This window comes from Xanthomonas sp. LMG 8993 (genome assembly GCF_009835065.2).
GTDB classification, from domain to species: Bacteria; Pseudomonadota; Gammaproteobacteria; order Xanthomonadales; family Xanthomonadaceae; genus Xanthomonas; species Xanthomonas arboricola.
This window is the reverse complement of the sequence record NZ_QVIF02000003.1, coordinates 453,150-510,820: the sequence shown is the minus strand read 5'-3', so window position 1 is coordinate 510,820 and position 57,671 is coordinate 453,150. Positions and strand designations below refer to the sequence as shown.

42 protein-coding genes and 1 pseudogene (2 of these 43 cut by a window edge) are annotated in these 57,671 nt (G+C 67.0%); 32 read left to right on the top strand and 11 right to left on the bottom strand.

What is annotated here, in order from left to right; genetic code table 11:
- Positions 1-949, top strand: partial view of a hypothetical protein gene (locus tag DYQ94_RS08515; protein ID WP_160955215.1) — the 3' portion only. The gene continues 71 nt to the left of window position 1, outside the view; 949 of the gene's 1,020 nt are visible here — the last part of the coding sequence; its start codon lies beyond the left edge, outside the window; its stop codon occupies positions 947-949.
- 617 nt (positions 950-1,566) lie between these two features.
- On the opposite strand, the gene DYQ94_RS08510 is transcribed toward DYQ94_RS08515, so the two are convergent.
- Positions 1,567-2,502: a GAF domain-containing protein gene (locus tag DYQ94_RS08510; protein WP_160955214.1), complete on the bottom strand. Its 936-nt coding sequence runs from the start codon at positions 2,500-2,502 to the stop codon at positions 1,567-1,569.
- A gap of 309 nt (positions 2,503-2,811) precedes the next feature.
- Positions 2,812-5,691: a M16 family metallopeptidase gene (locus DYQ94_RS08505; protein WP_160955213.1), complete on the bottom strand. Its 2,880-nt coding sequence runs from the start codon at positions 5,689-5,691 to the stop codon at positions 2,812-2,814.
- Between the two features lie 102 nt (positions 5,692-5,793).
- On the opposite strand from DYQ94_RS08505, the gene DYQ94_RS08500 reads away from it, so the two are divergent.
- Positions 5,794-8,532 (top strand): PAS domain S-box protein, encoded by a 2,739-nt coding sequence (locus DYQ94_RS08500; RefSeq protein ID WP_425519412.1) that lies wholly within the window; start codon positions 5,794-5,796, stop codon positions 8,530-8,532.
- 647 nt (positions 8,533-9,179) lie between these two features.
- Here DYQ94_RS08500 and DYQ94_RS08495 read toward each other — a convergent pair.
- Entirely contained in the window at positions 9,180-11,312 is a 2,133-nt protein-coding gene (locus DYQ94_RS08495) for a methyl-accepting chemotaxis protein (RefSeq protein WP_184429019.1), read from the bottom strand.
- Between the two features lie 307 nt (positions 11,313-11,619).
- Positions 11,620-13,062, bottom strand: a complete 1,443-nt coding sequence (locus DYQ94_RS08490; RefSeq protein ID WP_047126099.1) for a glycoside hydrolase family 5 protein — start codon at positions 13,060-13,062, stop codon at positions 11,620-11,622.
- 211 nt (positions 13,063-13,273) lie between these two features.
- Here DYQ94_RS08490 and DYQ94_RS08485 point away from each other — a divergent pair, with 211 nt between their 5' ends.
- From DYQ94_RS08485 to hemC, 8 genes are all read left to right on the top strand, one after another.
- The gene (locus DYQ94_RS08485; RefSeq protein WP_065032137.1) at positions 13,274-14,761 is read left to right on the top strand and encodes a SulP family inorganic anion transporter; all 1,488 of its coding nucleotides are present in this window, start codon (positions 13,274-13,276) and stop codon (positions 14,759-14,761) included.
- A gap of 225 nt (positions 14,762-14,986) precedes the next feature.
- The gene (locus DYQ94_RS08480) at positions 14,987-15,967 is read left to right on the top strand and encodes a GGDEF domain-containing protein (RefSeq protein ID WP_160955209.1); all 981 of its coding nucleotides are present in this window, start codon (positions 14,987-14,989) and stop codon (positions 15,965-15,967) included.
- A gap of 148 nt (positions 15,968-16,115) precedes the next feature.
- A complete protein-coding gene (locus tag DYQ94_RS08475; RefSeq protein WP_154833129.1) occupies positions 16,116-17,744 on the top strand; it encodes a M28 family metallopeptidase in 1,629 nt (542 codons plus the stop codon).
- A gap of 1,068 nt (positions 17,745-18,812) precedes the next feature.
- Positions 18,813-20,750, top strand: coding sequence for a glucans biosynthesis glucosyltransferase MdoH (gene mdoH / locus DYQ94_RS08470; RefSeq protein WP_046345694.1), 1,938 nt, complete (start codon positions 18,813-18,815; stop codon positions 20,748-20,750).
- A 176-nt stretch (positions 20,751-20,926) separates the two neighbouring features.
- The gene (locus tag DYQ94_RS08465; protein ID WP_126965505.1) at positions 20,927-21,592 is read left to right on the top strand and encodes an alpha/beta hydrolase; all 666 of its coding nucleotides are present in this window, start codon (positions 20,927-20,929) and stop codon (positions 21,590-21,592) included.
- Positions 21,593-21,596: 4 nt separating this feature from the next.
- Complete coding sequence (locus DYQ94_RS08460; protein WP_024937790.1) at positions 21,597-22,649, top strand: sensor histidine kinase; 1,053 nt, start codon at positions 21,597-21,599, stop codon at positions 22,647-22,649.
- Between the two features lie 32 nt (positions 22,650-22,681).
- Positions 22,682-23,413: a LytR/AlgR family response regulator transcription factor gene (locus DYQ94_RS08455; protein ID WP_016903806.1), complete on the top strand. Its 732-nt coding sequence runs from the start codon at positions 22,682-22,684 to the stop codon at positions 23,411-23,413.
- A 112-nt stretch (positions 23,414-23,525) separates the two neighbouring features.
- Positions 23,526-24,440: a hydroxymethylbilane synthase gene (gene hemC / locus DYQ94_RS08450; protein ID WP_065032133.1), complete on the top strand. Its 915-nt coding sequence runs from the start codon at positions 23,526-23,528 to the stop codon at positions 24,438-24,440.
- A 775-nt stretch (positions 24,441-25,215) separates the two neighbouring features.
- Here hemC and DYQ94_RS08445 read toward each other — a convergent pair.
- Positions 25,216-26,016 (bottom strand): DUF481 domain-containing protein, encoded by an 801-nt coding sequence (locus tag DYQ94_RS08445; protein WP_024940220.1) that lies wholly within the window; start codon positions 26,014-26,016, stop codon positions 25,216-25,218.
- A 284-nt stretch (positions 26,017-26,300) separates the two neighbouring features.
- Between DYQ94_RS08445 and DYQ94_RS08440 the strand changes: the two genes are divergently transcribed.
- Positions 26,301-27,266 carry a helix-turn-helix transcriptional regulator gene (locus DYQ94_RS08440; protein WP_102252855.1) on the top strand — a complete coding sequence of 322 codons (966 nt, stop codon included), beginning with the start codon at positions 26,301-26,303 and terminating at the stop codon, positions 27,264-27,266.
- A gap of 285 nt (positions 27,267-27,551) precedes the next feature.
- Here the strand turns inward: DYQ94_RS08440 and DYQ94_RS08435 are convergent, their stop codons facing one another.
- Positions 27,552-28,121 (bottom strand): lipocalin family protein, encoded by a 570-nt coding sequence (locus DYQ94_RS08435; protein WP_016903639.1) that lies wholly within the window; start codon positions 28,119-28,121, stop codon positions 27,552-27,554.
- A gap of 288 nt (positions 28,122-28,409) precedes the next feature.
- On the opposite strand from DYQ94_RS08435, the gene DYQ94_RS08430 reads away from it, so the two are divergent.
- Both DYQ94_RS08430 and DYQ94_RS08425 read left to right on the top strand, forming a co-directional pair.
- Positions 28,410-28,721, top strand: a complete 312-nt coding sequence (locus tag DYQ94_RS08430; protein ID WP_102254872.1) for a hypothetical protein — start codon at positions 28,410-28,412, stop codon at positions 28,719-28,721.
- Between the two features lie 67 nt (positions 28,722-28,788).
- A complete protein-coding gene (locus DYQ94_RS08425; RefSeq protein ID WP_126965504.1) occupies positions 28,789-30,882 on the top strand; it encodes a prolyl oligopeptidase family serine peptidase in 2,094 nt (697 codons plus the stop codon).
- A 357-nt stretch (positions 30,883-31,239) separates the two neighbouring features.
- Here the strand turns inward: DYQ94_RS08425 and DYQ94_RS08420 are convergent, their stop codons facing one another.
- Positions 31,240-32,424 (bottom strand): pyridoxal phosphate-dependent aminotransferase, encoded by a 1,185-nt coding sequence (locus DYQ94_RS08420; RefSeq protein WP_126965503.1) that lies wholly within the window; start codon positions 32,422-32,424, stop codon positions 31,240-31,242.
- Between the two features lie 109 nt (positions 32,425-32,533).
- Between DYQ94_RS08420 and DYQ94_RS08415 the strand changes: the two genes are divergently transcribed.
- The 8 genes from DYQ94_RS08415 to hslU all read left to right on the top strand — a co-directional run bounded on the left by DYQ94_RS08415 (position 32,534) and on the right by hslU (position 40,446).
- The gene (locus DYQ94_RS08415) at positions 32,534-34,648 is read left to right on the top strand and encodes a S9 family peptidase (RefSeq protein ID WP_160955228.1); all 2,115 of its coding nucleotides are present in this window, start codon (positions 32,534-32,536) and stop codon (positions 34,646-34,648) included.
- Positions 34,649-34,810: 162 nt separating this feature from the next.
- A complete protein-coding gene (locus DYQ94_RS08410; protein ID WP_126965502.1) occupies positions 34,811-35,209 on the top strand; it encodes a YbaN family protein in 399 nt (132 codons plus the stop codon).
- A gap of 38 nt (positions 35,210-35,247) precedes the next feature.
- A complete protein-coding gene (gene lptM, locus DYQ94_RS08405; RefSeq protein ID WP_126965501.1) occupies positions 35,248-35,502 on the top strand; it encodes an LPS translocon maturation chaperone LptM in 255 nt (84 codons plus the stop codon).
- Positions 35,492-36,343: a diaminopimelate epimerase gene (dapF, locus tag DYQ94_RS08400; protein WP_126965500.1), complete on the top strand. Its 852-nt coding sequence runs from the start codon at positions 35,492-35,494 to the stop codon at positions 36,341-36,343. Before lptM ends, dapF begins: the two co-directional genes overlap by 11 nt.
- Positions 36,343-37,014 (top strand): DUF484 family protein, encoded by a 672-nt coding sequence (locus DYQ94_RS08395; protein ID WP_160955229.1) that lies wholly within the window; start codon positions 36,343-36,345, stop codon positions 37,012-37,014. Before dapF ends, DYQ94_RS08395 begins: the two co-directional genes overlap by 1 nt.
- A gap of 78 nt (positions 37,015-37,092) precedes the next feature.
- Positions 37,093-37,980: a tyrosine recombinase XerC gene (gene xerC, locus DYQ94_RS08390; protein ID WP_126965498.1), complete on the top strand. Its 888-nt coding sequence runs from the start codon at positions 37,093-37,095 to the stop codon at positions 37,978-37,980.
- 446 nt (positions 37,981-38,426) lie between these two features.
- Positions 38,427-38,978, top strand: coding sequence for an ATP-dependent protease subunit HslV (hslV, locus tag DYQ94_RS08385; protein ID WP_005997221.1), 552 nt, complete (start codon positions 38,427-38,429; stop codon positions 38,976-38,978).
- Between the two features lie 100 nt (positions 38,979-39,078).
- Positions 39,079-40,446 (top strand): ATP-dependent protease ATPase subunit HslU, encoded by a 1,368-nt coding sequence (gene hslU / locus DYQ94_RS08380; RefSeq protein ID WP_024940232.1) that lies wholly within the window; start codon positions 39,079-39,081, stop codon positions 40,444-40,446.
- A gap of 332 nt (positions 40,447-40,778) precedes the next feature.
- Here hslU and DYQ94_RS08375 read toward each other — a convergent pair whose 3' ends face one another.
- Genes DYQ94_RS08375 through DYQ94_RS08360 form a run of 4 tightly spaced genes read right to left on the bottom strand, consistent with a single transcriptional unit; the run spans position 40,779 to position 44,492 of the window.
- Positions 40,779-41,234, bottom strand: a complete 456-nt coding sequence (locus DYQ94_RS08375) for a nucleoside deaminase (protein WP_016903626.1) — start codon at positions 41,232-41,234, stop codon at positions 40,779-40,781.
- Positions 41,231-41,731 carry a GNAT family N-acetyltransferase gene (locus tag DYQ94_RS08370; protein ID WP_126965497.1) on the bottom strand — a complete coding sequence of 167 codons (501 nt, stop codon included), beginning with the start codon at positions 41,729-41,731 and terminating at the stop codon, positions 41,231-41,233. The genes DYQ94_RS08375 and DYQ94_RS08370 overlap by 4 nt, the downstream gene beginning before the upstream one ends.
- A gap of 26 nt (positions 41,732-41,757) precedes the next feature.
- Positions 41,758-42,846: an HlyD family secretion protein gene (locus DYQ94_RS08365; protein WP_104571068.1), complete on the bottom strand. Its 1,089-nt coding sequence runs from the start codon at positions 42,844-42,846 to the stop codon at positions 41,758-41,760.
- Positions 42,843-44,492 (bottom strand): efflux MFS transporter permease, encoded by a 1,650-nt coding sequence (locus DYQ94_RS08360; protein WP_160955230.1) that lies wholly within the window; start codon positions 44,490-44,492, stop codon positions 42,843-42,845. The genes DYQ94_RS08365 and DYQ94_RS08360 overlap by 4 nt, the downstream gene beginning before the upstream one ends.
- An 87-nt stretch (positions 44,493-44,579) precedes the next feature.
- Here DYQ94_RS08360 and ubiE point away from each other — a divergent pair, with 87 nt between their 5' ends.
- The 11 genes and pseudogenes from ubiE to DYQ94_RS08305 all read left to right on the top strand — a co-directional run.
- On the top strand, positions 44,580-45,341 hold the full coding sequence (gene ubiE / locus DYQ94_RS08355) for a bifunctional demethylmenaquinone methyltransferase/2-methoxy-6-polyprenyl-1,4-benzoquinol methylase UbiE (RefSeq protein ID WP_016903622.1): 762 nt from the start codon (positions 44,580-44,582) through the stop codon (positions 45,339-45,341).
- 216 nt (positions 45,342-45,557) lie between these two features.
- Positions 45,558-46,448, top strand: coding sequence for a GGDEF domain-containing protein (locus tag DYQ94_RS08350; protein WP_024940237.1), 891 nt, complete (start codon positions 45,558-45,560; stop codon positions 46,446-46,448).
- A gap of 237 nt (positions 46,449-46,685) precedes the next feature.
- Positions 46,686-48,641: a M1 family metallopeptidase gene (locus DYQ94_RS08345; RefSeq protein ID WP_184429022.1), complete on the top strand. Its 1,956-nt coding sequence runs from the start codon at positions 46,686-46,688 to the stop codon at positions 48,639-48,641.
- Between the two features lie 233 nt (positions 48,642-48,874).
- Positions 48,875-49,594, top strand: coding sequence for a hypothetical protein (locus DYQ94_RS08340; protein ID WP_126965494.1), 720 nt, complete (start codon positions 48,875-48,877; stop codon positions 49,592-49,594).
- Between the two features lie 144 nt (positions 49,595-49,738).
- A pseudogene (locus tag DYQ94_RS08335) lies at positions 49,739-50,361 on the top strand (HAD family hydrolase).
- Positions 50,362-50,985: 624 nt separating this feature from the next.
- Positions 50,986-53,001, top strand: a complete 2,016-nt coding sequence (locus tag DYQ94_RS08330; RefSeq protein WP_326520548.1) for a methanol/ethanol family PQQ-dependent dehydrogenase — start codon at positions 50,986-50,988, stop codon at positions 52,999-53,001.
- Positions 52,998-54,758, top strand: a complete 1,761-nt coding sequence (locus DYQ94_RS08325; protein ID WP_126965493.1) for a quinoprotein dehydrogenase-associated putative ABC transporter substrate-binding protein — start codon at positions 52,998-53,000, stop codon at positions 54,756-54,758. Before DYQ94_RS08330 ends, DYQ94_RS08325 begins: the two co-directional genes overlap by 4 nt.
- 25 nt (positions 54,759-54,783) lie before the next feature.
- The gene (locus DYQ94_RS08320) at positions 54,784-55,434 is read left to right on the top strand and encodes a c-type cytochrome (RefSeq protein ID WP_047126076.1); all 651 of its coding nucleotides are present in this window, start codon (positions 54,784-54,786) and stop codon (positions 55,432-55,434) included.
- A complete protein-coding gene (locus DYQ94_RS08315) occupies positions 55,431-56,492 on the top strand; it encodes a beta-propeller fold lactonase family protein (protein WP_126965492.1) in 1,062 nt (353 codons plus the stop codon). The genes DYQ94_RS08320 and DYQ94_RS08315 overlap by 4 nt, the downstream gene beginning before the upstream one ends.
- 35 nt (positions 56,493-56,527) lie before the next feature.
- The gene (locus tag DYQ94_RS08310; protein ID WP_126965491.1) at positions 56,528-57,634 is read left to right on the top strand and encodes an S-(hydroxymethyl)glutathione dehydrogenase/class III alcohol dehydrogenase; all 1,107 of its coding nucleotides are present in this window, start codon (positions 56,528-56,530) and stop codon (positions 57,632-57,634) included.
- A 10-nt stretch (positions 57,635-57,644) separates the two neighbouring features.
- Positions 57,645-57,671, top strand: the 5' portion of a protein-coding gene (locus DYQ94_RS08305) for a TonB-dependent receptor (protein WP_126965490.1). The gene runs 2,358 nt beyond the window's last position; only the first 27 of its 2,385 coding nucleotides appear in the window; the start codon lies at positions 57,645-57,647; its stop codon lies beyond the right edge, outside the window.

Below are 57,671 nucleotides of genomic sequence, written 5' to 3'. Positions count from 1 at the left end.
CTTTCTTGCCTGTCTGTTGCTGTATATGCCACCGCCACGCAACACGGTGCGACACGACGACAGTTTGCAGGTGTATTTCGTGCCGCGCCCGCAGTTGACGTTGCCGGCGCCGGCGCCGGCGACACCGCCGCAGCAACGCGACTCCACACCGCGCGCGGCCCCTGCCGCGGCCTCATCCGCGCGCAGTGCGCCACCGCCGACACGCACCCCACCGCCGCAGCGGCAGGTGGCGGCCGCCAACGCGCCCGCTGGCGAATCGATGGCGGCCCAGCTCTACACCCGCGAAGGCCGCTTGCGCATGCCGCGCGATGCGCAGGTCGACTCGATGGCGCAAGCCGGCGCCGCGGTGCCACCGGGCATGGCCGACGAACGCGCGCAGGCCAAGGCGCGCAACGTGATGGAACGGGTCAATCCGGTGCAATACCAGGACACGCGCTTTGCCAAGGACTGGAAGAGCGACGGCACGCTGGGCGATGTGGCGATGCAGGAAATGAATCGCGGCATGAAGAAGTTCAACGACATGCTCAACGGGCCGCAGACGCAGGTGGCCAAGGCGCGACCACCGCCGGATGTGCGCTTCAACCCCGCGCTGGCGGGCAATCAGGCCGAGATGGGCAGCGAGGCGACCGGCGATGCCTATAAGGCCGCGCCGATCGCGCACGAGACACCGCCCGATCTCAAGGGCGAAGCCAGCCGCCGCATCCGCGAGGCGCTGGCCGCGCTGGAGCAGCGCAGCGCGCGTTGCGATGCGTCCAAACGCAAATCCCTGTTGTCGCCGGTGCGCACGCACCTGGGCGATCTGGAGCGTGCCGAGCACGCCTTGAACAACGGCGCCGACCCGGTGATGGCCGCACAGATGCTGCCGCGCCAGGCCGACAGCGCCTACGATCTGGCCCGTCGCGCGCTGTGGTACGCGGACCGCCAGTTGAAGCAGTGTGCGATCGGGTGAGTGGGGCAGTGGCTGCGGTTGGGTGCAGCTGACCAGCAGTGGCGGGCAAAACCTCTCTAAGGCTGTACCGATGGCGGCAACGTATCGATCACACTCGCAGCGTTGACGTGTGACCGCGACTGAGTCGAGTGCGCAGTGCCCTCACCGCTCGCGGACACGCCGTGAGTCCGTCCATGGAGGCTCCTTGGCTGCATCCATGCCGCCAAGGGTCCCGCACCAGACAGTTGATTGGTTGCCTCGTTTAAAACCATGCACACCGACCATCTTGGCTGGTCCTTGCCTGCCCACCGTCGCGGGACCTTACGCGGCATGGATGCCGCGTAAGAGCCTACATGGACGTACTTGCGGCGTGTCCTGCGATGGTGGGCGGGCAAGGGCCCTGCAGCCGAACCTGGCGTTGGCAACTGATTGATTGAAGAAGTAAGGCAGTCTTCGTCAGGTATCGGGACTAGAGCCCCCTCCCGCCGGGGTAAGAAAGCACGGCTTTCGCGGCAAGCGCGCGTGTGTCTCGGAGCGCCCGCGACGCAAGCGCGGTTGGAGGCGCGCAGCGGGAGTTGTGAGGGCAGGTCCATGAAACGGCGGATCAGCCGGCAGCCGGACTGTCGCCCCGCGCTACATCAGGCGCTGAGGCCGTCCTGCGCCAGACTCTGGCGGTAACGGTCTTTCTCGACACTCAGCGCGACTTCCGCGCGCAGGAACACTTGCCCGATCGGCTCGTCGCCACGGGTTGCCTGCGCCTGGCCGATCAGCACCGTCAGCCCGTGCGCATGCTGCTGCTTGGCGATGTCGCGCAGGCGCTGCAGCTTCTGTTCGGCATTGGGATCGCGCAGTACGGCGATGAATTCGGCGCTGTCGGTCACGCGGTCCACACTGTCGCCGTTGACTTGCGCCTGCGCGGCCAGGGCCTGGTCGAGCTGTTGCAAGGCGCGACCCAGGAGCCGCTCGCTCTGTTTTTCAGCCAGCGCGGCCAGTTCCTGCACTTCCAGAATCACCAGGTAATAACCGGCATCGGCGGCCGCCGGTGCCACCGGCTGCAGGATCGCCTCGCGCTCGAGCTGCAGCTCGCGCTTGCGCTCGTCCAGCAGGCGCATGGTGACGCGCGCCAATGCCTGCAGCCCGGCGCGTTGAGTGTCGGTGAGCGTGCGCGGCTCGGTGTCGAGCACACAGACGGTGCCCAACGCCACGCCGTCGGAGGTGACCAGCGGCATGCCGGCATAGAAGCGCGCGCCGGTCTCGCCGGTGACGACCGAGACATCGGCAAAGCGGCTGTCCTGGGTGAGGTCGCGTACTTCCATCAATTGCTCGGGGCTGCGGATGGCGTGATCGCACACGGCCTGGCTGCGATCGGTCTGCTGCATGCCCAGACCGAGCTGGGCCTTGAACCATTGGCGGTCGCGATCGACCAGCGACATCAGTGCGATCGGCGTGTCGCACAGCGAGGCCGCCACCTGCACGACGTCCTGGTAAGTGTCCTCGGGCAGGCTGTCGACGATGCGATAGCCGTCCAGGACCTGTTGGCGGGAGGCTTCGTCAGCCGGGGGCATTTGCTTCATCGGGTAAGTCGGACAAGCGCGAGCGAGAAAGAGGCCACGATACCGGCACCATCGATAACGCCGCGTGGATTTGCCATGCGCCCGAGCACAGCCTGCAGGGCGGATTCAGATCCGCATCCGCCGCGCTGCGCAGGCTAGGGGACATGCAACCGGCGGACTGAAGCGCCGGCGCGAGATTTCAAACCCAAGTGTGATGCCTGCGCATTGCACGCAGGCACCGGCGACTCATACGCGCACGCACCGTTGCGTACGCGGATCTGGCAACGGCGCGGCTCGAAAGCCGCGCCGTCGGTGTGCGACTGACCAGCCTCAGCGCTTGACCGGCTTGCCGTCCACGTCCAGCACCTGCACCTCACCCAGCTTGAGCGCACGCACCGGGGCTTCGATCTTCTTCAGGTCGCCCACGATCACCCAGGTCATCGCGTTGGGCGCGATGATTTCCTTGATGGCCTTCTGCGCGGCCGGCTGGTCGATCGCTTCCAGGCGCGGCTTGAGCGTCTGCACGTAATCGTCGGGGCGGTCGAACTGCACGATGCCTTCGATCGCACCTAGCACCGCACCGATGGTTTCGAAGCTGCCGGGCAGGGCGCGGATGCGCTGGTTCTTGATCTTCTCGATCTCGTCGGTGGTCAGCGGCTTGTCGCCGATGATCGCGGTGGCTTCCTTGAGGATCTCGTTGGCCGACTCGGCGGTCTTGTCGGTCTGCACTGGCGCGGAGAACATGTACGGCCGCTGGCCCTGCGCATCCAGCATGCGGGTACCGGCACCGTAGGCCCAGCGCTTGTTCTCGCGCAGGTTCATGTTCAGGCGCGAGGTGAAGGTGCCACCGAAGGCGCCGTTAGCCACGCCGATCGCCAGATTGTCCGGCGCCTTGGTGGACGGTGCGAGCAGGCCGGCGAGAATCACCGACTGCGGCGCATCCGGGCGGTTGATCAGGTACACGCGCGGCTTGGGCTGCGCGGCGACCTGGACCAGGTTCTTCTTCGGCAACGGCGTGGCAGGCGCCTTCCAGTCACCGAAGGCGGCATCCAGCTGCGGGATGATCTGCGCCAGCGTGGTATCGCCGGCCACCAGGATGCGCAGGTTGTCCGGACGCAGCCACTGGCGGTGGAAGGCCTGCAGGTCCTGGGCGTTGAGGCTCTTGATCGCCGCCTCGGTGCCGCTGCCGGTGAGCGGGATGCCGTAGGGGTGGTTCTGGCCGAACAGCAACGGCGGCAGCGCACGCAGCGCCAGGCTGTTGGGCTGGGTCTTTTCCTGCGCAATGCCGGCCAGCCACTGGCCACGGATGCGCTCGATGTCGGCAGCCTTGAAGGCCGGGTTGCGCACGATGTCGGAGAACAGCTGCAGCGACGGCTGCAACTGGTCGTTGAGCGCATCCAGCGAGGCGCTGCAGCTGTCCAGATCGCAGCCGACCGCCGTGATGGCGCCCAGGCGCTGGCGACGCTGCGCCACTTCCACCGAATCCAGCGCGGCGGTGCTCTCGTTCATCAGCGCGGCGCTGAAGCTGGCGGTACCGAGCTTGTTGCCCTGGTCGGCCGCATACCCGGCATCGAACAGCAGCTCCACCTGGGTGACCGGGATGGTGTGGCGCTCGGCCAGGATCACCTCGACGCCGTTCTTCAACTTGCCGCGCTGCAGCTGCGGGAAGCTCAGGTCGGGGAACTGGCTGGTCTGCGGCACGCCCTTGCTGCGGTCCAGCGTGGAGGCGGTGGTTTTGTATTTGCCAGCGGCCGGCAGCCTGGGCGCCGGCTTGCCGGGTTCTTCGCCACGCGCGACCACCGCCTTGTCTTCGGCGGCGGGGTCGAAGTCCTTGCCGGCCGGCAGCACGGTGAGCAGATAGTCGCCCTTGCCGAACCAGGTGGCCGCGGTCTGCTTGACGCTGTCCACGGTGGCGGCCTGGCCGCGCTGCAGATCCTGCTTGTAGGCGCCCGGGTCGCCGCGGTAGACCTGGCCCTCGGCCAGGATCACCGCCTTGCCACCGAAGCCGCCGACCTTTTCCAGCCCGCGCACGAAGCCGGCGCGGTAGGCCACCTGCGCGCGCTGCAGCTCGTCGGCGGTCGGGCCCTGGGCAATGAACTTCTTGAGCTCCTCGTCGATGATCGCCTCGACCTTGGCCGGGTCCACGCCGTCCTTCACGTCGGCCTGGATCTGCACCTGGCTGGACAGTGCGAACGGCTGGATCGCCGCCGACACGTCATCGACCAGATTGTCCTGGTAGACCAGGCGCTGATACAGCCGCGAGGTCTTGCCGCCGCCGAGCACGGTGGTGGCCAGGTCCAGCTGGATCGCCGCATCGCTGCCCAGCTGCGGTGCGGCCCAGGTGCGGTAGATGCGCGGCTGCGAGACGTGGTCGTGCTGCACGCCACGCTTCTGCGCGGCCAGCGGGGTCACCCACGGCTGCTGGCGCGCCACCGGCTTGCCGGACGGGATGTCGCCGAAATACTGCAGCGCCTTGGCACGCGCCTGCGCCACGGTGATGTCGCCGGCCAGCACCAGGGTGGTATTGGCCGCGCCGTAGTTGTCGTTGAACCACTGTTTGACGTCGGCCAGCGAAGCCGCGTCCAGATCTTCCATCGAGCCGATGGTGTCGTGCTGGTACGGGTGGTTGGCCGGGAACAGGTTGGACAGGATGTTCTGGTCCACGCGGCCGTAGGGGCGGTTCTCGCCCTGGCGCTTCTCGTTCTGTACCACGCCGCGCTGGGTGTCGAGTTCTTCCTGGCCGATCGCGCCGAGCAGGTGGCCCATGCGGTCCGATTCCAGCCACAGCGCGGTGTCCAGCGCGGTGGTCGGCACGGTCTCGAAATAGTTGGTGCGGTCGAACCAGGTGGTGCCGTTCATGTCGGTGGTGCCGACCTTTTCCAGCGGCGCGAAGAAGCTGCCCTTGTTGTTCTCCGAGCCGGAGAACATCAGGTGCTCGAACAGGTGCGCAAAGCCGGTCTTGCCGGCCGGTTCGTCGCCGGAACCGATGTGGTACCAGATGCTCACCGCCACCACCGGCGCCTTGTGGTCTTCGTGCACCACCACGGTCAGGCCGTTGGGCAGGGTGAAGCGGGTGTAGCCGATCTCGGGAATGGCACTGCTGGCCGCGGGCTTGGACAGGCTGGCCGGGGCGGCAGCGACGGCGGGAGCAACGGTACCGGCAGCGACGCCGAGCACACCGGCGATCAACAGGGACAGCGGACGCAGCATGTGACACTCCAGAGCAGGACAATCGGCCGAGGGTAGTGGCTGCCTGTCGGCGTCGCAAATGCTGTCCGGCAGGGGGGCAGGTGCGGCTGCCGGCAGGGCGGCGTGCGACGGGACGCCCGGGCCGGCGCGAGTGGGGGTGCGGCAACCACCGGCCCGCCAGCAGGCCCGGCGCACGCGCTCAAGTTGATCATCGCCTCGCCGTTACCTGGGGCGACCTACCTTGCCCAGACGTTGCCCGCCGATCACGCCATGACCGTCCTGTTGCCGCCCGTACCCATTCCCGCCGACGACGCCCTGCGCGTGGAGGCGGTGCGTCGGTTGGGGGTGCTGGATACCGAGCCGGAGGCCGAATTCGACGATATCGCCTGGCTGGCGGCCCACATCACCGGCGCCCCGATGGCGCTGGTGTCGCTGCTGGACGCCGACCGCCAGTGGTTCAAGGCGCGTTGTGGCACCGATCTGGAAGGTACCCCGCGCGCGATGTCGTTCTGTTCCTATACGGTGATGGGGACCGAGCTGCTGGAAGTGCCCGATGCGGTGGCCGATCCGCGCTTCGCGCGCAACCCGCTGGTCACTGCCGCGCCAGGGGTACGCTCGTATGCGGGCGTGCCGCTGGTCGGCCGTGAGGGCTATGCCTACGGCACCTTGTGCACGCTCAGCACCCAATCGCGGCTGCTCGACGAAAACCAGAAGCAAGGCCTGATCCGCCTGGCGCGGCAGGCCGTCGGTCAACTGGAGGCGCGTCGCGACCGGTTGGCTGCGCAGGCGCAGCGGCAGACCCTGAGCCGTTTGCTGGAAGCCATGCCCGACGGCGTGGTGTCCTGCGACAGCGACGGGCTGCTGCATGAGTTCAACCACGCCGCACGGCAATGGCACGGTACCGATCCGCGCCTGTTGCCGCCGACGCAATGGGCCCAGCACTTCGATCTCTATAACGCCGACGGCAGTGCGCTGCTGCCCACCGAGGCCATCCCGCTGGTGCGCGCCTGGGCCGGCGAGCACGTGCGTAATGCCGAGATGGTGATCCGTGCCACCGGCCAGCCGGCACGCAGCGTGCTGTGCAATGCCGACCCGGTGGTCAGCGACCAGGGCGCGGCATTGGGTGCGGTATGCGTGATGCACGACATCACCCAGTTGCGCGATGCCTCGGCTGCGCTGGCGGGCGAGCGCGCACGCCTGCAGTCGCTGGTGGACGCCTCGCAGGATGTGGCGATCATCGCGTTCGATCCGAACGGGCGCATCGAATTGTTCAACCCCGGCGCCGAGCGCCTGTTGGGCTACGCGGCCGACGAGGTGTTGGGCCGCTGCCCGGCGCAGTTCCACCTGCCGGCCGAGCTGGAGCGGCACATGGCCACGCTGGCGTTGTCGCCGCCGTCGTACATCAAGCTGGCCGCCGCCGCTGCAGGCGACTTGCTCGAAGAAGAAATCTGGACCCTGGTGCGCAAGGACGGCGGACTGCGGCGCGTCCGGCTGTGCTTCAACATCATCCACGACGCGCAGCAGGGACTGTCCGGCTATCTGGCAATGGCCATCGACGTCACCGCCGAGCTGCAGGCGCAGGCCGCCGCGCAGCTGGCGGCCGAGCACTTCCGCGGTGCGTTCGAAACCGCCCCGCAGGGCATGGCGATCGTCTCGCTGGATGGCGACTGGCGCGACGTCAACCCGTCGCTGTGCAGCATCCTGGGATATCCGCGCGAGCAGCTGTTGCGCACCACCTTCCAGACCATCACTCACCCCGACGATCTGGACATGGACCTGCGCCTGGTGCAGGAACTGATCGACGGCAAGCGCGACAATTACAGCCTGGCCAAGCGCTACATCAGCCAGCAGGGCGCGGTGATCTGGGCGCAGCTGTCGGTGTCGCTGGTGCGCGACAGCAGCGGCGCGCCGGTGCATTTCGTCTCGCAGATCCAGGACGTCACCGAACGCCATGTCGCCGCCGAGCGCCTGGCCGAAAGCGAAGCGCGGCTGCGTGCGATCAGCGATGCCACCCCCACCCTGGTGGGACATTACGATGCCGCGCAGCGCTGCCTGTTCGCCAACCAGGCGCATCGCGACTGGCTCGGCGTGGAGCCGGCCAGTCTGGTCGGCTGCGCGATCACCCAAGTACTGGGCGAGGAGCTCGGTGCGGAGGCGCGCACTGCGCTGGCGCAGGTGAGCGCCGGGCAGCGGGCCCACTTCGAACACGTTCTGCGTGGTGGCGCGACACCGCGCGATGTGGAAATCACCCTGGTGCCGGAAATGCAGGGCGCAGCGGCGCAGGCGCAGGGATTCTTCCTGATGGCGCAGGATGTCACGGCGCACAAGACCCTGCATCGGCTGATGCACGAGCGTGCGACCCGCGACGCCCTGACCGGCCTGCCCAATCGCCACGCCTGGTCCGAGGCGCTGCAGGTTGCGGTGACCCAGGCGCAACAGCGGCAGTGCGCGGTCGCGGTGATGTTCCTGGATCTGGACGGCTTCAAACGCATCAACGACGTCCACGGCCACCGCGCCGGCGACGCGGTACTGGTCGCCTTCGGCCGCTGCCTGCAGCAGGCGGCCGAAGGCCGCTATCTGGTGGCACGCCTGGCCGGCGACGAATTCGTGGTGCTGCTGGACAACCTGCAGGATCCGCAGACCGAATGCGCCGCCGTGGCAGACCGGATCCGCGCCGCATCGGCGGCGGGCGCCATGTTCGGTGAGCAACATCTGCCGATCCGGTCCAGCATCGGCGTCGCCTGGCAACACGGCCAGCAGGCCGACGCTGCCAGCCTGATGCACGCGGCAGACGAAGCGATGTACGCCGTCAAACGCGCCCGCCACGGCAGTGCCACCGCCGGACGCGACGCCGCGCGCTGACGCAGCGCATGCAGCAACACGCACTTCTCCCAACAGGAGAAGGCACCCGCAGGGCGAGCGAGGCTACGACTTGCCCATAAAACCGCATCAACCAGAGCACTCCCTTCTCCCTCCGGGAGAAGGTGCCCGCAGGGCGGATGAGGGTACGGCCTACCCAACACCCACTGAGCGTTTGAATTAGGCATCACGCCTCAACGCCGCCGCGAGTCGAAGTCTTGGTTGCTCTAGAGCATTGCACTTCGACCGACTTGCAATGCGGATAGCTCAGTTGCAGCGCGGAGGATCTGTGACGTCGCTGCAGGGCCCTTGCCCGCCTACCATCGCAGGACACGCCGCAAGTACGTCCTTGTAGGCTCTTACGCGGCATCCATGCCGCGTAAGGTCCCGCGACGGTAGGCGGGCAAGGACCCATCGGGATAGTCGGTATGCATGGTTGTGAGCCGTGCACGTTGTGCGGCTGTCTGCTGATCTGCGGTCTGGTCAGCTTTTTTGGATTCGATGACGCGCTTGTTCTGTGCATATGCGGCTTTCGGGCACGCTTGCCCGAATCCCCGCTCCGCGCCCCAGCCCGCGTTTGCGTCACGCGCGCCAGTGGCGCGCATGCCGTGCCTTCGCGCTCGCAGGGAGAGGCGCTCTACATCCCTCCATCAAGCCGCCTGCACCACCGAGCGCCGTTGCGTCAGTGCAGCCTGCTGCGGCACCAACCGGAACACTGCCACTGCGCGGGTCAGATCCGCCGCCTGGTCTTCCATGCTGCGTGCCGCAGCGGTGGCTTCTTCCACCAGTGCCGCGTTCTGCTGGGTCATTTCATCCAGCTGCATCACCGTGGTGCTGACCTGCTCGATGCCGGCGCTTTGCTCGGTGCTGGCGGCGGTGATCTCGGCCATGATGTCGGTCACCCGCTGTACCGAACTGACCACCTCGGTCATCGTGCTGCCGGCCTGTTGCACCAGGTCCGAGCCCTGCGCCACTTTTTCCACCGAATCGGAGATCAGCTGCTTGATCTCCTTGGCCGCGCCGGCCGAACGCTGCGCCAGCGCGCGCACTTCGGTGGCCACCACCGCAAATCCGCGACCCTGCTCGCCGGCGCGTGCCGCTTCCACCGCCGCGTTCAAGGCCAGGATATTGGTCTGGAACGCAATGCCGTCGATCACCCCGATGATGTCGGAGATCCGTGCCGACGATTGCGTGATCGCCTGCATGGTGCTGACCACTTCCTGCACCACGCGGCCGCCGCTTTCGGCCACTTCGCCGGTGCCCTTGACCAGCTGATTGGCCTGGCGCGCGTTGTCGGCGTTCTGGCGCACGGTGGAGGTGAGTTCTTCCATCGACGCGGCGGTTTCTTCCAGGTTCGCCGCCTGGTGCTCGGTGCGCGTGGACAGGTCGGCATTGCCGCTGGCGATCTCGCCGGCGGCGGTGTTGATCATCTCGGCCGAGTGCTGGATGCCCTGCACGATGGTGGTCAGCTGGATCGCCGTACGGTTGGCCGCATTGGCCAGGCGGCCGAATGCGCCCTCGTAATGCGATTCCACCCGCTGCGACAGATCGCCATCGGCAATCGCGGCCATGATGCGGCCGACATCGTCCAGGCCTGCATCGGCCTGCTGCATCAGGCGGTTCAATGCCTGCACCATTTCGGCGAATGCGAACTGGTAGCGCGCCTGCTCGCCGCGTGCGGAGAAATCGCCGCGCGCGGCCGCGTCGGCCAGGCGTGCGATGTCGCTGTTGATCGCCGACAGGTTGCTCTTCACAGTGTCCAGCGCTTCGTGCAGCGCCGCGCGCTGGCCGGGCAGGCGACGCATGTCACGGCGCAGATCGCCGCGGCCGTACTCGCCCATCAGGTCCATCGCCTCGTTGATGGCATCCAGATGCTCGAACACCACCGTGTTCACGCCGTGCGCCAGGGTGCCGTAATCGCCGGGGAAATCCTCCGGAATGCGGTGCGCAATGTTCTCGCCCTGCTGCAGGCGGATCATGGTCTGCATTTCGCCGTTGAAGCGCTGCAACTGGGTCTGCATCTGCTGCATGCTGTGCATCAGCTGGCCGGTTTCGTCGCGCGACTCGACCCGGATATCGTTGTCGAAGCGGCCCGAGGCGATCGCCTCTGCGGTACGCGATGCTGCCCGCAGCGGTGCCGCCATCGCCGAGGCGATCAACCAGCACAGGCCGATCACCATCGCCACCAAGGCGCCGCCGATCAGGGTCAGGGTGCGGGTGAAGCCCCAGGCCTGCACCTGGATGTCCTCGGCGTACACGCCCATCACCAATACCCAGTTCCAGGCCGGAAAAGTTTTGGCATAGCTGATCTTGGGCAGCTGTTCCTGCTTGCCCGGCTTGGGCGCGTCGTAGTAACTGAAGCCGTTGCCGCGCTCGATCGCCGTCTTGATGTCGCGATAGACGTACTGCCCGGCATCGCTCTTGTAGTCGCTCATGTCGGTGCCGACGGCGCGCTTGGGATGCATCAGGATGCGCATCTGCGGGTCGACGATGAAGAAGTAATCCACCCCGTCGTTGGTGCGCATGTCCGCCAGCGTGGTGCGTGCAGCTTCCTTGGCCTGTTCGACCGTCAGCTCGCCGGCCTTGGCCTTGTCTGCGTAGTGCTGCATCACGGTCAGGCCCATCTCCACCTCGGTCTTGACGCTGAGCTTGCGCGCCTCGATCAGGTCCAGGTATTGCAGGCGGGCCGCGGCCACTGCCAGCAGGATCACGCCCACCGTCAACAAGCTGCACAACAGCACGAACTTGCGGGTAAGCGGGAGATTGGCAACGTGACGACGCAACAGGGAGACAACAGGCATGGCAACGGCATCCAGAACGCGCGTAGGGCGCTATGTCATGAATAGCGGCTGATTCACATGCGGGTTGAATGCTAATTGCGGCAGCGTTCGCTTGCGGCAGCTGCAATGTAGGAGCGCCCCCGGGCGCGATGGGGCGTTACCGATAATGCTTCATCGCGCCCGGGGGCGCTCCTACAAGGTCATGGGCATCGATGCAGCGATCGGTGGGTGACGCGACATTGGTGATTTGCAGACTGTCGGCAGCTTGCAAGGTAATGGCGGACACGCACCGCGTGCCCGCCGTATTGCATCAGCCGGCCGCGCAGAAGCCGAATTCGGCCGTCGCACCGGCGGCCAGGGTGCGGTTGAAGTCCACCCCGCTGGCCTTGAGCGTGCTGCCGCTCTGCGACCAGGTGACGTTCCAGGCGTTGTTGACGGTGCCGGTGACCGGTAGCGAGATCGCCCAGGTGCCGCTGGCGGTGCCGGTGTTGGTGACCTGCACGCGGTTGCAGTAGCCACCGTTCCACTGGCTGTCCACGCTCACCTTGGTGCTGAAGCTGCCGCTGGGTGTCGGCGTCGGCGTCGGTGTTGGAGTTGGCGTGGGCGTCGGAGTGGGAGTCGGCGTCGGCGTGGTGCTGCTCACCGTGCCCCACAGCGTCCGCAGCAGCGCCATCTTGTCTTCGCGCACGCTGGTCCAGTCGTCGCGCAGGATGCCGCCAGTGTCGCCGCTGTTGGGATTCCACGACCAGTAGAAGCCCTCGTTGATGCCCTTGCTGCGCAGGTACTTCACCAGCGCGTCCTGCCAGACCTTGTCGCGTGCGTCGCCTTCGCCGTACTTGCCGCCAAATTCGCCCAGCAGCAGCGCATACGTGCCGGCGAACTGGCCGAAGTGGCGGTCCCAGATCGCCGGCATGTTGTTGGGAAAGTTGCTGTCGTTGAAGTACGCCTGCGCGTACACGTCCGGCCCATACACATGCGGTGCCAGCAGCAGCCGGTTGGCCGGAATGTTCAGCGGGGTGCAGGCCAGCGGCTGCAGGTTGCCGCCCCAGAAGATGCCGCCGTTGGTCGAGCAGACCGGATTGTCGGTGATCCCTTCCACCGCGATGATCCACTTCGGCGCCACCGCCAGCACCGCGGCCGAGCCGCGCTCGGCGGCCTTGTTCCAGTCGGTGGCCGCGTTACCGGTGCCCCAGGTGGCGGCACCGTGCGGTTCGTTCTTCAGGTCCAGGCCGATCACGCTGGGCACGTTCTTGTAGCGGTTGGCGACAAAGCGCAGATCGTCCAGCCACTGCGCTTCGGAATACGAGCCGGTGTACCAGAGCTCGGAGATGGCGGCGCAATCGGGGGTGTGGTGATCCAGCAGCACATACATGCCGCGCGCGTTGAATTCGTTGATCACCTTGTCCAGGATCTGCAGCGAGCTCAGGCCCTGCAGATCGGCATTGAGGCTGTAATCGATGCTGGTCGGCATCGTGCTGCTGCGCAGGGTGGCCGGGCAGAACGGCAGACGCACGGCGTTGAAGCCCAGGCCCTGCATCTGGTTGATCATGTCCTTCCAGTTGCGTGCCCACAGACCGTGCATGACATGGTTGCCGGTCTCGAAGCCGAACACGTTGACGCCCTTGAGCTGGACCACCTTGCCGCTGTCGTCGACAATCTTGTTGTTGCTGATGGAGTAGCTGAAGGCCGGTGCGGCGGCGAGCGCCAGCGCGGTGGCCAGTGCGAGCGTACTGGCAGTCCTGAAAATGGACATGGTGATCTCCCTAGCGAACCCGGCTCGACACCCGAACCCGGTGAGGGGGGCATCTTGGTCCGCGGCCGCATCGTTTGGCGTGATCCGGACCACAGAAAGGCGCATTGCCGCACCGGTCACACGCAGGCTGCGGGCCGGGTCGCTTTCGCGCACACTATCGCCGCTGTCGCCTGTCCGCAGGCTGTCCTTTCTGTCCCCGGAGTGTCTTCCAATGTCCTTTCTGCGTGCCGAACTGGCGCAATGGCGCGCCTCGCCTGCGCGCGAACTGATGGCCGGTGCGGTCGCTACCTTTGCGCTGATTCCCGAAGTGATCGCCTTTGCGTTCGTGGCTGGCGTCGACCCGCAAGTGGGGTTGTTCGCGTCGTTCGTGATCGGGATTGTCATCGCGTTCTTCGGCGGCCGCCCGGCGATGATTTCCGCTGCGGCCGGGTCGGTGGCCCTGGTGGCCGCACCGCTGGTGGCCGCGCACGGCTTGCCCTATCTGCTGGCGGCCGGGCTGCTGGCCGGTGCGGTGCAGATCCTGTTCGGTCTGTTGCGGCTGGGCGTGCTGATGCGCTTTGTCAGCAGTTCGGTGCGCACCGGCTTCGTCAATGCGCTGGCGGTGCTGATCTTCGCCGCGCAGCTGCCGCATCTGCAGCACGCCAACCTGGCCACCTGGGGCATGTTGGCGTTGGGCCTGCTCATCATCTACGGCCTGCCGCGGCTGCCGCTGCCGGGCGTGTCGGCGATTCCTTCGCCGCTGCTGTGCATCCTGGTGCTGACGGTGCTGGGATCAGCGTTGCACCTGCCACTGGAGACGGTGGCCGATCTGGGCAAGCTGCCTAACGCGCTGCCGGTCCTGCAATGGCCGGCGGTGCCGCTGACGCTGGAGACCTTGCGCATCATCGCCCTGCCGGCGCTGGCCATCGCGATGGTGGGGCTGCTCGAATCGCTGATGACCGCACGCGTGGTCGACGAACTCACCGACACCCCGAGCAACAAGAACCGCGAGTGCACCGGGCTGGGTCTGGCCAATACCGCGGCCAGCCTGTTCGGCGGCATTGCCGGCTGCGGCATGATCGGACAGACCGTGGGCAACGTGAAATACGGCGGGCGGGGCCGTCTCTCCACCCTGTTCGCCGGGGTGTTCCTGCTGATCCTGATGGTGCTGCTCAAGCCGTGGGTCTCGCAGGTGCCGGTGATCGCGTTGGTGGCGATCATGGTGATGGTCTCGGCCGAGACCTTCGACTGGCGTTCGCTGCGCACCGTGGTCACCCATCCGCGCACCTCCAGCGTGGTGATGCTGGCCACCGTGGCGGTGACCCTGGTCACCCGCAACCTGGCCGCCGGGGTGGCGGTGGGCGTGGTGTTGAGCGGGGTGTTCTTCACCTTCAAGGTGGCCGGGCTGCTGCAGATCACGCACAGCGACGGCGACGACGGTGTGCGTACCTACCACGTGCGCGGGCAGGTGTTCTTCGCCTCGGCCGACGTGTTCATCGACGCCTTCGACGCGCGCCAGGTGCCTGGCCGCGCAGTGGTGATCGACGTCGGCCGCGCGCATTTCTGGGACATCACCGCGGTGGCGGCGCTGGACAAGGTGGTGCAGCGGCTGCGTCATCATGGGCTGGACGTCCAGGTCAAAGGCCTGAATGCCGGCAGCCGGCGCCTGATGCAGGCGCACGCGCTGGGCGACGATGCGCTGGAGTCCGCACTGCCGTAAGCGCGCTGGTGCGCCGGCCGGTCGTGCGCCTGCACATCCGTGTACGCCGGCTGGCCGTGCGCTGCGCCGGCCGGCGGGCGGACTCAAGTTCGCGCGTTCAGCGCCGATGAACCGGCATCGAGACTGCCGGTAACCCGTCGCGATGCCAGTGCGTTCCAGCCCGAGAGGTGTGCCCGCGTGCCGTGACCGGCGCTGCGGGCCTGCGTCTGCCCGCGGGATGCGGCAATGACCACGGCACCGTTGCTGGAACGCATGGTGGACCTGACCGCCATCCGCGATGCCGATCTGCTCGACCTGAGTCTGCTGCGCACCATGCGCGAGGTCTGCGCGTCCGAGGAACTGTCGTTGCTGCGTATCGCACCGGACGGCCGTACCATGGCCGAAACGCGGCTGCGCGAGGATGGCCGGCTGTCGCTGACGGTGGCCGACATCCACGACGCGCAGCTGCGCGCGCAACTGGCTGACCTGCATGGGCCGGGCGATGTGGTGCAGTTGCAGCAGGACGGCCGCGCGCTGCTGGTGTACCCGATGATGGAGGCACGCGGCATCCGCACCTGCCTGCGCGTGGGCGGCTCGCGCGCACCCGGCGCCGCCGAACAGGTGATGCTGCAGGGCTTTGCGCGCTTTTTCCAGAATTACCGCAGCCTGCTCGACGATGCCCAGCGCGATGCGTTGACCGGCCTGCGCAACCGCAAGACCTTCGACGATGTGATCCTGCGCCTGTTCGCCGGTGGTGCGGATGCAGCGGCCAGCGAAGGCGTGTGGCTGGGGATCGTGGACATCGATCACTTCAAGCGCGTCAACGACAGCTTCGGCCACCTGTATGGCGACGAGGTGCTGTTGCTGGTTGCGCAGTTGATGCAGCGCTGCTTCCGCCAGGACGATCTGCTGTTCCGCTTCGGCGGCGAGGAGTTCGTGATCGTGTTGCGCGGCGTGGACCGCGACATCGCGGTGAGCCTGTTCGAGCGTTTCCGTATGGCGGTGGCCGAGCAGGTGTTTCCGCAGGTCGGCAAGGTCACGCTCAGTACCGGCATCGTCGAGCTCACCGACGGCCAGTTGATCAGCCAGCTGCTCGACGAGGCCGACAAGGCGCTGTACTGGGCAAAGCAGCACGGCCGCAATCGCACCGAGGTGTACGCCGAACTGGTGGCCAGCGGAAGGATGCAGCAGGTCGCCCAGCAGGTCGGCAGCGTCGACCTGTTCTGAGCGGCAGTGGCGCCGGTCGGCGGCGGCGGGCATCGCTCGCCGCCGTGCACACCCGATCGAACGTCGCAGTGGCTACACTCCAGGGCTGTTCGGACACTACCTGGGTGCTGCAGTGAAGCGAGTTGTTACCAAACGCGTTGCAATGGGAATGCTGGCGATGGCGGTCTCGACCGCACTGATGGCGACGACGCCGAGCTTCGATGGCGCGCGCATCTCGCGCGACGTCAAGGAGCTGGCCTCCGATGCCTATGAAGGCCGCGGCCCGGCCACCGCCGGCGAGGAAAAGACCATTGCCTACCTGAGCAAACAGTTCGCCGACGCCGGCCTGCAGCCGGGCGGCGATCTGACCGACGGCAAGCGCGCCTGGACCCAGGCGGTGCCGCTGCGCCGCGCCGATATCGTCGGCACGCCGACCATCGCCCTGCAGCACGCCGGCAAGCCGCAGGCGCTGACCCAGGGCAAGCAGATCGCCATCCGCGCCGCGCTGGACGGCTCGTCCAAGGTCGACATCGCCAACGCACCGCTGGTGTTCGTCGGCTACGGCGTCAAGGCGCCGGAGCGTGACTGGGACGACTTCAAGGGCGTGGACCTGAAGGGCAAGATCGCGGTGGTGCTGATCAACGACCCGGATTTCGAAACCGGCAAGGGCGCCTTCGACGGCGCCGGCATGACCTACTACGGCCGCTGGACCTACAAGTACGAAGAAGGCGCCCGCCAGGGCGCGCTCGGCGTGCTGGTGGTGCACGAAACCGCGCCCGCCTCCTATGGCTGGGACACCGTGGCCAGCTCCAACACCAACACCATGTTCGACGTGGTGCGCGACAACCCGCGCGCCGCGCATCCCACCCTGGAAGGCTGGATCCAGCGCGATCTGGCCGCCGACCTGTTCAAGCAGGCCGGGCTGGATTTCGACACCTTGAAGAAGCAGGCGCAGACGCGCGGCTTCAAGCCGGTGGAACTCAAGGGCCAGGGGCTGAGCGCCAGCTACCAGGTCAAATCCGACGTGATCACCTCGCACAACGTGGTTGCACGGCTGCCAGGCAGCACGCATCCGGATGAAACGCTGATCTACAGCGCGCATTGGGACCACATCGGCGTCGGCAAGCCGGACGCACGCGGTGACACCATCTTCAACGGCGCGCTGGACAATGCCAGCGGCACCGCCGCACTGCTGGAGCTGGCGCGCGGCTTTGCCGCCGGCCCCAAGCCGCAGCGCTCGGTGGTGTTCCTGGCGGTCACCGCCGAAGAAAAGGGCCTGCTGGGCTCGGAGTTCTACGCCTCCAAGCCGCTGTATCCGCTGGACACCACCGTGGCGGTGATCAACATGGACGGCATGAGCCCGTTCGTGCCATCGCGCGATTTCGGCATCTACGGCACCGCAAAACTCGAATTGCTCGATCAGCTCAAGACCGTCGCCGGCCAGTGGAAGCTGCGCTACACGCCCGATCCCAAGCCGCAGGCGGGGTACTTCTTCCGCTCGGACCATTTCTCCTTCGCCAAGCGTGGCGTGCCGGCGCTGTCGTATGCGGCCGGGCAGGACTGGGAAGTAGGCGGGGTGGCCGCAGGCAAGGCCGCCTCCGACGACTACACCGCCAAGCGCTATCACCAGCAGGGCGACGAGTGGAAGCCGGACTGGACCTTCGCCGGTGCGGCGCGCGATCTGGGCGTGCTGTACGCGCTGGGCCAGCAACTGGCCGATTCGCGCCAGTGGCCGAACTGGAGCAACGATTCGGAGTTCCGCGCCACCCGCGACGCCAGCGAGGCTGCGCGCAAGTAACACCGGCCGATACAGCGGCAGCGCTTCCATCAGGCGGCGCTGCTGCTGTTCGATGCGGCATGTGCGCATGCCGCCTCCTGCCTGCAGCCATGTGCCCGGTGCTTGCAGGTCTGGTCGGCTACCTCAAGGCCGAGGCCGCGGGCGTCTGCGCGCGCTCGGGTGCCACGCATGCGTCGCTCGCAGAGCGGCTGATAGGAGGGTTGGTCCCTTGGGCCAGTGCTCGCTCACGGGCGAGTGACAAAGGCGCAGAGCAGTTGATCTGCGGCCTGGCTGCAGACCCTTGCCCGCCCACCCTCGCGGGACACGCCGCAAGTACGTCCGTGTAGGCTCTTACGCGGCATCCATGCCGCGTAAGGTCCCGCGAGGGTGGGTGGACAAGGACCATCGGAGATGGCCGGTGGGCATGGTGCAAGCAAGGCACGATGCATTTAACGACGCGGCTCAACGTCCGATGTCCATCGCTCGACCAACAGCTTTTCACTTGGCCGCCGACCAACTCCCTGGTGCGGTGTCCTTGCCGGCGATTACAGGCGCAACGCAGCCTTCGTGCACTGCGCTGACGTGGGCAAAGCTCGACATCGCTTATTCCGATACACCATGACGCGCGGCAGAATGCCTCAGATTCGCTCAGTTCCATTGAGGTGATCGCGCGCGCCGGGAGGCTGGCGCTGCAACCGATTGCAGGTCCTGGCACATCACTTGCAGTTGTCTGACATGACAGTGCGGTTTGCCGCCCGTGACAGCACGCGTGCCAGGCTGCAATCTGTTGGGGTAGCGTTCGGTCGCTGCGGCGTAGTCTGCCGCGCGGTCCTCGTCGGGTGGGGCGAAGACTGCAGCGCGGCCTTCGTTTCCTTTAACGGTCGATTCTTTAAGATGAGCCGCGACGTCATCGTCGCAGCCAGGAGAGCTTGTGCATCGGAGTGGTCTTAGAGCTGCTAATTCTGCGACGTGGTCCCGCACTGCCGGGCTCGCCCGGACCGCGGTGCATGCGGCGACGTCGCCACGCGTAGCGGGTAGGGATCTCCCGCGTCAGCCCACACTGCCGCGATCGTGCGGCGGGCAGCCTTGATGGACGGCACTGTGACTCTTTCCCCCGCACCAACCGATCTTCCCCCCGTTTCCGCCCTCGACGCCGGCCAGCCCACGCTGCCACCGGAAGCGCCGCTGGCCATGCCCGAGCAATCCCTGCGCGAAGGCCGTCTGCAGGTGCCGCATCAGCGCACCGCGCCGGTCGGCATCGGCGTGCGGCGCTTCTATCTGATCGGCGGCACCTTCGCCACCACCGCCGTGGCGGTGTGGGTGATGCTCAGCGTGCTGTGGCCCGATGGCCTCAGCGTGCTGGAAGGCTGCCTGCTCGGCCTGTTCGTGCTGCTGTTTGCCTGGATCGCGATGTCCTTCGCCAGTGCGGTGGCCGGTTTCGTCACCGTGGTGGCGCGCGCCGGACGCAAGCTCGGCATCGACCCGGAAGCGCCGCTGCCGACCCTGCACACGCGCACCGCGTTGCTGATGCCCACCTATAACGAAGACCCGCGCCGGCTGCTGGCCGGCCTGCAGGCAATCTACGAATCGGTGGCCGAAACCGGCCAGCTGGAGCATTTCGACTTCTTCGTGCTCAGCGATACCACCCGCGAACACATCGGCCGTGCCGAAGAACTGGTGTACAACGAGCTGTGCGACCGCGTCGGCGGACACGGGCGCATCTTCTACCGCCGCCGCGCCGACAATGCCGCGCGCAAGGCCGGCAATGTCGCCGACTGGGTGCGCCGTTTCGGCGGCAACTACCCGCAGATGCTGATTCTGGACGCCGACAGCGTGATGACCGGCGACACCATCGTGCGGCTGGTCGCCGGCATGGAAAACAACCCGGACGTGGGCCTGATCCAGACCCTGCCGGCGGTGGTCAACGGGCAGACCCTGTTCGCCCGCATGCAGCAGTTCGGCGGGCGCGTGTACGGGCCGATCATCGCCTTTGGCGTGGCCTGGTGGCATGGCGCCGAGAGCAACTACTGGGGCCACAACGCCATCATTCGCACCCAGGCCTTCGCCGATCACGCCGGCCTGCCGTCGCTGCGCGGGCGCAAGCCGTTCGGCGGGCATGTGCTCAGCCACGACTTCGTCGAGGCGGCGCTGATGCGGCGTGGCGGCTGGGCCATGCACATGGTGCCCTACCTGCAGGGCAGCTATGAGGAAGGCCCGCCCACGCTGACCGACCTGCTGATCCGCGACCGCCGCTGGTGCCAGGGCAACCTGCAGCACGCCAAGGTGGTCGGCGCCAAGGGCCTGCACTGGATCAGCCGCATGCACATGCTGATCGGCATCGGGCATTACTTCACTGCGCCGATGTGGGGCCTGCTGATGCTGATCGGCATCGGCATTCCGCTGGCCGGTGGCGGGATCGATCTGGCCGGCGACCTGCCGTTCTCGCCCGCCCGTTACTGGCATGGCAGCAGCCAGGGCAACGCGATCTGGATCTTCGTCTGCACCATGTTCGTGCTGCTGGCGCCCAAGCTGCTGGGCTATATCGCGCTGCTGCTCAACCCGCGCGAGTTGCGCGCCTGCGGCGGCGCGATCCGCGCGCTGCTGAGCATCCTGCTGGAAACCGTGCTGGCGGCGCTGATGGCGCCGGTGGTGATGTACCTGCAGTCGCGCGGCGTGTTCGAGGTACTGGCCGGCAAGGATTCGGGCTGGGATGCGCAGGTGCGCGACGACGGCAAGCTGTCGTGGCCGGCGCTGTTGCGCAGCTACGGCGGGCTGACCGTGTTCGGCCTGTTCATGGGCGCGGTGGCCTATACGGTGTCGCCATCGCTGGCGGCCTGGATGGCGCCGGTGATCGTGGGCATGGCGGTGTCGATCCCGGTCGTGGCTGTGACCTCGTTGCGCCGCACCGGCCTGGCCCTGCGCCGCGCCGGCATCTTCTGCATTCCCGAAGAGCTCGACCCGCCCAAGGTACTGGTGCGTGCGGCCGAGCTGCGCCGTGCCGCCGCGCTGGAGCCGTCGCTGATCTGAGCGCGCAGGCGGCGCATGGCTGGATCGGTGCGCGTTGCGATCTGCGCGTCTGTCGCGCCGGGGCAGCGGCGCGCACCAAGCGGCGAGAGCGGTCGGGCTGTCCGGCTCGGCCGGCCCGTGATCGGTCTGGCCGATGGCGCAAGGCATAATGCTCGGCCCGCAAGCGGAGCTGCACAATGCTGGAAGTGATCGAACGCGAGACCGGAACGAACCCGCAATGGACCGTGCTGTGGCTGCACGGCCTGGGCGCCGATGGCAGCGACTTCGCCCCGATGGTGCCGGAACTGGTGCGCCCGGACTGGCCGGCGCTGCGCTTCGTGTTTCCGCATGCGCCGATCCGCCCGATCACCATCAACAACGGCGTGCGCATGCGCGGCTGGTACGACATCGTCGGCATGGATTTCGCCACACGCGCCGACAAGGCCGGCATCGCCGAATCGGTGGCCCAGGTCGAGGCATTGATCGCCCATGAGCAATCCCGCGGCATCGCCCTCGAGCGCATGTTGCTGGCCGGGTTCTCGCAAGGCGGCGCGGTGACCCTGGCGGTCGGACTGCAGCGCAGCGTACCGCTGGCCGGGTTGATCGCCCTGTCCACCTATCTGCCCGAGCCGGCGGCGGCCGCCAGCCAGCTGCAGCCGGTCGCTGCCCGCCAACCTGTGTTCATGGCACACGGCACCGCCGATCCGGTGGTGCCGTTCGGTGCCGGCCAGGCCAGCATGCAGACCCTGCGCACGCTCGGTTTCGAACTGGACTGGCACACCTACCCGATGGGCCACCAGGTCTGCCTGGAAGAGATCGAAGCCTTGCGCACCTGGATGCAGGCGCGCTTCACCGCCGCCTGAGGCCATGGCCCAGCACGCGCCCCAGACCGCCTGGATGCCGGACCTGTGCCGGCTGCCGCGGTTGGGCGCCATGCTGGGCCTGGCCGAACTGGTGGTGCTGGTGGTGACCCTGGTGCCCGACGCCGGTGCGGCGCGCAGTATCACCCTGTCGCGCTTTGTCTCTGCCAGCGGCCTGGCGCTATGGCTGGCGCTGGCGGTCAGCGTGCTGCTATGCGTCCTGCGGCCGGCGTTGTCGCGGCTGCCGCCACGGGTGGGCGGGCTGGCCGCGCTGTCGATCGCCGCGGTGGTGGCGATGCTCGGCGCCGGAATCGTGCACGCCCTGTACGCGGCGCTCGACCAGGCCCCGCTCGGTCCCCTGGTCGGCTTCTGGCGCTTCACCCTGGGCAGCGCGGCGACGGTGGTGCTGATCACCGCGCTGGCATTGCGCTACTTCTACGTCAGCGACCGCTGGGAAGCGCAGGTGCAGGCCAATGCGCGTGCCCAGGCCGATGCCTTGCAGGCACGCATCCGTCCGCATTTCCTGTTCAACAGCATGAATCTCATCGCCAGCCTGCTGCGCCGCGACCCGGTGGTAGCCGAGCAGGCGGTGCTGGACCTGTCGGATCTGTTCCGCGCCGCGCTCGGTGCCGGCGAAGGCATGTCCAGCCTGCGTGCCGAATGCGAACTGGCCGAACGCTACCTGGCGATCGAATCGCTGCGCCTGGGCGAGCGCCTGCAGGTGCGCTGGCACCGGCAGGAGCCGTTGCCGTGGGAGCTGCCGATGCCGCGCCTGGTGCTGCAGCCGCTGGTGGAAAACGCCGTGCTGCACGGCGTCTCGCGCATGCCCGAGGGCGGCACGCTGTACCTGTCGCTGCGCCAGCGCGGCAACCAGTTGCAGATCCGTATCGTCAATCCGGCCCCGCAGCCGGGCACCCAGTTGCCGCTGGTGGCCGGGGCCGGGCATGCCCAGGCCAGCATCTCGCACCGGCTGGCGTTCCAGTTCGGGGCCGGGGCACGGATGGCGGCCAGCTGGGCCGAGGGCTACTATGCCTGTGAGATCACATTGCCGCTGTCGTGACGGGGGAGTCGCTGCAGCGAAGGGGGATGTCCATGACGGCCACGCAAGTGCGGGTGCTGATCGCCGATGACGAGCCGCTGGCGCGCGAGCGCCTGCGCCTGCTGCTGGGCGAACATCCGCATGTCGAAGTGATCGGCGAGGCCGAAAACGGCCAGCAGGTGCTGCAGCAGTGCCATCACCTGCATCCGGACCTGGTGTTGCTGGACATCGCCATGCCCGGCGTCGACGGCCTGGAAACCGCGCGCCTGCTGCGCCAGAGCCAGCCGCAACCGGCGGTGGTGTTCTGCACCGCCTATGACCAGCACGCATTGTCGGCCTTCGATGCCGCCGCGCTGGACTACCTGATGAAACCGGTGCGCCCCGAACGCCTGGCTGCCGCACTGGAAAAGGTGGCCACCTTCCTGGCCGGGCGCGCCCCCAGCGCCACGCCGCCGCCGTTGCGCACGCATCTATGCGCACGCCTGCGCGGCAGCCTGCGGCTGATCGCCATCGGCGACATCCGCTACCTGCAGGCCGAGGAAAAGTACGTCATCGTCCACCACGCCCGCGGCGAGGACCTGATCGAAGAGTCGCTCAAATCGCTGGAAGACGAATTCGCCGACCGCCTGGTGCGCATCCACCGCAATTGCCTGGTCGCGCGCGCCGAGCTGGTGGAACTGCGCCGCAGCGGCGATGGCCAGGTGCACGCAGTGCTGCGCAACGTGCCGCACCCGCTGGAAGTGAGCCGCCGCTGCGTGGCCAGCCTGCGCGAGCAATTGCGTTAGTGCGTGACCTGTCACGTGTGCTGAGGTGCGTTGCTCGGTCGCGGCACTGTGCTGCGGGCGCCGGCGTGCGCTCCAGGTAGGAGTTACGCGCCCGGTCCGTGATAATGGCCCGATGACCACGCTCCGCATCGCTACCCGTAAGAGCCCGCTCGCCCTCTGGCAGAGCGAACACGTCGCCGCCGCGCTGCGCCAGCACCACCCCGGCCTGGAGGTCGCGCTGGTGCCGATGAGCACCCGCGGCGACGAGGTGCTGGACCGTTCGCTGGCCGCGATCGGCGGCAAGGGCCTGTTCCTGAAGGAGCTGGAGCTGGCGATGCTGCGCGGCGAGGCCGATTGCGCGGTGCATTCGCTCAAGGATGTGCCGATGGAGCTGGACGCGCCCTTCGTGCTGCCGGCGATCATGGAGCGCGGCGATGCCGCCGACGCATTGGTGTCCAATCTCTATGCCAACCTGCAGGCGCTGCCGCTGGGCGCACGCGTGGGTACCTCCTCCTTGCGACGTCAGGCGCAGCTGCGCGCGGCCCGCCCGGATCTGGAATTGATCGACCTGCGCGGCAACGTCAACACCCGCCTGGCTAGGCTCGATAACGGCGGTTACGACGCCATCGTACTGGCCTGCGCCGGCCTGCAGCGGCTGGGACTGGATGCGCGCATCACTGCGCGTCTGGACGTCCCTGACTGGCTGCCGGCACCGGCCCAGGGCGCGGTGGCGGTGGAATGCCGTGGCGACGATGCGCGTATCCATGGCCTGCTGGCAGTGCTGGACGCCGGCCGCACGCGCGCCTGCGTGGAAGCGGAGCGGGCGATGAATCGCGCGCTGCACGGCAGCTGCCATGTGCCGGTGGCGGCATTCGCGCGTTGGGAAGGGCAGGGCCTGTTCCTGCAGGGCATGGTGGGCAGCGCCAGCGATGGACGCCTGATCCACGCCGAGGCGCACGGCAGCGCTGACGACACCGAGGCCCTCGGCCGCCTGGTCGCGCAAGGCCTGTTCGACAAGGGCGCCGCGCAACTGCTGGCCGAGCTGTAACGCGCCGTCGCGTCAGCCGGTAACACGACCGGTATCGACGCCAGCGCCCAGGCGCAACCTCCAGACCTGGCCGCGACGCACGCAATGCCCGCCCGCACGCAACCCCCGCTCTTCGTAGGAGCGGCCCCGGCCGCGAGAGGCTTTATCGGGAACGCCCTCGCGGCCAGGTCCGCTCCTACCGCTCGCGGTTGCGTAGTCGAATGTCTGGGCCCATTGACCACCGCGTCGCGCAGGGGCCTCTTCGGCAAGCTGCGCTCTTCGTAGGAGCGGCCCCGGCCGCGAGAGGCTTTCCCGGGAAAGCCCTTCGCAGCCAGGGCCGCTCCTACAGATTGCGGTTGCGTAGTGGAGTGTCTGGGCCCATTGACCGCCGCGTCGCGCAGGGTCTGTCCGGCAAGCTGCGCTGTTCGTAGGAGCGGCCCCGGCCGCGAGAGGCTTTACCGGGAACGCCCTCGCGGCCAGGCCCGCTCCTACAGATTGCGGTTGCGTAGTCGAACGTCTGGGCCCATTGACTGCCGCGTCGCGCAGGGTCTGTCCGGCAAGCTGCGCTCTTCGTAGGAGCGGCCCCGGCCGCGAGAGGCTTTATCGGGAACGCCCTCGCGGCCAGGTCCGCTCCTACCGCTCGCGGTTGCGTAGTCGAATGTCTGGGCCCATTGACCGCCGCGTCGCGCAGGGTCTGTCCGGCAAGCTGCGCTCTTCGTAGGAGCGGCCCCGGCCGCGAGAGGCTTTACCGGGAAAGCCTGTCGCGGCCAGGTCCGCTCCTACCGCTCGCGGGTGTTTACTTGAACGTATAGACCAGGTTGACCGTGGTTAGGGTGTCGGTCTTCTTGTCGCCGTCGCTGACCTCGCTGTTGTGGCGCATCTGCCAGGCGGCCTTGAGCGCGAAGTGCGAGTTCATGCTGACCTGCACGCCGAAATCGTTCTGCGCGTAGGTGTTGTATTCGCCCGATTCCACCAGCAGCGTGTTGATCAGGTCGGTGTTGTCAGTGACGGTGTACTTGAGGTCGAACAGCCCGCGCCCGATCAGCCCGGTCTCGTTGCGGTCTTCGTCGCTGTTGTGCGCGCGCCGGATACCCGGGCCGATCTGCGCATCCAGGTAGAAGCGCTCGGCATCGATCAGGCGCGTGCCGTAACCGATACCGAAGGTGGCCAGGCGGTCGTAGGTTGCAAAGTCATCGTGTTCGTAACGGCCGGTGGCGGTGAGCTGGCGGTGCTCGCCCAACTGCAGCGCGCTGCCGGCGCTGCCGGTGTAACGCTCAGCAGTGGTCTGGCGCTCGCGCGAGGTGCTGCCGTCGTCGTTGGTGTTGGTGTATTCGGAACTGGAGCGCAGCGCGGTGGCATCCAGGCTGTGGATCCAGTCACCGTCGGTATAGCGCAGGCGGATCCGGCCATTGAGGCTGTCGGTGGTGCTGTTGCCGTGGGCGGCGGCATAGCCGAGCTCGCCACTGCTCCCGCCCCACGGCGACGGCATCACGGCTGCGGCAGGGTCCGCCGGGGCCGGTGCGACTGCCTGGGCCCAGACGGTGGGCGTGATCAACAACAGCGGCAGCAGGGCAGACAACGGGGCACGGCGGGACATGGGCGGCTCGCTTTGGAGGACAGGGGCGAAAGAGGGTGGAAGCGATTTCATGATAACGGACTGAGCGGCTGCGTCATGAGTAAGTGAACGCCGCGCTTCAGAAGGGGTTCGGGCGTCGGCTTGCGCAACGGCAGCGGCTGGCGCATCGCAACCAGGCCCGGCCTTCGCGCGCTGCAGGCCCGCGGCCCGCCCGCCCGCGCGCAGTGGCGGCGCCGATCCAGGCATGATTGCCGGTGTACAGCGACGCTCACCCTGCCACGCAAAGACTCGGACATAATCGACGCATGGACCGCTACGAACGCATCAACTCCCTGCATCGCTTGCTCAAATCGGCACGCTACCCGGTCACGGTGGCGCGGCTGCAGGATGAGCTCAGCTGTTCCCGCGCAACCGTGTACCGCGACCTGGCGTTTCTGCGCGATGCGCTGATGGCGCCGGTGGAAGGCGACGGCGAATCGGGGTTCCGCTATCTCTCCGGCGAAAGCGACCGCTTCGAACTGCCCGGCCTGTGGCTGAGTTCGGAAGAGCTGCATGCGCTGCTGGCCTCCCAGCAACTGCTGGCGCGCACCGGTGGCGGGGTGTTGTCCTCGATGCTGGCGCCGCTGCAGCAACGCATCGAAGGGCTGCTGGCCGCCCAGGCCGGCGTGTCGCAATGGCCGGTGGACCGGGTGCGGGTGATTCCGCACCGCGGCCGCAAGCTGGACGAAGCCAGCTTCCGCACCGTGGCCTCCGGCGTGCTGGAGCGCAAGCAGCTGAGCTTCGACTACCGCGCCCGTTCCACCGACGAATCGACCAAGCGCACGGTGTCTCCGCAGCGCATCACCCACTACCGCGACAACTGGTACCTGGACGCCTGGGACCACGGCCGCGATGGCGTGCGCAGCTTTGCGGTGGACCGCATCAATCACGCACGCCTGCTCGAGAGCGTGCCGCGCGATGTGCCCGACAGCGAGCTGGACGAGCAGCTGGCGGCCAGCTATGGCATTTTTTCCGGCGCGCCCAAGGGCTGGGCGACCATCGTGTTCAGTGCCAAGGCCGCGCGCTGGGTCGCCGACGAGCACTGGCATTCCAAGCAGCAGGGCCGCTTTCTGGCCGATGGCCGTTACGAGCTCAGGGTGCCGTACAGCAACTCGCGCGAACTGCTGATGGACGTGCTGCATTACGGCTCGGACGCGGAGATCGTCGAGCCGGTCTCGCTGCGCGAGCAGGCCAAGGCACTGCTGTCGTTGGCCTTGAGCAATTACGACTGAGCATGGCCAGGCCGTGGCGCGGGGTGCGAGTCGTCATGCGACAGGTGCCCGCGCGGTGAGGGTGCTGATTCGGCGCCCCCACGGCGTGCTGACATGGCCATCGCCGGTTGCGCGCGTCGGTGTTGTGCGCTGCGTCCGGAAACCGCGCCAGGAGGCTGGCACATCATGAAGTGGAGATCGGTGCCGGCCGCGACGCCGCACGCCTGGTTTGCCCGACCGGCGCATCCAGTCGGCTGACGCCTGGAACAATCGACGCCGGCCGGGTAACCGACCGGCCCGCCAATGTCAGCGCTTGTTGGGCACTTCAAAGCCCAGGCGGTCCACCTGCTCGCGCAGCTGCGGCACGCGCTTGAGCTTGTCGGTGTAGATGGAATAGTCATCGCGCATCTTGTCGACCAGCTTGCGGTACTGGTCGCGGCTCATGTCCGGCTTGCGCGCGAAGATCCAGGCCAGGTCGCGGCCGGGGTAGGAGATCAGCATCCACGAACCGTCCGGTGCGATTTCCAGGATGCGCTGCTTGGCCGGGATGACCTTGTAGAACCATACCCGCCAGTCGCGGTTGCCGCTCTCGGCATCCACCGAGGCGCGCGCGTTGACCTCTTTCTCCGGCTCGCCGAAGCCCTCGCGGTACACATAGCGCACCGCCACCTTGCCGTCTTCGACCAGGGTGTACTCGTCGCGGCTGGTGACGTGGCCGCGCTCGACCGGGTTGGGCATGCGTGCGATCACATACCAGGTGCCCATGATCTTGGACAGATCGACCGCCGGCTCGCTGGCAGGCGCGTCCTTGGCGGATGCCACGGGCAGGCCGAGGACGAACAGAAAAGCGAGGGCGATCGTAACGGTCAGGCGCATCGCAACATCACAAAGGGGCAGTTGGAGCAGCACACTACCGCATGCAGGGGGCAAGTTCGCGTCAACGGTCGGGTCTGGCGCACGCGGCCGCCTCGGACGCGGTAACCGGGCGCCCGGGTCCGGGTGCGGAAGCGGACCCGGTTGGTGGCCTGGCGGTGGTTGTCGAACTGCGCCGCCGGCACCCGGCAAGGCGGTCTCTCCGGTTTTCGCCGCCAGGTCGCAGTCGGTGAGATGGGCGCAGGCAATCCTGCCGGCCTGTCCTGATCCTTCCTGCCACGGAGTGCCGCCATGTCGATTCGTCCTTCCCGTCGTTCCGAACGTCCCGACCCGCGCGTGCTGCGCCCGGTCCGGCAGATCGCCCTGGCCGGCCTGGCCCTGGTGCTGGTGTGGCCAGCCGCGCGCGGCCACAGCGAGTGGATCGGCTGGCTGCCGCTGTGGCTGGTCGGCATGCCGATGCTGGCCTGGTGGAGCCTGCACCGGTTCGCATTGCCGGCCCTGGTGCGGCCAGGTGCGCGGCGCGGTGCGCCACGTCGGCGCGGGCCGCAGGCGCAACGCCGACGTGGCGCTTCGCGCGCGGCAACACAGGCGCGCGCGGCCTGACCTTCGGCAGGGTCGGGCGGCGGAGGGCTATGCTACGTTCCCGGCGTTCGTTCTCCCGGAAACATTCATGTCCAAACTCGCCTCGATCTGCCTGGTTGCCGGTCTGATCACCGCTGGCGCCGTCTCTGCAGAGGAAACCGCCGTGTCCAACGATCCCTACGCCTGGCTGGAAGATGTTTCCGGCGCCAAGTCGCTGGACTGGGTCAAGGCCCAGAACGCCAAGACCGAGGCGCGCCTGGCGGCCACGCCGGCCTTCAAGCAGATGGAGACCAGCATCCGCGAAGTGCTGGATTCGGACGCGAAGATTCCCGGCGTGCAGAAGATCGGCGAGTACTACTACAACTTCTGGAAGGACAAGCAGCACGAGCGCGGCCTGTGGCGGCGCACCACGCTGGACGAATACCGCAAGCCGGCGCCCAAGTGGGAAACGGTGCTGGACCTGGATGCGCTGAACAAGGCCGAAGGCGAGAACTGGGTCTGGCACGGCGCCGACTGCCTGCGCCCGGATTACCAGCGCTGCCTGATCGCGCTGTCGCGCGGCGGCGCCGATGCCGATGTCACCCGCGAGTTCGATCTGGCCGACAAGCAGTGGGTCAAGGACGGCTTCTTCCGTCCCGAATCCAAGGGCGGGCTGGGCTGGATCGACCAGGACACCGTCTACGTGTTCACCGATTTCGGTGCCGGCACGATGACCAGCTCCGGCTATCCGCGCATCGCCAAGCAGTGGAAGCGCGGCACTCCGCTCAGCGCCGCCACGGTGGTGTACGAGGGCAAGCCGACCGACATGTACATCGCCGCGATGCACGACGACACGCCCGGATTCGAGCGCGATTTCGTCAGCCGCACGCTGGCCTTCTACAACGAGGAGCTGTATCTCAAGGGCGCCGACGGCAAGCTGGTCAAGGTGGATGCGCCCAACTCGGCCAGCAAGTCGGTCAAGCGGCAATGGTTGACCCTGGAACTGCGCGAACCCTGGACCGTGGCCGGCAAGACCTACAAGGCCGGCTCGCTGCTGGCGACGCGCTTTGACGACTTCATGGCCGGCAAGCGCAGCTTCGATGTGCTGTTCGAGCCCACCGACAGCACCTCGCTGGCAGGTATCGCCTGGACGCGTTCGCACCTGGTGTTGAACGTGCTGGAAGACGTCAAGAACCGCCTGAGCGTGATCACGCCTGGGCAGGATGGTTGGAAGAAGAGCGCCTTCGTCGGTGCGCCGGCGTTCGGCACCGTCGACGTCAGCGCGGTGGACAGCGACGACAGCGACGCGCTGTGGTTGACCGTTACCGACTACCTGACCCCGACCACCTTGTCGTGGGTGGAGGTGGGCACCGCGCCGCAGCCGCTCAAGGCCATGCCGGCGTTCTTCGATGCCGGCAAGGACAGTATCGAGCAGCACTTTGCCACCAGCAAGGACGGTACCCGCGTGCCGTATTTCCTGGTGCGTCCCAAGGCGTTGAAGCTCGATGGCAGCGCGCCGACCCTGCTGTACGGCTACGGCGGTTTCGAGATTTCGATGACGCCCAATTATTCCGGCGGACTGGGCCGTGCCTGGCTGGAGAAGGGTGGCGTCTACGTGGTGGCCAACATCCGCGGCGGTGGCGAATACGGTCCGCGCTGGCACCAGGCCGCGCTCAAGCAGAACCGCCACAAGGCCTATGAAGACATGGCTGCGGTGGCCAAGGACCTGGTGGCGCGCAAGATCACCTCGACCAGGCATCTGGGCGTGCAGGGCGGCAGCAATGGCGGGCTGATGACCGGCAACATGCTGACCCAGTATCCGGAGCTGTTCGGCGCGGTGGTGGTGCAGGTGCCGCTGCTGGACATGAAGCGCTACAGCCATCTGCTGGCCGGTGCCTCGTGGATGGCCGAGTACGGCAACCCGGATACCGACGACTGGAAGTTCATCCAGACCTTCTCGCCGTATCACCTGTTCGACCCGAAGAAGACCTATCCGCCGGTGATCTTCCTGACCTCCACGCGCGACGACCGCGTACATCCGGGCCACGCGCGCAAGATGGCCGCCAAGATGATCGAGGCCGGCAAGGACGTGACCTATTACGAGAACATCGAAGGCGGCCACGGCGGCGCGGCCAACAACGCACAGGCCGCACACATGGCGGCGCTGGCCTACAGCTTCCTGTGGGAGCGGCTGGCGGATTGAGTTGTCGACTCAAGGCAACTCCGTAGTTCGAGTTGTCTTGATCAGGTGCTGCGTTGAAGAAAGCCCTGGGCCGAATGGTCCAGGGCTTTTTTATTGGTTCCGTCTCCCATCGGCAGAAGGTGCCCGAAGGGTGGATGAGGGTACGCGCGCACGCCACGGGCTACGCCCAGCAGGGTGCCCTTGCAGCCACGCGTGGCTGCGGCGCTTGGTTCGCTTCAGGGCGAGGCAAGCCCACAAACAGCAATGCAAAAGCCGCGGCAAACAGCAGTCACGGCTGTTTACATCGATGCAGTGAACCTGCGTCCACGTCCAGGCGCTGTTCGACGAGAGGCGCCGTGCGCACTGGCGCTGGTTCGATCAAAGACGTTGCAAACCACGCGCAATCCGCTCCACCGCCTGCTCGAGGCGCGGCAGGCTTTGCGTATAGGCGATGCGGACGTGCTGGTTGGCGCGGTGGTGGCCGAAGTCGATACCGGGGGTGAAGGCGACATGCTCGGTTTCCAGGAAATGCGCGCAGAAGGCCTGGGCATCGTCCGAAAATGCGCTGATATCGGCATACAGGTAGAACGCACCCTGCGGTTCGACGGCGATGTTCAAGCCCAGTGCACGCAGCGCGGGCAGCAGATAGTCGCGGCGTTGCTGGAACTCGGCGCGGCGGGCTTCGAAGATGGCGATGCTGTCGGGCGTGAAGCAGGCCAGCGCGGCGTGCTGGGCGATCGTGGAGGCGCTGATGTAAAGATTCTGCGCGAGTTTCTCCAGCTCCGGCACCGCTGCGGGCGGAGCGACCAGCCAACCCAGGCGCCAGCCGGTCATGCCGAAGTACTTGGAAAAACTGTTCAGCACGAAGGCGCTGTCGTCCACTTCCAGCACGCTGTGCGCATCCATGCCGTAGGTCAGACCGTGGTAGATCTCGTCCACCACCAGGTGGCCGCCGCGTGCATGCAGCGCCTGCGACAAGCCGGCCAGTTGCGCGCGCGACAGCACGCTGCCGGTGGGATTTGCCGGCGAGGCGACCAGTGCGCCGACACTGTCGGCGTCCCAGCAGGCGTCGATCAGGCCTGGCGTCAGCTGGTAATCGGTGTCTGCGCCGACCGGCACCAGTTGCGCGGCGCCTTCGACCAGGCGCAGGAAATGCCGGTTGCAGGGATAGCCGGGGTCGGCGAGCAGCCAGTGTTTGTCCGGGTCGACCAACAGGCTGCTGGCCAGCAGCAATGCGCCGGAGCCGCCAGGAGTGACCAGGATGCGTTCCGGATCGATAACGCAGCCGTACCGCTGCGCGTAAAACCCGGCGATGGCGGCGCGCAGCGCGGGCAGGCCGCGGGCGGCGGTGTAGCGGGTGTGTCCGGCCGCCAGTGCGGCCTGTCCGGCCGCGACGATCGGTGCGGCGGTGGTGAAATCCGGTTCGCCGATCTCCAGGTGGATCACATCGTGGCCGGCCTGTTCCAGCGCATTGGCGCGCGCCAATAGCGCCATCACATGAAACGGCGCGATGTCCTGGCTGCGGCGGCTGTAGCGGGGGGCATGCGAATGTAGGGAGTCCATACCGAAGAGGATAGAGCAGCATGACCTCGGGCACATGACGCTCCCGGCCGGGCTCTTCCACACTCGGGTGCTGGGATGGCATTGCGTTCATCCAACGGACCCCAATCTGATGAAGCCTGTCCTCGCCCTTCTGATCGCCAGCCTGATGACCACATCTGTTCCTTCCGCCTTCGCAGCTCTCCCGCCGCCACCGGACGTGGCCAAGCGTCCGCATGTGGTCAAGGCCCCGTTCGGCGCCACCCGCAGCGACGACTACTACTGGCTGCGCGACGACAAGCGCGAGGACAAGGCGATGCTGGCCTACCTCAACGCCGAGAACGCCTACACCGACACGGTGATGGCGCCGCTCAAGCCGCTGGAAGACACCCTGTATACCGAGATCGTCGGGCGCATCAAGCAGGACGACGCCAGCGTGCCGTATCGCGAGCGTGGCTACTGGTATTACACGCGCTTCGAGGTCGGCAAGGACTACCCGATCCAGGCGCGCCGCAAGGGCAGCATGGACGCGCCGGAACAGATCCTGCTCGACGTCAACCAGATGGCGCAGGGCAAGGGCTACTTCAGCGTCGGCGATGCGGAAGTCAGCCAGGACAATCGCGTCCTGGCCTGGGCCGACGATGCGGTGGGCCGTCGCCAGTACACGATCCGTTTCAAGAATCTGGACACCGGCGAGATCTACCCCGATACGGTGGAAGGCGTGTCGGCCAACGTGGTCTGGGCCGACGACAACAAGACCCTGTTCTATGTCGAAAACGATCCGGAAACGCTGCTCACCGTGCGGGTGAAGAAACACGTGCTGGGCACGCCCTCCAAGGACGACGTGCTGGTCTACGAGGAGAAGGACGACAGCTTTTACATGGGCATCGGCCGTACCCGCGACGACAAGTACATCACCATCGGCGTGGAAAGCACGGTGTCGTCGGAGACGCGTTATGCGCCGGCCGACAATCCCGAGCGGTTCACCCTGCTGGCCAAGCGCGAGCGCGATGTCGAATATCACCCCGAGCATTTCGATGGCCGTTGGGTGATCCGCACCAATGCCGATGGCGCCAAGAATTTCAAGCTGGTGACCGCACCCACCGATGCGACCACGCGCAAGCAGTGGACCGACTGGGTGGCGCACGATGACAAGGTCTATATCGAAAACTTCGAGCTGTTCGACGGGTTTACCGCGATCGAAGAGCGCTCCGGCGGGCTGGAACGCGTACGCCTGCTCAAGGGTGATGGCAGTCATGAGTACGTCAAGGCGGACGAGCCTGCGTATTCGATGGGCCTGGCGGTCAATTCCGAGCCGGACACCGAGTGGTTGCGCTACAGCTACACCTCGCTGACCACGCCGGCGACCACCTACGAACTCAATACGCGGACCGGCGAGCGCAAGCTGCTCAAGCAGCAGCCGGTGATCGGTTACGACGCCGGCAAGTACGTCACCGAGCGCGTCTGGGTAACTGCGCGCGATGGCGTCAAGGTGCCGGTGTCGCTGGTGTACAAGCGCGGCTTCAAGAAGGACGGCACTGCGGCGTTGTTCCAGTACGCCTACGGCAGCTACGGCATGTCGATGGACCCGGCCTTCAATCTGCCGGCGATCAGCCTGCTGGACCGTGGCGTGGTGTATGCCATCGCGCACATCCGCGGCGGCCAGGAAATGGGCCGCCAGTGGTACGACGACGGCAAGCTGCTGCACAAGAAGAACACCTTCACCGACTTCATCGACGTCACCCGCGGCCTGGTGGAACAGGGCTATGCCGCCAAGGACCGCGTCGCCGCTTCCGGCGGCAGCGCCGGTGGGTTGCTGATGGGTGCGGTGGCCAACATGGCCCCGCAGGACTATCGCGTGATGGTCGCGCAGGTGCCGTTCGTCGACGTGGTCACCACCATGCTCGATGCCAGCATCCCGCTCACCACCAACGAATACGACGAGTGGGGCAACCCGGAAAAGAAGGCCTATTACGATTACATGCTGTCTTACTCCCCGTACGACAACGTGACCAGGCAGGCCTACCCGGCCCTGTTCGTCGGCACCGGTCTGTGGGATTCGCAGGTGCAGTACTGGGAGCCGGCCAAGTGGGTGGCCAAGCTGCGCGACGACAACACCGGTACCCAGCCGATCGTGTTCCGCACCAACATGGAGGCCGGTCACGGCGGCAAGTCCGGCCGCTTCCGCCGTTACCGCGAACTCGCCGAGTCCTATGCGTTTGTGCTGGATCAGCTCGGGGTCAAGTAGTTGAGGGGCGGGGATTGGGGAGTCGGGATTGGGGATTGGTAAGGACGGGACTCTTCCAGCCCTGCGTGCCGACGTCCCCCATCCGCCGTTCGGGCCCCTTCTCCCGGTGCGAGAAGGGGATGCCCGGACCATCTCGGCGCCCGCTGGCCGTATCATTTACCCATGACGCGACCGACTCGATTCCGCTGGGCCTGGTGGTTGCTGGCCTATGCCAGCCTGGCGACCGGCATCGTCGGTATCTTCGTGCCCGGCCTGCCGACGACCGTGTTCATCCTGATTTCCGCCTGGGCCGCCTCGCACGGCTCCGAGCGCCTGCACAACTGGCTGCTCTCGCACCCACGCTTCGGCCCGGCGATCGTCGAGTGGCAGACCTATCGCGCGGTCAGCCGCAAGGCCAAGTGGATGGCCACGCTCACCATGACCGTCTGCGCCGGCGTCATGCTGTGGTGCGTGCCGGTGTTCTGGGTCAAATGCCTGTCGATCGGCAGCATGGCGGTGGTGGCGATCTGGCTGTGGCTGCGCCCCGAGCCGCCACCGCGCGCGCTGCCCGCTGCGCATTGAGCGCACGGCAGTCAGGGTGTTCTGGCTATACTTCGGCCATGAGCCTCATGTCCCGACCGTCTGTTCGTCTCGCACTGGTTGGTGCGACCTTTGTCCTGCTTGCCGCCTGCGGCAACAAGGGCCCGCTGGTGATGCCGCAGAAGCCGGTGCCGGTGGAAGCCCAGCCGGTGCTGCAGCCGCCGGATGCGCCGCAACCGCTGAATGAGTCCTCGCCTGCGCCTGCGCCGGTGAACACCGATACGCAGCCCGCGCCCACCACCGACCAGCCCGCTAGCAGCGGCAATGAGCGCTGACGGCCGCAGCGGGCGTCTGCGTTTCACCAAAATGCATGGCGCCGGCAACGATTTCGTGCTGCTGGACCTGCGCGACGGCACGCCGCCGCCGGATGCGGCGCTGGCCGCACGTCTGGCCGACCGCCATTTCGGGGTGGGCTGCGACCAGATCCTGACCATCGAACCCCCGCGCAGCAGCGAGGCGGTGGCCGCGTACGGCATCTGGAATTCCGACGGCTCGGCCGCGCGCCAATGCGGCAACGGCGCGCGCTGTGTGGCGGCCTGGCTGGTGCGCGACGGCACCGCGCAGGGCGATGACTTCGTCATCGATAGCCCGTTCACCTCCCACCGCGTGCAGCGTCTGGACGCCGGCACCTATGCGGTGGCGATGGGCGTGCCGCAGTTCGAGCCCACGCAGATCCCGCTGGCCGGCTTTGCGCATGCGCGCGAGGAATACGCGCTGCCGGTGCATGGCGAAACCGTGCGCTTTGGCGCGGTGTCGATGGGCAACCCGCATGCCGTGGTGGAAGTGGGGCGGGTGGAGGCGGCGCCGGTGGAACGCGTCGGCGGCCTGTTGCAGCAGAACGCCGCGTTCCCCGATTCGGTCAACGTCGGCTTTGTGCAGGTGGTCGACCCGACGCATGTGCGCCTGCGTGTGTTCGAACGCGGCGTCGGCGAAACCCTGGCCTGCGGCAGCGGTGCCTGCGCAGCGGCGGTGGTGCTGATGCAGCGTGGCCGTGTCGAGCGCGACGTGCAGGTGTCCTTGCCCGGCGGCGAGCTGCGCATCCGTTGGGCCGGCGAACAACAGGAGGTCGTGATGTCAGGCCCGGCCGTGTTCGTCTTCGATGGAGAGTGGAACTGATGAGCGAGAACACGGACAAATTCAGCGCGCACGAAGTGGCAACCTGGTTGCGGCGCCACCCGACCTTCCTCAAGCAGTTCCCGGATCTGGCGGTGAGTCTGCTGGTGCCGCGCGACGACGGCCCCACCGCCTCGCTGGCCACCTATCAGCTGGAAGTGCTGCGCGACAAGAACCGCGAGCTGTCGCGGCGCCTGCACGAGCTTGGCCACAATGCGCAGGACAACGAGCGCCTGGCGGTACGCACGCATCAACTGACCCTGGCGCTGATGCGCCAGACCAGCGCGGCCGACACGCTCAAGGCGATGGCCGCCTCGCTGGCGGAAGATTTCAATGGCGAACTGGTGCGGCTGGTGTTGCTCAAGCCGGTCACCGGCCTGGAGGCCGACTGGCTGCAGGTCATCGCCGCCGACGATGCACGGCTTGCACCGTTCCGCGATTGCCTGAGCGACGGCGAGCCGATCTGCGGCCGCCTGCAGGCGGAAAAACACGCGCTGCTGTACGCCGACCAGGCTGCCAACGTGCAATCCACTGCGCTGCTGCCGTTGCCCGGCATCGGCCTGATTGCGGTCGGCAGCAGCGACGCCAACCGTTTCTATCCCGGCATGGGCACCTTGTTCCTGCGCATGATGGGCGAGTCCCTGGGCGTGGCCTTGCAGCGCTTCGACACATGATGCGCCGTGCAGGGTGCGCCGATGCGTGCAGCCTGCGCTGGATGGCCGCGCCGATGGTGCGGCAGCGAGGAATCTGAGGTGGCGTCGGTCGACGACTTCCTGGGATACCTGCAGGTCGAGCGGCAGGTGTCGGCGCATACGCTGGATGCCTACCAGCGCGATCTTGCCGCGTTGGTGGGCTGGGCCGGCGAACAGGCCATCGACGATGTGGCGCAGCTCGATAGCGCACAGTTGCGGCAGTTCGTTGCGGCCGAGCACCGGCGCGGGTTGTCGCCCAAGAGCCTGCAGCGTCGTCTGTCGGCATGCCGCAGTTACTACGCCTGGTTGCTCAAGCATGGCCGCATTGCCGCAAGTCCGGCGGCGGCAATGCGTGCACCCAAGGCGCCACGCAAATTGCCGCAGGTGCTCGATGCCGATGAAGCGGTGCGTCTGGTCGAGGTGCCCACCGACGCGCCGCTGGGCCTGCGCGATCGCGCCTTGCTGGAGCTGTTCTATTCATCCGGGCTGCGCCTGAGCGAGCTCTGCGCGCTGCGCTGGCGCGACCTGGATCTGGACAGCGGCTTGGTGATGGTGCTCGGCAAGGGCGGCAAGCAGCGCCTGGTGCCGGTAGGCTCGCATGCGATCGGCGCGCTGCGCGACTGGCTGCGCGACAGCGGCGGGCGTGCCGACACGCATGTATTCCCCGGCCGCGCCGGCGGTGCGATTTCGCAGCGCGCAGTGCAGATCCGCATCAAGCAACTGGCAGTGCGCCAGGGCATGTTCAAGGACGTGCATCCGCATATGCTGCGGCACAGCTTTGCCAGCCACATCCTCGAATCCTCCGGCGACCTGCGCGGCGTGCAGGAATTGCTCGGCCATTCGGATATCGCCACCACGCAGATCTATACGCATCTGGATTTCCAGCATCTGGCCAAGGTCTACGACGCTGCGCATCCGCGCGCCAGGCGCAAGAAAGCTGCTGAGTGAGTGGCGCGGCGTGTGTTGCGCTTGGCGGTTAACCACTTCTCTGAAGTACCGCCGCGTGCGAATCGCCGCTCTTGAGCCCCTATCGCATTGGGAGAGGGGCAAGAGCGCAGGCATCGGCGCCTGTACGCGCATCCATGCGCGGGCCTGCGTGGTTACTCGGGCCGGAGCGTTTGTTGCAGTGATGCGCATATGACGGCCGCGTACTGCGGTGACAGGTTTGCGCAGCAGCGTCTCCGCGCCGGCGACGATCACCCGGTTCATCCCGAAGCGCACACCACGCTCCCAATCGTTCTCGTGTGCGGCTGCTCGATGCCTGCGTACCGGTAGCGCACACGCATGCTGTCTGCCGTCTGAGCGCGCTGCATCAGTCGCCCGCGCCGCATGCGCGCAGCATGCTTGAACCCGGCAGGGGCGTCCCCACCTCATTGGAAACCCCCGGAGGACCCATGGACCCCAGCCAGAACCCCAACATCGTTCACGCCACCACCATCATCTCGGTTCGGCGTGGTGGGCATGTCGCCGTTGCCGGCGATGGCCAGGTCACCCTCGGCCACACCGTCATGAAGGGCAATGCGCGCAAGGTGCGTCGGCTCGGCCGCGAGGGTCAGGTGCTGGCCGGTTTTGCCGGTGCCGCCGCCGATGCGTTCACCCTGTTCGAGCTGTTCGAAGCCAAGCTCGACAAGCATGGGCAACTGACCCGTGCCGCCGTGGAGCTGGCCAAGGATTGGCGCACCGAGCGCCGCCTGGGCAAGCTCGAGGCGCTGCTTGCGGTCGCCGATAAGGAAACCTCGCTGATCATCAGCGGGACCGGCGATGTGATCGAACCGGAAGACGGCATCATCGCCATCGGTTCGGGCGGTTCGTACGCCCTGTCGGCTGCCCGCGCGCTGCTGGCGCACACCGAGCTCGATGCCAAGACCATCGCCACCGAGGCGATCAACATCGCCGGCGATATCTGCATTTATACCAATCGCAATGTGGTGGTCGAAGAGCTGTGAATCGGGATTTGGGATTGGGGATTCGCAAAAGCACTCCTTTCCCTGCGCCCGGACACGCATCGATCGTTCCTACTCCGCTTTTACGAATCCCCAATCCCCAATGCCAAATTCCGATACCTCAACCATGACTCCGCGCGAAATCGTGCAGGAGCTCGATCGTCATATCGTTGGCCAGCACGATGCCAAGCGTGCGGTTGCCATCGCGCTGCGTAATCGCTGGCGCCGCATGCAGCTGCCCGAAGAGCTGCGCAACGAGGTGATGCCCAAGAATATCCTGATGATCGGCCCGACCGGCGTCGGCAAGACCGAGATCGCGCGGCGTCTGGCCACCTTGGCCAATGCGCCCTTCGTCAAGGTGGAAGCCACGCGCTTTACCGAGGTCGGCTATGTCGGCAAGGATGTGGAACAGATCATTCGCGACCTGGCCGACACCTCGGTCAAGCTGTATCGCGAACAGGCCAAGGTGCGCGTGCGCAACCAGGCCGAAGAACGCGCCGAAGACCGCCTCCTGGATGCGCTGCTGCCGCGCCGTGCGGCCGGGATCGGGTTCGATCCGGAAGCGGCGCGCAACGAGCCCTCGGCGCAAGACAACGACACCCGCATCAAGTTCCGCCGCATGCTGCGCAGCGGCGAGCTGGACGAGCGCGAGATCGAGCTGGAAGTGGCGGTCAACGCCAGCATGGACATCATGACCCCGCCGGGTATGGAGGAAATGGGCCAGCAGCTGCGGCAGATGTTTTCCAACCTGGGCAGCGGCAAGTCGCAGAAGCGCAAGCTCACCATCAAGGCCGCGCGCCCGCTGCTGATCGAAGAAGAAGCCGGCAAGCTGGTCAACGAAGACGACGTGCGTGCGGCGGCGATCGAAGCCTGCGAGCAGCACGGCATCGTGTTCATCGATGAAATCGACAAGGTCGCCAAGCGTGGCGAAGCCGGCTCCAACGGCGGCGATGTCAGTCGCGAGGGCGTGCAGCGCGATCTGCTGCCGCTGGTGGAAGGTTCCAACGTGTCGACCAAGTACGGCACGGTCAAGACCGACCATATCCTGTTCATCGCCTCCGGCGCGTTCCATCTGGCCAAGCCAAGCGATCTGATTCCCGAATTGCAGGGCCGTTTCCCGATCCGTGTCGAATTGACCGCGCTGACCAAGGCCGATTTCGTGCGCATCCTCACCGAGCCCAAGGCGGCGTTGATCAAGCAGTACGAAGCCCTGCTGCAGACCGAGGGCGTGCGCCTGACCTTTGGCGCCGATGCGGTGGAGCGCCTGGCCGAGATCGCCGCGCAGGTCAACGAGCGGCAGGAAAACATCGGCGCGCGCCGCCTGCACACGGTGCTGGAGCGTCTGCTCGATGTGCTGAGTTATGAGGCGCCGGACCGCGACGGCCAGAGCGTCACGGTCGATGCGGCCTACGTCGATGCGCAGCTCGGCGAACTGGTGCAGGACCCGGACCTGAGCCGCTATATCCTCTGACGGCGAGGGCACCGCACTAGAGAGTTGGTCGGTGGCCGCGTGAAAAACTGTTTGCCGAACGTGCGTCGGACTTCGAGCCGGCGCATCAGGGTCACGGCGCGCATCACGCACTGCCCTTGCTGCTCTTAAGCAAGCACACCGACCATCTCGACTTGGTCCTTGCCCGCCCACCGTCGCGGGACCTTACGCGGCATGGATGCCGCGTAAGAGCCTACATGGACGTACTTGCGGCGTGTCCTGCGATGGTGGGCGGGCAAGGGCCTCGCAGCCAAGCCGCAGATCAAGCGCTCTGCACCCAAACCGCTGCAGTCAAACCGCTGCACCCAAACCGCTCAGTCCTCGCCGATATCCTCGTTCCACACGTCGGGGTTGGCCGAGATATAGCCGCCCAGCAGGTCGATGCATTCCTGGCTCTGCAGGTCGATGACAGTGACGCCGTGCTCGCGCAGCCAGGATACGCCGCCCTGGAAGGTGACCGACTCGCCGACCACCACGGTGCCGATATTGAACTGGCGCACCAGCCCGCTGCAGTACCAGCACGGCGCCAGCGTGGTGACCATGATGGTGTCCTTGTAGCGACGCTGCCGGCCGGCCTTGCGGAAGGCATCGGTTTCCCCATGCACGGAGGGATCGTTTTCCTGCACGCGGCGGTTGTGGCCGCAACCGAGCAGACGTCCGTCGTTGTGGTACAGCGCCGCGCCGATCGGGATGCCGCCTTCGGCCAGGCCCTGGCGGGCTTCGGCAATGGCGGTGTCGAGCAGTGCGCGGTAGTCGGGGGTGGTGATCATGCAGGCTCCTGGGTGGCGGCGTCGGCGCGACGCAGCATGTCGATGTGGGGAATGCCGTCTTCCAGATACGGTGCGGACGAGGGCGTGAAACCGTGTGCGGCGTAGAACGCCTGCAGGTGCGCCTGCGCACCGAGTTGCACGGCGCTGGCGGGCCACTGCCGGTGCACCAGCCGCAAGCCTTCCTGCAGTAATGCGTGTGCGAAGCCGTGGCCGCGCTGCGTGGCGGCAATCACTACCCGGCCGATGCTCGGCTCGGGGTAACTCACACCGGGCGGTAGCACGCGCAGATAGGCGGCCAACGCACCGTCGTCGGTGCTACCGAGCAGATGCAGCACACCCGGCAGGCTGTCCTTGCCATCCAGCTCCGGATACGCGCACTGCTGCTCCACCACGAACACATCCGAGCGCAGCCGCAGCAGCGCGTACAACTGCGTGGTGCTCAGTTGGTCGAAGCGCAGGCATTGCCAGTGCAGCGAGGGTGGGGACAGGGACGACATCACCGCATGATAGCGGCTGTGTCGCGTCAGTCGACCGCGCTGTCGGTGTCGATCGCCACCACCACCGACATGCCCGGGCGTAGCCGCGGTGCCAGCGCCTGGTCCGGATCGACGCTGATGCGCAGCGGAATGCGCTGGGCGATCTTGACGAAGTTGCCGGTGGCGTTGTCGGCCGGCAATACGCTGAATTCCGAGCCGGCGGCCGGAGAGATTTCCTGCACACGGCCGTGCAGACGCGCATTGTCCAACGCATCCACGGTGAAGCTGGCGCGTTGCCCGATGCGGATCTTGGCCATCTGGGTTTCCTTGAAATTGGCCACGATCCACAACGTGTCCGGCACCAGCGACATCAGCTGCGTGCCATTGGTGACGTAGGCGCCCTGGCGCACGCCGAGCTGGCCGAGCTGGCCATCGCGCGGGGCCAGGATGCGCGTGTTGTCCAGATTGATCTGCGCCAGTTGCACGGCCGCTTGCGCATTGGCCACCGCCGCTTCCAGGGCGGCGCGATTGACGGTGACGCTGCGTGCGTTCTCCTCGGCGGCCTGCACGGCCGCGCGCGCCTGCGCCACGCCGGCATCGGCCTGCGCACGTGCGGCGAAGGCGGTGTCGCGATCCTGTTCGGATACCAGTTTCTGCTCGGCCAGCTGCTGCGCGCGCGCATACGCCGAGCGGGTGCGGTCGCGCTGGGCCTGATTGCTGCTCAGTGCGGCGCGTTGTTCGGCGATGGTGGCATCGGCGCTATGCCGCTGCTGGTCCCAGTTGGACAGGTTGGCCTGGGCGGTCTGCAGCTGCGCCCTGGCCTGTTCGAGCTGCTGGGCATAGATGCGGTCGTCGATCCTGGCCAGCAACTGACCGTGTTTGACGTGGGCGAAGTCCTGCACCGGCACCTCGGTGACATAGCCGCTGACCTGCGGCGCGATCACCGTGATCTGGCCATGCACCATCGCGTTTTCGGTGCGCTCGACGGCGCTGACGAACGGCGGCAGGCGCCATGCATACAGCACCAGCAATACGCCGATGAGCGCAAGCCCGCCGAAGCCGATCACGCCACCGATGCGGCGCCGCCTGCGACGTTGCAGATCGGCAGGAGAGGTTGAAGCTGCAGGTGTATTCATGGGCGCGCGGTGGAAGCAGGAGAGGGGGACGCAGCGGATGGGCGCAGATAACGCCGCCACACCAGCACGGACAGGATCCATAGCCCGGTGGCGATGGCGATGCAGCCGATCAACAGGAACACGTCGTTATAGGCGAGCACATTGGCTTCGCGCGTGGCCACGCTGCCCAGGGCGCGCACGCCCTGGGCCTGGCGCAGGGCCGGGTCGCCGATGCTGCGGCCGTACAGCGCGGCATAGGCCTGCACGCGCGCGGCTACTTGCGGGTCGGTCAATGCCAGATGTTCGACCAGCTGGCTGGAATGGTATTTCTCGCGCACGACCTGCACGGTGCCGAGCAGCGCGCCGCCGAGCAGGCCGCCCATGTTCTGTGCCATGCCGAACAGCACGATGAAGCTGATCAGGTTGCCCGGCTGCGCGATGACCCGGCCCAGCCCGGCCACCATTGCCGGGCCGATGAAAAAGGTGCTGCCAAACGCGAGCAGGAACTGGCTGACGTACATCTGCTCCGGGCGGGTGAGGCTGGTGGCATCGGCATCCATGAAACAGCCGATGCAGATCGCCGCCACCGCAATGATCAGATGCTCGGCCACCCGCGCCGGATTGATCAGCCACGCGCTGGCGGCCACGCCGACCACTGCGCCCAGCAACATCAGCGCGAACAGGGTCTGCAGCTGCGTGTTGGCCAGCCCCAGGGTCTGGAGGAAGCCGATCGCGCCGGTGCTCTGCTCGGACAGCACCAGCCGGATCAGCAGGATTGCCAGGCCCAGCCGCAGCATGTCGCCGCTGGCCAGCCAGCGCGTGTTGATCATCGGGTTGCGGCGGTTGTGCTCGATCCACGCCGCCGTGCACAGCAGCACGATGGAGGCCGCCAGTACCACGCCCAGCCACGGCGTGCTGGTCCACCACAGCAGCCGCCCCAGCGACAGCACCGCCGCCAGCCCGGCCGACCCGGCCGCAAACAGGCTGAAGGTGAGGAAATCCAGCGGCTCGAACACGCGATAGCGGTCGCTGGGCGGCAGCTTGAGCGCCAGCACGCAGGCCAGCGCGAACACCGCCAGGCCCAGTTCGAACAGGTACAGGCCCTGCCACTGTGCAAATTCCAGCAGATCGGTGGAGAACACCCGCGCCAATGGCAACGCCAGCTGGGTCACCCCCAGCCCGGTCACCACCGCCTTGAGCCGGTACCTGGCCGGGAACGCCTGGATCACGTAATAAAGACCCAGCGAGCTGAGCGCGGCGCCCACCAATCCGTGCGCGGCACGCACGGTGATCGCCGAGCTCAGGCTGTGCACAAACAGATGCGCGAAGGCGATGACCGCATACAGCGCCAGAAAGATCTCGGTGAAGCGCCGCAGCCCGAACTGCTGGCGGAACTTCACCAGCAGCAGGTTGGCCGACATGTTGGTCATCACGTAGGCGGCCGGCAGCCAGGCCATTTCAGTGGCGTAGGCGCCCAGCGTGCCCTGCAGATAGGTCAGGTTGGCGGTGACCAGCGCATTGCTCAGCCCGCCGGTCAGCGCTACCACCACGCCCACCAGCCCGTACTGGATGCGCCGCCGGGTGGAGTGCAGGGGGGTGGAGGCCGACCCGGGCAGGGTGGGCTTCTCGTGGGGCTGCCAGTCGCGCTGGACGTACTTGTCGTGCACGCAGGGCTCGCAGGGCCGGTCGCAGGGAAGGCAGCGATTGTGGTCCGGTTGCGGTCATGGCGGCGTCAGCAGTGCGATAATCCGCCCATGAGCGAATCCCCCTATACCTCCGGTACCACCCATTTCGGCTTCCGCGACGTCGCTGCCAAGGACAAGCAGAAGCTGGTCGGCGAAGTGTTCACCTCGGTCGCGCGCAACTACGACCTGATGAACGATCTGATGAGTCTGGGCGTGCACCGCGCATGGAAACGCTACTTCGTGGCGACCGCGCAGGTGAAGCCGGGCGACCGTGTGCTGGACCTGGCCGGTGGTACCGGCGACATCGCCGTGCTGCTCAAGGAGCGCGTCGGCAACGAGGGCGCGGTGGTGCTGGGCGACATCAATGCCGGCATGCTGTCGGTGGGCCGCGACCGGCTGACCAACCGCGGCCTGGTGGCCGGCTTCGATTACGTGCAATGCAATGCCGAGGCGCTGCCGTTCCCGGATCAGAGCTTCGATCTGGTGACCATTTCCTTCGGCCTGCGCAATGTCACCGACAAGGACGCCGCGCTGCGCGAGATGTATCGCGTGTTGAAGGTGGGCGGGCAGGCGCGCGTGCTGGAATTTTCCGAAGTCACCGCCGACTGGTTCAAGCCGATCTACGACTTCCACTCGTTCAAGATCCTGCCCAGGCTGGGCCAGCTGTTCGCGCGCGACGCCGACAGCTACCAGTACCTGGCAGAAAGCATCCGCAAGCACCCGCCGCAGGAATCGCTCAAGGGCATGATGGGCGAGGCCGGATTTGCGCGTTGCCACTACAAGAACCTGACCGGCGGCATCGTGGCGATCCACTCCGGCTATAAGATCTGACCCGGATCCGACGCAGCGTGATCTGAGCGTCCCCTCCGGCGCGCAGCATGCGCCGGACATCGCGCGTCGGCTTTGCACGAGCACGCCATGCTCGTGTCCGCTTGCCGCACGATTGCACTGTGCGCAGGTGCGTTTGCCGACAAACTTTTGAGACTCCCGTCGCGTTGGCTCCACTGACGGTCGGCGACACTAGGCGCTCTTTTGCCGGAGACGTGGATGCGCTTGTACGCAGGGTTGTCGCGCGTGTTTCCCCGCTCCTTCAGCGCCAAGCTGCTGGCGGTGACCTTTGTCGGCATCCACCTGCCGTTGCTGTTGTTGATCGCCTGGCTGGCCGCGCAAAGCGAGTTGAGCGGGCGTCCGCTGTGGTCGGTGGTGATCGTGGCGCTGCTGGCCACGCTGGCTGGCACTGCGGCGACCCTGTCGGCCCTGTATCGCCTGCTCGCACCGCTGCGCATCGCCGCCGACGCACTGGATGCGTATTACGCCGACCAACGTCTGCCCAGCCTGCCCGAACATGGCGACGACGAACTGGGGCGGTTGCTGCGTGGCATCAATCGCAGCCTGCGCGGCATCGATGCCGGCATGCGCGATCTGAAGAAGCACGCCTTGTTCGACCCGCTGACCGAGGCCTTGAACCGGCGCGGCTGCGAGCAGGCGATGCGCGATTCGGTCACCGCCGCGCAGCGCGAAGGCTGGCCGTTCGTGCTGTTCGTGCTGGACATGGACAACCTCAAGCCGATCAACGACCGCTTCGGCCATCTGGCCGGCGATCGCGTGCTGGTGCGGCTGGTGGAATCGGCCTACGGCTGGCTGGGCGCGCAGGACTGGATCGGGCGCTGGGGCGGCGACGAATTCCTGATCGGCGTGCATGCCAGCGAGGACGACGCCACGCTCAAGCTCAATCAATGGCTGTCGATGCTCGAACGCGAGGATGCCGACGAGGCGCCGCTGCATGTGAGCGCCGGCAGCGCGGTGTGCGAGCGTGGCCTGGATGCCACCGAGCTGTATCGCCGCGCCGATGCGGCGATGTATCGCGCCAAGTTCTCCGGCGGCCGGCGTCTGGTACGCGACGGGCATGACAGCCCGCGCAGCCATCCGGTGGTCTAGGCGATCCGGCAATCACCTGGCGGCCGGGTCGCAGGCGGGTGCGCGCTAGGCACGGGTAGCCTGAGTTACGCCATTAACGCGGTTGCTGCGTAAGGTTCGCGCCGACGCGGCCAGCGACATGCACGGTGTCTCCAGCCGGCGCGGGTTGAGCGGCCGGCACGTGCTCGCCATCGGCCGCACGGGCAGGCAACGGCCCGGGGCGTTAAAATGCTCAATTCCCTCGCTGCGGTGCCGTCGATGCGCTTCCCGTTCCTGTCGCTGTCCCTGGCCGTGTCCATTGCGCTGGCCGGCTGTTCCAACGAGTCCACGCCGCCGGCCGCCAGCACCGCCGCGCCGGCCACCACTGCCAAGGCCCCCGTGAAAGCAGACGCCCGCAACCACGACGAAAGCTCCTACGCCCAGCCGCAGCTGGTGGTCATCAAGGATCTGGCGCTTGACCTGAAGCTGGATTTCGACGCCAAGCAGATCGGCGGCACCGCCACCTACACGCTGGAATGGAAGGACAAGGCCGCCAAGCAGCTGGTGCTGGACACGCGCGAGCTGAGCATTGCGCAGGTGCAGGCCGACGACGGCAAGGGCACGCTGGCGCCGCTGCAGTTCGCGCTGGCGCCGGCCGACAAGACCTTCGGCAGCAAGCTCACCATCGAGGCGCCGAATCAGCCGGCCAAGGTCGTGATCACCTACCACACCGCGCCGACCGCCTCCGGCCTGCAGTGGCTGGAGCCGTCGATGACCGAAGGCAAGCAGTTGCCTTTCATGTTCAGCCAGTCGCAGGCGATCCACGCGCGTAGCTGGGTGCCGTTGCAGGACACCCCGAGCGTGCGCTTCACCTACAGCGCGCACGTGACCTCGCGCCCGGACGTGATGGTGCTGATGAGCGCCGACAACGACCCCAAGGCCGCGCGCGACGGCGACTACAGCTTCAAGATGCCCGAGCCGATTCCGTCCTATCTGCTGGCGATCGCCGCCGGCGACGTGGTGTTCAAGCCGATTTCCGCGCGCTCGGGCGTCTGGGCCGAGCCGGCCATGGCCGACAAGGCCGCCAAGGAATTCGAAGACACCGAAAAGATGATCGGTGCTGCCGAAAAACTGTATGGCCCGTATCGCTGGGGCCGTTACGACATGCTGGTGCTGCCGCCGTCGTTCCCGTTCGGCGGCATGGAGAATCCGCGCCTGACCTTCGCCACGCCGACCGTGATCGTCGGCGACAAGTCGCTGGTGTCGCTGGTCGCGCACGAACTGGCGCATAGCTGGTCCGGCAACCTGGTGACCAATGCCAGCTGGAAGGACATCTGGCTCAACGAAGGCTTCACCACCTACGTGCAGGCCCGCATCACCGAAGCGCTGTATGGCGTCGAGATGGCCGAGATGGAGCGCGAGATCGACCAGGGCGACCTGCTGGCCGAAGTGAAGGGCATGGCGCCGGCCGACCAGGCGCTGGCGCTGCCACCGCTGGCCGAGCGCGACCCCGACGAAGCCCTGAGCCAGGTGGCCTACGTCAAGGGCGCATGGTTCCTGCAGTTCCTGGAGCAGCGCTTCGGCCGCGAGGTGTTCGACCCGTTCCTGCGCGGCTGGTTCGACGATCACGCGTTCCAGAGCGCCACCACCGACCAGTTCGTCGATTACCTCAACAAGAACCTGCTGGACAAGCATCCCAACACGGTCAGTGCGGCCGAGGTGGATGCGTGGTTGAAGCAGCCGGGCATCCCGGCCTTCGCCGCCAAGGCACGCTCGCGCAGCTTCTCGATCGTGGACACCGCGCGCATCGCCTGGAGCGGCAGCGGCACGCTGCCGAGCAAGCAGGTCACCGGCGAATGGGGCACGCAGGAATGGGTGCACTTCCTCAGCGGCATGGGCGCCATGCTCAAGCCCGAGCAGCTCAAGCAGCTGGATGAGGCCTACCACTTCACCGGCACCCCGAACGGCGAAATCGCCATGCGCTGGTATCCGCTGGCGATCCGCAGCGGCTACACCGATGCGCGCCCCGCTGCAGGCGAGTTCATCGAACGCGTCGGCCGCCGCAAGCTGGTGCTGCCGATCTACGCCGAGTTGTTGAAGACCCCGGACGGCATCGCCTTCGCCGAGCAGGCCTTCGAAAAGGCCAAGCCCAGCTACCACCCGATCACCACCGCATCGGTGGCCGAGATGATCGCCAAGGCCAAGGCGGCACCGCCGGCGCAGCCGCAGCCGTAATGGCAGCGGGAGGGCGTTGCCGACGCCCTCCCGCCGCTTTCCTTGCTGCATCGTGCAGGCAGCACCGCGCCCTGCAATCGCCGTTGTAGGAGCGCACCCGGGCGCGACGTGGCGTTACCGGGAATGCTCCATCGCGCCCGGGTGCGCTCCTACGCTGTGTGGCCGTTTGATCGCGGCTATCGTGGGCAGGCTGGTATCGTTGCCGCTGCCTTTCATGCCTTCCGGAGTCGACGATGAAGTATCTGCTGAGCGCGGCCTTGTGCGTCGCTGCAGTGAGTGGCTGTACCGACCGCGAGGCGCAGCGTCAGGCGCAGGCAAGCGCGCAGGCGCAGGCCAAGCAACAGCAGGCCGATGCACTCGCCAAGCAATACGACGAGGCGGTGAAGGCCGGTAACTGGGACATGGCACGCGCGCATGGCGCCGCACTGCTGGAAGGCTACGCCGGGACCGCGGCGGCCACACGCATCGAACCTGGCTATGCCGACATCAAGGCCAAGGGCGACCAGGCGCGCGAACTGCGCCGCATGCAGGCGTTGTGGCAGTACTCGCAGGTGCCGGCCAAGGGCGGCACGCAGCGCTCGGCGATGATCGATGCCAAGAGCCGCGTGGATGTCGACGGCAGCGGCCCCAAGCCGGTGAGCCTGGTGTTCCGCGATCACCCGCAATGGAAACGCCACAGCTATCTGGTGCTCAAGGCCGGCGACTTCAACTGCTATGGCGGCTGCAAGGTGCAGATCTCGGCCGATGATGGCGCAGCACGCCCGATGGCCGCGCACCGCCCCGACACCGATGAAGCGATCGCGATGTTCATCGACGACGACAAGGCGCTGTGGAAGCTGGTGCGCAATGCCAAGCGCATCAGCATCGCGTTCCCGGTGAAAGCCGGCGGCACGCGCACGGCAGAGTTCGAAGTGGGTGGCCTGGACACCACCCAGATGCCGGGCTGGAAGTAGGCGCACCGCCCTTGCACGGCACCAGCTGCGCAGCCGGTGCACGGCATCGGCATAGGAGCTGGTGCATTCGGGTGCGTGCGCGCGGTGTGCGTTCCCCTGACGGCTTGCGATGTTGCGTCAACCATCTTTGGAGTCTTCGCACGTATGGATGCCATGGCCATCACACAGATCTCTCCCGCGTTGTCCGGCTACCGCCATTGGGTGTTCGACATGGACGGCACGCTGACCGAAGCGGTGCACGATTTCGCGTTGATCCGACGCGCGTTGGAGATCCCGCCCGAGGCGGACATCCTGCACCACCTGGCATCGCTGCCGGCCGAGCAGGCCGCAGCCAAACACGCCTGGTTGCTCGCGCACGAGCGTGAACTCGCGCACGCCGCACAGCCTGCGCCCGGTGCAGTGGCCCTGGTGCGTGCGTTGCAGGCAGCCGGATGCCGGCTCGGCATGCTCACCCGCAATGCGCGCGCATTGGCGCAGGTGACATTGCAGGCGATCGGCCTGCACGATGCATTGCCTGGGACGACATCGTCGGCCGCGATGAGGCCGCCCCCAAACCCGCACCCGATGGCCTGCAGTATTTTGCGCAACGCTGGGCGGTGGAGGGCACAGCACTGGTCATGGTCGGCGATCACCAAAACGACCTGGCCTGCGGCCGTGCAGTCGGTGCCTGCACCGTGCTGGTCAACACGCCCGGCGATCCATGGCCCGGCCTTGCCGACTGGCGGTTGCAGGATTGCACGCAGTTGCTGGCGCAGTGGAACCGCTAGCGTGAGCTTTGGCGAGTAGGCCAGGCGCGCGAAGCATGGAGTGCGATGCGTGGCTGGCCGCGTGTCTCTGGATGACGATGGCGATCAGGACACCGTCATCGCATTGGAAGAGTGACATGCGCTCGAAAGGGCGCGGACGCTGCTGAGTCTTGCAACGCGTCATCAGCACTGCCAGACATCATGCAACTGGCCTATGCCGTACCCTCATCCGCCCTTCGGGCACCTTCTCCCGATGGGAGAAGGGAAGGCGGCAGCACCCGTTCGACGACGTAGCTGGCCTTCGGTGAGGTGTTGCCTTGCGCAAGCCACAGCAAGCTATGTCGCCTCAAGCGTGCAAGGTGCGCAGCACTGACCGACAGGCAGTCCCACCCCCGCTGCACCATCCATGTCACAGCACGCCCGGCGCAAACTGTGCCAGAACCGTGACAGTGCGCCTTGCGCAAGCGACTGCCATCACATCAAACCTTGCTGCTCCAACATGGTGCGTCGCACCAGTGCGCTGGCATGGCGTTTGCTCTTTCCCTCTCGACGTTTCCGACGTCCGCGGTGCAACTGGCGGGTGCAACGCCTGCGCTGCGGGATGTTTCAACCGACTGGTTGTTCAATCGAGAGGGGTAGACGCATATGCACCAATCTTCCTGTCGCAGCCTGCGCAGCAGTGTGCTGCTCATGCTTGCGCTGAGCGCCGCGTTGGCCGGCTGCAAGAAAGACGCCGCCACGGAAACGACAACGCCTGCACCGGCCGCCACTCCCGCAGCCGCGCCGGCCGCCGCCACCGTGGTCGATACCGACAGCGAGTTCACCACCAATGCCAGCAACCCGGATAACTGGGGCGGCATCGGGCGCGACTTCGCGCTGACCCGGCACAGCCCGCTGGCCGAGATCAATCGCGACAACGTCAAGAACCTGAAGATGTCGTGGGAAATGAAGACCGATGCCACGCGCGGCCACGAAGGTCAGCCGCTGGTGATCGGCAGCGTCATGTACATGGTCAGCGCGTATCCGAACAACGTATTCGCCATCGACCTGGCAGCGCAGGACGACGGCGGCAAGGTGTTGTGGAAGTACACCCCGCAGCAGGACGAACGCTCGGTGGCGGTGGCGTGCTGCGATACGGTCAACCGCGGCGCCTCCTATGCCGATGGCAAGCTGGTGTTCGGCAGCCTGAGCGGCGATGTGATCGCACTCGATGCCAAGACCGGCAAGGAAGTGTGGAAGCAGAAACTCGCGCACCCGGACAAGGGCGAAACCATCACCATGGCGCCGATCATCGCCGACGGCAAAGTGGTGGCCGGTATCAGCGGCAACGAGTTCGGCGTGCTTGGGCGTGTCGCTGCCTACAACCTGGCCGATGGCAAGCAGGCCTGGTCTTGCGATGCGGCCGGTACCGACAAATCGATCTGCCTGGGTGCGGATTTCAACAAGGCCAACCCGCAGCATGGCCAGCTCGGCGATCTGGGCGTCAAGACCTTTCCCAACGACGAATGGAAGCGTGGCGGTGGTGCGGCCTGGGGCTGGTACAGCTACGACCCGAAGTTGAAGCTTCTGTATTACGGCACCGGCAATCCCGGCCTGTGGAGCCCGTCGTATCGCTGCGGCAAGACCTCGCAGGAGGAATGCAACAACGGCGAGCATGACAACAAGTGGTCGATGACCCTGTTCGCGCGCAAGATCGATACCGGCGAAGCGGTGTGGGGCTACCAGAAGACGCCGTTCGACCAGTGGGACTACGACGGCATCAACGAGCCGATCCTGGTCGATCTGAGCATCGACGGCAAGCAGGTGCCATCGGTGGTGCAGTTCGACCGCAACGGCTTTGCCTACGTGCTCGATCGCCGCGACGGCACCTTGCTACGCGCACACAAGTTCGTGCCGGCCAACTGGGCCGAACGCATCGACATGAAGACCGGCCGCCCGGTCAAGGTGGCCGCGCATTCGCCGCTTGAACGCGGCAAGAAGGTGCAGGCCTTCCCGTCGGCGATGGGCGGCAAGGACCAGCAGCCGTGCTCGGTGGATCCGGCCAATGCGGCGGTGTTCTTCTGCGGCACCAACAACTGGCATATGGAGCTGGAACCGCAGGAACGCGGCAACACCATGATGGGCCTGCCCTACGTGTTCGCCAACGTGATGATGAAGCCCAACGAGCCGGGTGCACTGGGCATCGTCAAGGCCTTCGACGTGGTGGAAGGCAAGTCCAAGTGGGAGATCAAGGAGAAGTTCCCGGTGTGGAGCGGCACCCTGGTCACCGACGGCGGGCTGGTGTTCTACGGCACGCTGGATGGCTGGTTCCGTGCGGTGGACAAGGACACCGGCAAGAAGCTGTGGGAGATGAAACTGCCCTCCGGCATCATCGGCAACCCGATCGCCTACAAGGCCAATGGGCACCAGTACGTGGCGGTGTTCTCCGGCATCGGTGGCTGGATCGGTCTGCCGGTGGCCGCAGGTCTGGATCCGTCCGATCCGTATGGCGCGCTGGGCGCAGCCGGTCTGGCATTTGGTGCCGGCTTCGACAAGATCCCGCTCGGCGGCATGGTGCACAGCTTCCGGATCGATGGTGCCGGCAAGACCGTGACCGCCAGTGCCACCGCCACGGCGGCTGCAGGCGGCACCGCCAACACCGCAGCGAAGACCGCACGATGAGTTCCACGCAAGGCGTTGGACGCGCGCACTGGCAGTTCGCTGCCGGTGCGCGTGGCATGCACCGGCAGCTGTGTCGGCTGCTGGTGCTTTGCAGCCTCGGACTCGTCGCCGCAGGCTGCACCCGCGAGCCGTCCTCACCGACGGCTCGCGCTTCTGCTTCCGATGCGGCGCCCGCGACGGCGGCCTCCACTGCGGCACCGGCCACGGCCAGTGCTCCACCGCCAACGCCCGATCCGCACGTGCTGCGGGTCTGCGCCGACCCGGGCAACATGCCGCTGTCCAACAAGGCCGGCGAAGGCTTTCAGAACAAGATTGCGCAGGTCGTGGCCGAGGCCATGGGCCGGCGCCTGGAATACGAGTGGCGCACCTATTACCAACGCGGGCTGGCACGCAGCACGATCACTGCCGGCCGCTGCGATGTGTTGATGGACCTCAACAGCGATTTCGAGCAGGGCCTGACCACACGCCCGCTGTATCGCTCGGCCTATGTGCTGGTGACGCGCAAGGGCCTGGATCTGGTGCCGACGTCGCTGGACGATCCGGCGCTGAAAACACTGCGGCTGGGCGTGTTCCAGAGCTCGCCCGCACGCCAGGCCCTGTACGAGCACGGCATCAGCGGCCAGGTGCAATACCTGTTCTACGACTCGGCCACGGCGCCGGAAGAACATCCCGGCAAGCTGGTCGAACGCGTCGCCGCCAATGAACTGGATGCGGCCGAATCCTGGGGCCCGGTGGCCGGTTATTACGCGCAGCGCAGCGGCCTGGGCGTGGTGCCGCTCAATACCATCGACGATGCGGTGCTGGAGTATTCGATGGCATGGGCGGTGTCGCGCAAGAACGCGGACCTGCGCGATGCCTTGAACACGGCCATGCAACAGAGTTCAGCAAAGATCGCCGAGATCCTGCGCAGCTATCACGTGCCGCTGGTGCGCTGTGGCGACTGCGTGGTAGCCGGCGATCTGGCCGCGCACGGGCCGTATGCCACGCCGATGCCGGTGTCCAAGGCGCCAAGCCCGGCTGCGTCCTCGCAGGAGCTGGCGCAGCTGCAACTGCGCATCGCCGACGGTGCCGACCCGAACCAGGAACTGGCGCATGCGCTGGATGCAGGCGACGCGGTGCGTGCGGCGTGGCTGTTGCGGCATGGCGCCGATGCCAACCGTCCCAACCTGCTCGGCGAGCCGCCGTTGCATCAGGCCATCCGCAACCAGGAACCGGATCTGGTCGGACTGCTGCTCGATGCCGGCGCACGCCTGGATGCGCGCGATGGCAGCGGCTGGACCGCCTTGATGAAGGCAGCCTGGGCCAACGATGCCGGCAGCGTGACCAGGTTGCTCGGCAAGCGCGCGCCGGTGGACACCGTCTCCAGCGATGGCTGGAGCGCGCTGGACCTGGCGGTGTCCTACGCCGATGTCGGCGTGGTGCAGGCCTTGCTCAAGGCGGGCGCGGATGTACGGCGTGCCAATGCCACCGGTTTCACGCCGGTGATGTTCGCGGTGGCGCGCGACGACCCGGCGATGCTCGATGCGGTGCTGGCCGGCGGTGCCGACGTCGGCCACGCCAACCAGGCTGGCGTCACCGCATTGATGCTGGCGGCCGCGGCCGGGCGCGACGCGGTGGCCAAGCGCCTGCTGGCGGCCGGCGCCGACCCTGCCGCACGCAATCGCGACGGCAAGACCGCCGCTGCATTAGCGCAGGCACGCGGCGATAACGCGCTGGCCACGCTGCTTACCGAGGCCAGGCGCCCCTCCCGGCAATGACCGTGTCACCCGCCGCGCGCACGGGGTGCGCGGTGCTCCCTCCGATCAGAAAGGTTCGTTCATGCGCAAGTCCACCGTGGGTTGTTTCGATCGTTCCATGCGCGCACCGCTGTGCGCGGTGATGCTCAGCGTCGTGCTGGCGGCCTGCGGCAAGGACGCACCGCCGCCCGCGCCCGCGCCTGAGGCGGCCACCGCACCGGCTGCCAGCCCGCCGGCGCCGGCCACCGGTACTGCTGCACCTGCGGCGGCGAGCGCCGCGGTGCCCAATCCGGCCGCCGGGCCTGCGCCGGATCCGGCCACGCCGCCCGCAGCGCCGGCCACCGTGGTGCCGATCCCGAAGGGGCCGGAGGTCAAGGTCACGCCCGAGCTGATCGCCGAGGGCAAGAAGATCTATTTCTCCGCCGGCTGCAATGCCTGCCATGGCGGCACCGGTGGCGGCGGCATGTGCCCGCCGTTGACCAACGACATCTGGGTGTATGGCAGCGACGACGACACCTTGCGTACGCTGATCAGCGAAGGCACCGCCGCGATGATCACCCACGGCAAGACGCGGGTCGGGCATGAAAAGGTGGTCGGGCAGATGCCGCCGTTCGCGCCGGTGCTCAAGCCGGGCGACACCGAAAAACTGCTTGCCTTCATCCATTCGATCAACAAGACCGCGGGCAAGGCGCAATGAGGCCAGCGCCGGCCGGTTGGCAGTGCATCCTTGCAGCAACTGCGCTGGGCGCGCTGCTGGTCTTGGCCGGTTGCCGTCGCGATGCGGAGCTGCCGGCGTCCAACGCGGCGCCGGCGGCAGCGATGCCCGCAACGAAGGCCGCGGCGCCGGTGCCCGCAACGCGGCCGGTATTTGCCTATGTGCCCAACCAGCGCAGCGGCACGGTGTCGGTGATCGATACGCACACCGACACGGTGGTGCGTACGCTCAGTGCGCGGGGGCAACTGGGCAAGCGTCTGCAGCAGGTATTGCCGGGCCCGCAGGGGCATCTGTACCTGATCGATGCCGAGCATCACCGCCTGATCGAACTCGATACCGACAACGACGCGGTGCTGCGCAGCGTGGAGATCGGCGAGAACGCCGAAGGCATTGCGCTGTCGCCGGACGGCAAGCAGTTTGCGGTGTGTGTGGAAGGCCAGAACCAGGTGATGTTGATCGATGCGGCGCAGTTCAGCGTGCAACAGGTGATCGCCACGCGCGGGCAGGCACCCGAGCACTGCGCCTACACGCCGGACGGGCAGTGGCTGCTCACCAGCAACGAGGGCTCCAACGACATGGACATGATCGAGCTGGCCACCGGTCGCTCGCGCGGCGTGGTCGCCACCAGCGGCCATCCGCGCGGTATGGCGTTTGCACCCGACGGGTACAGCGTCTACATCGCGCAGGAGACCGCCAACGTGGTCGACGTGATCGACCTGCAGACGCGTCGACGCCGCGCCAGCCTGCCGGCCGGCGTGCGCACGGCCGGCGTGGCGTTGTCTGCCGACGGCACGCGGCTGTATGCGTCCAACGGCGGTGCCGGCACGCTCAGCGTGATCGATACCAACACTGCGCGCAGTCTCGCCGAGATTGCGGTGGGGCTGCGGCCGTGGAATCCGGCACTGACCCCGGCCGGCGACAAGCTGTATGTCGCCAACGGGCGCTCGAACACGGTCAGCGTGATCGACACCGTCGCATTGCGCGAGATCAAACAGATCCCCGTCGGCGAACTGCCGTGGGGCGTGGTCATCGCGCGCTGAGCGGCGGGCATGCCGCAGCGCGCCAGGGAGGCCGGATGAAGACACGCGCTGCGGTGGCATGGGGTCCGCACCAGCCGCTGACCATCGAAGAGGTGGACCTGCAGCCGCCGCGGCCCGGCGAGGTGCTGGTGCGCCTGGTCGCCACCGGGATCTGCCATGGCGATGCGCATGCATTGGCGCATGCGCAGGCGGGCAGCTTCCCGGTGATCCTGGGTCAGGAAGGCGCGGGCATCGTCGAGGCGGTCGGTATCGGCGTCACCAGCGTGCAGCCCGGCGATCACGTCATCCCGCTGTACATGCCCGAATGCGGCGTGTGCAAGTTCTGCCGCTCCGGCCGCACCAACCTGTGCCAGGCGATCCGCAGCAGCCAGGAGCGCGGGCTGATGCCCGATGGCAGCAGCCGGTTCTCGTTGCACGGCCGGCCGATCCTGCACCACATGGGCATCAGCACGTTTTCCGAATACACCGTGGTGCCGGAGATCGCGGTCGCGCGGATCCAGCCGGAGGCAGCGCTGGATCAGGTCTGCCTGCTCGGCTGCACGGTCACCACCGGCGTCGGTGCGGTGCTCAACAGCACGCATGTGCGGCCCGGCGACTGCGTGGCGGTGTTCGGCCTGGGCGGCATCGGCTTGTCGGTGGTGCAGGGCGCGGTACTGGCGCAGGCCGGGCGCATCATCGCGGTGGATATCGACCCGGCCAAGTTCGCGCTGGCGCGCGCGTTGGGCGCCACCGATTGCCTGGATCCGCGCGACTACGGCGCACCGATCCAGCAGGTGATCGTGGACCTCACCGATGGCGGCGCCGACCACAGCTTCGAATGCGTGGGCGATGTCGGCGCGATGCGCGCGGCGCTGGAGTGCTGCCACAAGGGCTGGGGCGAGAGCGTCATCCTCGGCGTGGCCGACGACGCGCAGGAAATCAGCACGCGCCCGTTTCAATTGGTGACCGGGCGGGTGTGGCGCGGCAGCGCCTTCGGTGGAGTGAAAGGGCGCAGCGAATTGCCCGGCTATGTCGCGCGCTATCTGCGCGGCGACATCCGGCTTGCGCCGTTGATCACCCGCACGCTGGCGCTGGACGACATCAATCAGGCGCTGGCGGACTTGCGTGCGGCGCGCGGCATCAAATCGATCGTGCTCTATTGAGGAGACGCAGATGGCAGCAGGCACACGCAGCACGGCA

Bases quoted from the DNA above. Each gene is read 5' to 3' on its own strand.
- DYQ94_RS08430 (WP_102254872.1), top strand. From the start codon at position 28,410: ATGTCGATTCGTCCTTCCCGTCGTTCCGAACGTCCCGACCCGCGCGTG.
- DYQ94_RS08340 (WP_126965494.1), top strand. From the start codon at position 48,875: ATGAAGTATCTGCTGAGCGCGGCCTTGTGCGTCGCTGCAGTGAGTGGC.
- DYQ94_RS08415 (WP_160955228.1), top strand. From the start codon at position 32,534: ATGAAGCCTGTCCTCGCCCTTCTGATCGCCAGCCTGATGACCACATCT.
- lptM (WP_126965501.1), top strand. From the start codon at position 35,248: ATGAGCCTCATGTCCCGACCGTCTGTTCGTCTCGCACTGGTTGGTGCG.
- DYQ94_RS08420 (WP_126965503.1), bottom strand. From the start codon at position 32,424: ATGGACTCCCTACATTCGCATGCCCCCCGCTACAGCCGCCGCAGCCAG.
- hslU (WP_024940232.1), top strand. From the start codon at position 39,079: ATGCCAAATTCCGATACCTCAACCATGACTCCGCGCGAAATCGTGCAG.
- DYQ94_RS08480 (WP_160955209.1), top strand. From the start codon at position 14,987: ATGACCACGGCACCGTTGCTGGAACGCATGGTGGACCTGACCGCCATC.
- DYQ94_RS08435 (WP_016903639.1), bottom strand. From the start codon at position 28,121: ATGCGCCTGACCGTTACGATCGCCCTCGCTTTTCTGTTCGTCCTCGGC.
- DYQ94_RS08490 (WP_047126099.1), bottom strand. From the start codon at position 13,062: ATGTCCATTTTCAGGACTGCCAGTACGCTCGCACTGGCCACCGCGCTG.
- DYQ94_RS08325 (WP_126965493.1), top strand. From the start codon at position 52,998: ATGAGTTCCACGCAAGGCGTTGGACGCGCGCACTGGCAGTTCGCTGCC.
- DYQ94_RS08445 (WP_024940220.1), bottom strand. From the start codon at position 26,016: ATGTCCCGCCGTGCCCCGTTGTCTGCCCTGCTGCCGCTGTTGTTGATC.
- hslV (WP_005997221.1), top strand. From the start codon at position 38,427: ATGGACCCCAGCCAGAACCCCAACATCGTTCACGCCACCACCATCATC.
- DYQ94_RS08465 (WP_126965505.1), top strand. From the start codon at position 20,927: ATGCTGGAAGTGATCGAACGCGAGACCGGAACGAACCCGCAATGGACC.
- DYQ94_RS08370 (WP_126965497.1), bottom strand. From the start codon at position 41,731: ATGTCGTCCCTGTCCCCACCCTCGCTGCACTGGCAATGCCTGCGCTTC.
- DYQ94_RS08425 (WP_126965504.1), top strand. From the start codon at position 28,789: ATGTCCAAACTCGCCTCGATCTGCCTGGTTGCCGGTCTGATCACCGCT.
- DYQ94_RS08350 (WP_024940237.1), top strand. From the start codon at position 45,558: ATGCGCTTGTACGCAGGGTTGTCGCGCGTGTTTCCCCGCTCCTTCAGC.
- DYQ94_RS08485 (WP_065032137.1), top strand. From the start codon at position 13,274: ATGTCCTTTCTGCGTGCCGAACTGGCGCAATGGCGCGCCTCGCCTGCG.
- DYQ94_RS08365 (WP_104571068.1), bottom strand. From the start codon at position 42,846: ATGAATACACCTGCAGCTTCAACCTCTCCTGCCGATCTGCAACGTCGC.
- DYQ94_RS08505 (WP_160955213.1), bottom strand. From the start codon at position 5,691: ATGCTGCGTCCGCTGTCCCTGTTGATCGCCGGTGTGCTCGGCGTCGCT.
- DYQ94_RS08460 (WP_024937790.1), top strand. From the start codon at position 21,597: ATGGCCCAGCACGCGCCCCAGACCGCCTGGATGCCGGACCTGTGCCGG.
- DYQ94_RS08475 (WP_154833129.1), top strand. From the start codon at position 16,116: ATGCTGGCGATGGCGGTCTCGACCGCACTGATGGCGACGACGCCGAGC.
- DYQ94_RS08345 (WP_184429022.1), top strand. From the start codon at position 46,686: ATGCGCTTCCCGTTCCTGTCGCTGTCCCTGGCCGTGTCCATTGCGCTG.
- ubiE (WP_016903622.1), top strand. From the start codon at position 44,580: ATGAGCGAATCCCCCTATACCTCCGGTACCACCCATTTCGGCTTCCGC.
- DYQ94_RS08395 (WP_160955229.1), top strand. From the start codon at position 36,343: ATGAGCGAGAACACGGACAAATTCAGCGCGCACGAAGTGGCAACCTGG.
- mdoH (WP_046345694.1), top strand. From the start codon at position 18,813: ATGGACGGCACTGTGACTCTTTCCCCCGCACCAACCGATCTTCCCCCC.
- hemC (WP_065032133.1), top strand. From the start codon at position 23,526: ATGACCACGCTCCGCATCGCTACCCGTAAGAGCCCGCTCGCCCTCTGG.
- dapF (WP_126965500.1), top strand. From the start codon at position 35,492: ATGAGCGCTGACGGCCGCAGCGGGCGTCTGCGTTTCACCAAAATGCAT.
- DYQ94_RS08455 (WP_016903806.1), top strand. From the start codon at position 22,682: ATGACGGCCACGCAAGTGCGGGTGCTGATCGCCGATGACGAGCCGCTG.
- DYQ94_RS08440 (WP_102252855.1), top strand. From the start codon at position 26,301: ATGGACCGCTACGAACGCATCAACTCCCTGCATCGCTTGCTCAAATCG.
- DYQ94_RS08315 (WP_126965492.1), top strand. From the start codon at position 55,431: ATGAGGCCAGCGCCGGCCGGTTGGCAGTGCATCCTTGCAGCAACTGCG.
- DYQ94_RS08310 (WP_126965491.1), top strand. From the start codon at position 56,528: ATGAAGACACGCGCTGCGGTGGCATGGGGTCCGCACCAGCCGCTGACC.
- DYQ94_RS08510 (WP_160955214.1), bottom strand. From the start codon at position 2,502: ATGAAGCAAATGCCCCCGGCTGACGAAGCCTCCCGCCAACAGGTCCTG.
- DYQ94_RS08375 (WP_016903626.1), bottom strand. From the start codon at position 41,234: ATGATCACCACCCCCGACTACCGCGCACTGCTCGACACCGCCATTGCC.
- DYQ94_RS08410 (WP_126965502.1), top strand. From the start codon at position 34,811: ATGACGCGACCGACTCGATTCCGCTGGGCCTGGTGGTTGCTGGCCTAT.
- DYQ94_RS08330 (WP_326520548.1), top strand. From the start codon at position 50,986: ATGCACCAATCTTCCTGTCGCAGCCTGCGCAGCAGTGTGCTGCTCATG.